This window comes from Antarctobacter heliothermus (assembly GCF_002237555.1).
GTDB lineage: Bacteria > Pseudomonadota > Alphaproteobacteria > Rhodobacterales > Rhodobacteraceae > Antarctobacter > Antarctobacter heliothermus_B.
In genome coordinates, this window is record NZ_CP022540.1 from 3,722,736 (window position 1) to 3,780,225 (window position 57,490).

Here is a 57,490-nt window from a genome sequence, read left to right on the forward strand (position 1 = left end):
TCAGGTCCAGCAGGGTGGCGGTGTATTTCACCTGCCGCACCTGTTCGACTTGCTCCGGCAATCCGCGCGCAAAGAAGTCGCGCCCTAGCTGATCACGCCCCATCAGCCGCGCGGCGACATCGCGCATCGCCTGCAAACGCTCAAGCTGAAAGGCCAGATGCGCGGCGAGGTCTTCACCCGATGGCCCCTCTTCGCTGGGATCTGGCGGCAGCAGCAGGCGGGATTTCAAAAAAGCCAGCCAAGCCGCCATCACCAGATAGTCAGCCGCCAGTTCGATCCGCAGAGTCTTGGCCTTTTCGACAAAGCCAAGGTATTGCCGCGCAAGTTGCAGGATCGAAATCTTGCGCAGGTCCACCTTTTGCGTGCGCGCCATGTTCAGCAGCAGGTCCAGCGGCCCTTCAAAGCCGTCCACATCAACCACAAGCGCCTCTGCGGCGAGGCGCTCGGTGACCGAAAATTCGACAAGATCCGGGGTATCGCTCATGCGGGGTCGGTGTGCGGGTCCAAAGCCATGAAAGCGTCAGCCTCAGCGCGCAGCGCCGCGATGTCAACTGGCTTGGGCGCGGTGCGGGCCTGCAAGGCGCGCTCTGCGCGGGCCTGCGCCTGTGTATCCATCACGCCGACGGCGTCGCACAGCGCCTGCATCTCTGCCAGATCGCCATTGCAATGCAGGACCACGTCACAGCCCGCTTTGCGCGCGGCTGAGCCGCGTTCAGCAATTGTGCCGCTCAGTGCCTGCATCGAGATGTCATCGGTCATCAACAAACCGTCAAAGCCGATCTGCTCGCGCAAAATGCAATTCATCACCGGCGACAGGGTTGCCGGACGGGGGTCGATGTCTTCGAACACCAGATGCGCGGTCATGCCCAGCGGCAGGTCGGCAAAGGCCTTGAACACGGCGAAATCCTGACGGTCCAGCGTGGCGCGGTCCGTCGCCACGCACGGCAGGTCCAGATGGCTGTCGAGCGTACCCAGCCCGTGACCAGGCATGTGTTTCATTACCGGCAGTACGCCGCCATCAAGACAGCCACGCACTACAGCGCGGCCATGTCGGATCACCGTTGCGCCGTCGGTGCCGTAACAGCGGTTGCGAAGAACCGCGTGGGTGTCGGTGCGGGCAATGTCCAGCGTCGGGATACAGTTGCCGTCAATTCCCAGCCCGCGCAGTTCTTCGGCGATCAGCCGCGCGCGCAGGTAAAAGCGGCGCTCGGCGTTCGGGGCTGCGGCATCGTCCAGCGGGGCAGGCCAATCGCGGGCCAGAGGCGGGCGCAGGCGCTGCACGCGGCCCCCCTCTTGGTCGATAAAGATCGGCGCGTTGTGACCGGCTGCCTCACGCAGCGCGTCACATAGCGCACCGATTTGATCGGCGTCCTGCAAATTGCGGTTGAAGAGGATAAAGCCAAACGGCCGCGTCCCGGAGAAGAGAGCTACTTCCGAATCCGAGAGGGTCGTGCCAGCACAGCCAAGGATGACCGCGCCAAAGGCGCTCATCGTGTCACAACCGGAATGCAGTCGACTTTTTGCGCGACGAAGGCGGCGCAGAACCGGCGAGCATCAGAGAGATCTTCGAACCCATGCGCCCGCAGCCGGTAGAACGTACGACCGCCAGAGGAGGCCTTTTGGATTACCCTGTCCTTGCCATCGAGATAGTCGCCGAAGCGCCCATCAAGACGCTGCCATTCGGTGCGCGCCGCCTCGGGACTGTCAAAGGCCCCGATTTGCACCAACCGGGTTCCAGCGGACAATGTGGCAGGGTCCACTTCCGTCACCGGAACAGAGGCGGCTGCCGCGACAACAGCGGCCTGCGTTGTACGCGGCGCGCTTGCCAAACCGGCAGGGCGCAGGCGGGGACGCAGTGACCGCGACAGGCCGGGGCCGTCAAACAACACGCGATCCGTGTCAGGCAGCACAGAGGCCAACGCGGTCACAACCTCGGCGTCCGTCCCTTCGGGCAAGGCGCTGAGTGGCTTGGCGCGCGCGGCGATCTCATCAGCTAGGGCAGAGAGTGCGGAGTTCGGTTCGGGGCTTTCGGGGATCGGCGCGCCGGTGGGCGGGACCTCGACGATCTCGGCATTGCGGGCCAGCGTGGGCTGCACATCGCGCGGCGTTTCGACCGGGGCCAAGGCCCCCAACGCCACATCATCAGCTTGAAGTCCTGCAGCGCTCGGTGCAAGGGTCAGTCGGTCGACCGGGTCCGCCGCGCCACCGAAACCGGCAACCGCGTTGACCGCAAGGCCTTGGTGATCGGCCAGTCTGCCGCCTGGATCATCAGGGGCGACACGCATCGGGCCGGACAGGGCCTCTACGATGGGCACGCCACTGACGTCCCGTGCCACAACCCCGTAACCCCAAACCGCGATGCCCACGACCAGTGCCAGAGACATTGCCGCCCCGGCCCAGTTCGCCATCGACGCCATGTTTCCAGAACCCGAATGCGGGGCCGAGTGGCCCCCTTCAAAGGTAAAATCCGCCATTGCTGCCTCATGTCCCCCAGGCAGTGCTTTGCCACCCGGATGCGTTGCTGCTCAACTCAAATCCCGGCGGAGGCGGCTTTTGTCAGCGCATTTCTTCCACCGGGGTCACGCCAAGGATACCAAGACCGGCGGAAATCACAACCGCCACGGACCGTGCCAGCGCAATTTTGGCCTGTGTTGCAGACGGATCATCCTGCACAAAGCGCAATTCCGGGCTGTCGTTGCCCCGGTTCCACAACCCGTGTAGATCGGCGGCCAGTTCGCTGAGATAGGTGGCGATGCGATGCGGCTCCTGCGTGCGGGCGGCAATTTCCACCAGACGCGGCCATTCTGCCAGCTTGCCCGCCAGCGTGATTTCCGCCGGATGGGTCATGCCGGACAGGTCAGCAGCGGCCAATGCGGCGTCGCTGACATCCACCCCCGCCTCCGCCGCCTTGCGCAGCACCGAACAGATCCTCGCATGGGCGTATTGCACATAAAAGACCGGGTTTTCCTTGGACTGCTCAACAACCTTGTCGAGATCGAAATCCAGCGCCGCGTCGCTTTTGCGGGTCAGCATGTGAAAACGCGCCACGTCAGGCCCGACCAGATCGACCAGATCGCGCAGAGTGACAAAAGTCCCTGCTCGCTTGGACATCTTGAACGGTTCGCCTTTCTGAAACAGCTTCACCAGCTGGATCAGCTTGATCTCCAGCGGCACGCGGCCATCGGACAAGGCGGAAACCGCCGCCTTCATCCGCTTGACATAGCCGCCGTGATCGGCACCAAAGATGTCGATGAGCAGATCAAAACCGCGCTCCACCTTGTCATAGTGATAGGCAATGTCCGGCGCGAAATAGGTCCAGTTGCCATCCGATTTCATGATCGGGCGATCCACATCGTCGCCGTGTTCGGTGCTCTTGAACAGGGTCTGTTCGCGTGGTTCCCAATCCTCGGGCTTTTTGCCCTTGGGCGGTTCCAGCACGCCGCGATAGATCAGCCCCTTGGCCCGCAGGCTGTCGATGGCTGCCTCGATCTTGCCAGTACCATAGAGCGACTTTTCGCTAAAGAAGTGGTCCATATGCACGCCTAACGCCGCCAGATCGGCGCGGATCAACTCCATCATCGCGTCGGTTGCGAATTCGCGCACTTCGGCCAGCCAGAATTGTTCTCCCTTGTCGACGTAGTTATCACCGACCTTGCCCTTGAGCGCCTCGCCGACTGCAACAAGGTAGTCCCCGGGGTAGGTTCCATCGGGAAATTCGACCTCTTGGCCATGAGCTTCGAGGTAACGCAAGTAGACCGACCGTGCCAACACGTCGACCTGACCGCCGCCGTCGTTGATGTAGTACTCACGCGTCACATCGTATCCGGCATAGGCCAGCAACGACGCCATTGCATCCCCAACGATAGCCCCCCGCGCGTGACCGACATGCATCGGGCCGGTCGGGTTGGCCGAGACATATTCGACGTTGACCTTTTTGCCCTGCCCCATGCTCGAACGACCATAGGCCGTGCCTTCGCGCAAGATCGCTGTCGGCAGGGCCTGCCAGACCGACGGTGCCAAGCGGAGGTTCAAAAAGCCGGGTCCAGCCACCTCGGCGCTTGCAATGCGGGAATCCGCACGCAGCTTGGCGGCCAGCGCCTCGGCGATATCGCGTGGCTTGGCCTTGGCGGGCTTGGCCAGAACCATGGCGGCGTTCGTAGCCATGTCGCCATGCAGCGGATCGCGCGGCGGCTCGGTGGTGACCGGATCGGTATTCAGCCCCTCGGGCAGCGCGCCCTCGGATTGCAATGCGTCGATGCCCTCGATCACAAGGGCGCGGATATCGGAAAACAGGTTCATGTCAGCGGCTCCAGAGTTGGCCGGTCTCTATCACTTTGGCGGGGCGCGTCAAACGTCCGCCGTGGCGGTGTCCTCTTTCTGCGGTCGTCGTTCCGCCCGTTTCGGCAGCCGTGCCAGCAAACGCGTCCCGGGTGTTCCGCGCAACTCATCCTCTGGCCCCAACAGACGAAGGGTGCCGTTTGGCCCCAATTCGGCCATGGCCACGGCATCGGGTTGGGCGGCGCGCCAATCCTCAAGCGTGTATTCCTCTGACAGTTTGGTTACGCGGAATTCACAGCCCCCCGCGATCACGGCGTTCGCCTCAAAAAACGTCTCATCCGCGCCCAGCGCCTTGCCGCCTAGCGTGGCAGGCAGACTGTGGCGGCTGGAGGTGTCTCGGACCCGTTTGATCTGAAAGATGTTCTCGCGGCCGAACTCCGGCGCAAGGTCTGTGGCAACCAGCGTATTGTAGGCGTCGTTGTCACTGGCGCAGATCAGCTTTTCGTAGACGACGAATTCAACCCGATCCTCGGCTGCTTCGGACAGGATGTCACCGTAAAACGTGTCGATCCCAGCCTCTCGTGCGCTGCGCAGATGGGCGTTGTTTGGGTCCGCAATGATGACCGGCAATTCCATCTTCTTGAACGCCGCGCCCAGTTCTACGGCCCATTTCGACCCGCCCATGATCAGAACCCCCGGCAGCCGCGAGGCGGTCAACCCCAACAGTCGCGCCATGGGGGCAAGGGTAAACCCGTGCAGCACCACGGTGGCAGCGACCAGCGCAAAGGCCAGCGGCGCAACCCTGTCGGCGTCCTCGACCCCGATCTGCACCAGACGTTCGCCGAACAGCCCCGCAACCGCCACCAGCACAACGCCGCGCGGCCCGGTAAAGGCGACCAGCAACCGCTCTTTCCATTCCACATTGGTAAAAGCCAAAGCCGCCAGCACCGGCAAGGGCCGCGCCAAAAGGATCACTGCCAGCACAAAAGCCCCTGCACGCCAATCCAGAACGGCAAGGCGTTCGAAACTCATGCCTGCCGCCAACAGAATGAAAACACCCGATACCAAAAGGACAGTGGCGTGTTCCTTGAAACGGTAGAGCTCGGCAAAGCTGGGCAGGCCCGCGTTGGCAATCCACAGCCCCATGATAGTCACGGCCAGCAGGCCGGATTCGTGCAACACATGGTCCGCGACGGCAAAAACTGCCAGCAAGACCACAAACAGCACCGGCACCTTCATGTATTCCGGCACCAGCGCCTGACGAAAGGCGCGCACGATGCCCCAACCGCCCGCAAGGCCAAGCGCACTGGCCATGGCAATGCCGATCAACAGCTCCATCACCGCCGGACCTGCCCCCGTCGCGGTGCGTAGAACCAGCACCACCTCAAAGGCCAGCACCGCAGCCAGCGCGCCCACCGGATCGTTAACGATGGCCTCCCACTGCAACAGTGCGGCGGGACGGCGACGCAGGCGTGCCTGCCGCAAGAGCGGCGCAATGACGGTAGGACCAGTGACGATCATGATACCGCCAAAGACGGCAGAGGTCTCCCAGCTAAGTCCCGCAACCCAATGCAAGGCCGAGGTCGAGGCCAGCCAGCCAAGCGGCACACCGATCAGCACCAACCTGCGAACACCCTTGGCCGCATCCGACAGCCGGTGCAGATCCAGCGTCAGGCCGCCCTCGAACAGGATGATGGCGACGGCGACGGCAATCATCGGCTGCAACATGTCGCCAAACTGCACTGCCGGGTCCAGCACACCCGTCACCGGACCAATCACCAGGCCAGCCACCAGCATCAGCACAATAGCCGGCAGACGCAGCCGCCAAGCCAGCCACTGGCTGCCAACGCCAAGCGCCCCAACAAGCCCGAAGGCCAAAACAGGGTCTAACCCGCCTGCTTCTGCCACTGCCATGAAACGCTCCTTGCCCTGTTGCTTTGGCCTTGGCCAACTGGTTTGGCGCGATCCGCCGCTTTCAGGCGCCCGCGTCCTGACCGGGCCACAGCCCTTCCAGCACGTCGCGCCCCGAATAATGCGCATGCTGCTGCAAAGCGAACCGATCCGTCATCCCGGCTATATAGTCCGCAACCAGTCGCGCCAACGTCGTTTCATCGGGGGCCTGTGCCACATCGCCCTGCCAGCGCTGCGGCAGCAAGGTCGGATCGGCCAGATAGACCGGGAACAACTCATTCACCGCCTGCGTGACGCGGCTGCGTTGCTCCATCACATGCGGCGCTCGGTACATATTGCTGAACAGAAACGACCGGATCTGTTTCAGATCTCCCCACATCGCATCGGAAAACCCGATCACCGGATGGCCGATGTCGCGGATGTCCTGCGCGTTGGTCGCGCCAGAGGCCGCAAGCCGCGCGCGCGAAGTTTCGATCAGGTCAGTGACCATGGCACCAAAAACCCGCCGCAGCGCCTCGTGCCGCCGACGATAGCTGTCGGTGTCGGGGTATTTCGCATCGACCTCTGCATAGGCGTCGCGGACGATGGGCAGATCGGCAATCTGGTCTTCGGTGAAAAGACCAGCGCGTAACCCGTCATGCAAATCGTGATTGTTGTATGCGATATCATCCGAAAGCGCCGCCACCTGTGCCTCTGCGTTGGCATGTGTGTGCAATTCCAGATCGTGTGCAGCATTGTAGTCGGCCAGCGCATAAGGGACATCGCCGGTCAACTGGCCGTCAGGGCCAAGCGGCGCAACAGGACCGTTGTGCTTCGCAATACCTTCCAGCGTGTCCCAAGTCAGGTTCAAACCGTCAAATTCAGCATAGTGGCGTTCCAGCCGGGTGACGATCCGCAGCGTCTGCGCGTTGTGGTCGAACCCACCGTAAGGGGCCATCAGCGCGTCAAGCGCTTCTTCACCGGTGTGACCAAAGGGCGTGTGACCCAGATCATGCGCCAACGCCACCGCCTCTGTCAGATCAAAGTTCAACCCCAGCGCCCCTGCGATGGTCCGCGCCACCTGCGCCACCTCGATCGAATGGGTCAGTCGGGTGCGATAGAAATCACCCTCATGTTCCACAAAGACTTGCGTCTTGTGTTTCAGCCGCCGGAAGGCGGAGCAATGAATGATCCGGTCGCGGTCGCGCTGAAAGCAAGAGCGATGAGCGCTTTCCTCTTCAGGAAAGCGACGACCGCGTGCGCCCTCAGGCGTCGAGGCAAAATTGGCGCGCATGAATTCTGTCCCAGGCTGTCTGTTCTTGGCCGTCATACCCGCTGCCCCCTGCAAGAACAACGACGTGCGACAGGGATTGCGGGTGCGCGGCCCGACACCCCACTGTTTCACGGTGCAGGCCCCGTTCCCTTGCGCGAGAAACCGTCCCCCTTGCACTGGATGTGGCTATCAAACCGGCCAACGACTCAACGCACGTCCATCGTGGCAACGGGTTCGGTCGCCTTCGGGATCGCCCCGCAGCCGGTTTCAACCTTTTCAGACACTTGGTGATTTGGCTGCCGTCAAAACGTCCGGGGAACCTTACTATGCGTAACCCCCTGCCAAAGGTAGACTGGGACCAAGAATTTAAGAGTCCAACCCTTGGAGAAAGCCATGTTCAGCCCCCTGCGCAGCGTTGCCCTCAGCTGTATTATCCTCGCCCTGCCCGCGTCTGCGATTGCGCAAAGCGAGGCCGATAAGATTAAACCAACGACCGAAACCCTGGTCCTTGACCCCACGGCCAAGCCCGACAAGGACAAGGATCTGACCAACATACGGTCGAAAAACCCAACGGCGATCAATCCCGGCGCCCCGCCGGCCAAGGCGCCGAACCCTGGCGGGACACGCCCGCCTGCTCCGACGCCCAGACCCGCGCCGCCGCCCGAACAAGTGATCACGCAACCCCTGATCAACCCCGGAGCCACACGACCGCCCGTGCCGCCGTTCGTGGCACCCGATCCAATCACCCCGCGCCAGACGCTCGTCCCAACGCCGCCCCCGCAGCCCCGCCCTCTTGGCCCGCGACTGTCCGGCGTACCGCTGGATCCGGCCTCTTCCACCGACGCCAAACCGGTCGAGGAAATGCCCTACATCACCTTTGCCGCCCCCGACTATGGCGACGGATATGAAGTGTCGATCGTCAACAGCGTGCGCGGCACCGGTCGTTTGCGGGTGTCCACCGATTATGGTCCCGTGTTCTGCACCGGCTTTGTCTTTGGCCCCACCGTTGTGGCGACCTCTTATGCCTGTGTGCCCGGTGTTCTTGAGAACCCGAACACACACGCCAGCACAATTGAGGAAATCCGCATCGTCTTTGACCATGTGTTCCCCGATCAGCGGCTATGGTCCGCACAGGGCTATGTCCTGACGCTCGACCCCACCCTGTCGAGCCGCGAAACCGGCATTGCGGTTCTGCATATCGCCGATCCTGACACCAGCTTTTCTGCGGACCGCATCCAGCGCGTCGGCAAGGCGATTCCCGATCCCCGGTCGCCGCTGTTCATGCTGTCGCATCCGCGCGGCGAGTCGATGCAGTTCCAGCACTGTGGTGCGGTTCACGCCGACCCGGCCTATCTGCCCGCCAAGACGTTTGAGCACAGCTGCCATAGTGATTTCGGCGACCTGGGCGCACCGATCTTTGACGCCGCCACCGGCGCGGTGGTCGGCCTGCACCTCAGCCATCAGTTGTCGACGGGACGCCGCTTTGCCCAGCAGACGCTGGATCTGGCCAATTGGATCAGCGACCAGCAGTAATCCAGCATCGCGATGCCTCGGCCCCCGCCCCATTTGGGTGGGGGCCTTTGCTGTCTTTGGCAGTTCGGGTCGAAAGCGATATGATTTCCAGAGTTGGATGGAGGGGCTAGGCGGTCAATCTCCTTGGCCTCGCTCGCAGCCTTCGGCCTTCTGTTTACCGCCTCTTCAAGTGTTACCTGCGAAGGGACATTTGCACTTTGCCCGACGATGACACGGTGCACACGCTGAAGCGCGGGTTGGCTTTTGCCGCCAGCCGAGGCCGAATGCCACGGGTTGAAGCATCGCCCACTTATGCCTAGATCGATTGTGAAAGCTATCTCAGGGGAAAACGACATGCACCTGCCACCGAAAGTAACGGACCGCGCGTTTGCACGCCTGGCCGAGATCGGCGCCAGAACAGACGGCAAGGCATTGCGCGTGGCCGTCGAGGGCGGCGGCTGTTCCGGCTTTCAGTATGAGATCAAACTTGACGCACCGGCGGACGACGATCTGGTGATTGCAGGCGGCGACGAACAGGTCATTGTAGATCCGGTGTCCCTCCCCTTTCTGTCCGGTGCGGTGATCGACTTTTCGGATGAATTGATCGGCGCGCGCTTTGTGATCGAAAACCCGAATGCCACCAGTTCCTGTGGCTGCGGGACGTCCTTTTCGATCTGAAACCGGATCATTGGCGGCGCAGGATGTCCTTGCCCTCCACCGGGAAAGACATGAAAAAGGGCGTCCGTTTTGGACGCCCTTGGCTTTTGTACTGATGTTACAGATTCACTCAGCCGGGATGACCCGCGGACGGCCAAGGTGTTCCTCAAGGATCAACCACATGCCAGAGCCGACCACCAGCATGACCCCCGCCCAAGTGCCGATTGTCGGGATCTCGCCGAAGGCCAGAAAGCCGATCACCACCATCCAGACAAATTGCAGGTTCATCAGCGGAGTGGCAACATAGGCAGGCAGCAAGCGCAGCGCCTCTGCCACGATGTAGCGGGCGGCGAACAACGCAGCGGCGTAGGCGACGACCCAGCCCATGTCGGTCAGGCTCATCGGTTTCCAGACAAAGGGCAGTGCTACGGCCATGGTCACCATCAACGCGGCATTGGGCCAGAAGACCTGTGCCAACGGTGCGCGTTCTGCCTTGGCGATGACACGCGCCGCCAGCATCGACCCGCAGCCTGTCACCGCGGCTAACAGGGCCCAGGCATGGCCAGCCTGCGCGTTTGATACACCACCCGGCATCAAGAACAGGATACCGCCCGCCCCAAGGGCCAGCGCCGCCCATGCGGCCGGGCGCGGTGTCTCATTCAAGATCGGGCCGGACAGGACAGCGGCGATCAGCGGGATCAACCCGATGAACAGAAAGACATCGGCAAAGGGCAAAAGGCGAAATGCCTGAAAAAACGCAACCGATGCGATAACCGTCAATACCGATCGCACGATCATGGGCTTTTTCGACCGGATGCGCAGACCCGGACCCGTGTCAGTGGCCCGCGCCCCGGCAAGCGCGAAAGCCATGACCAGCGCAGAAGACAGCACAAAAAGCTGAGGAGCCGCATAGCCCCCGGCAATGAACTTGGTGATGCCATCCGCTGCGGCCATCATGCCGGTATACGCGACGATCAGCGCCGCCCCCACCATTGCGCTGGACAAAACGACCCGGTTCATGCGCGGCCTGCCCGGGCGAAACCCTCAAAATAGGCATCGAATAGCGTGCTCGAGTTGACGGCAACACTTAGAACGTCTCGGGCCTGCGGCGACAGCGACGGTTCCATTATGGGCCGCATCCGCCCCCAGTCGCCAGAGCGGCGATCAAGACCGTAAATGGCTTGGCTGAGTTCGCGCAGAACTGTCTGCGGCCGGGCCCCGCTTTTGAAATGCAACCGGTCGTCGCAGACAGGCTTGCGGAACAACGCAGAGCCTGTGACCGCCTGATGCCAGTTGCACACCAGATATTCATGGTAGTCGTCATTGAGTGAGGCGGACGGATCAGCGGTTATCCCATACGCGGCGGTCTCTTGTTCCAGCCACGCGGTCCATACAGCGGGCGGCGTACGCCCTGCGTAGTGCAACGCGATGCAGACCTCGGCCACCAAATCGGCGTTCTGATCCAGAAAGGCGGTCAGCCCGGCGAAATGCAGGCTCTGGATTGCCTCGTCTGGCAGATCGGGATCGCGGCGGCCGTATTCCGACAGGTAGTAGACGATGTGGGTCAGTTCATACGCGGCTTTCTTGTTGGGCAGCGCAAAGGTCGCGGTGCGGGCGCAAAAGGCGCGCAACCGGTCGTTCAACCCGTCGTCGCGAACGGGATCAATCCCCCGGCGCGACATAAGACGGCGCGCCTCGGCGCGTTGCAGATCCGAAAGCTCGGCCTCTGCCAGACCTTCGCGGGCGGCGAAATCCACCATCCTTTGGGCTTCGTTTCCCGGCATCCCGAGATCTTCGAGATCGAGCGACATCGACAGCAGAAAGCGGTAGTATTGTGGAAAGAATTCCAGCCGGGTCACCGCGTCGGCATAAAACCCCGCGTGCCGCGCCAGCGCCTCTGGCGCAACGCTTTGGCCGGTACATTCCAGAATGTTCAGAAGTTCGGCGTTTTCCTTCAACCAGAACACGTCATCGCCGGTGCGCCGGTGATCTGCAAAGGCTCCCAGAAGCGCGGTAATCCGCGCTTCCAGTGGGGGTATCCGGGACGGGACGGTCAGTTGGATGATATTGCTCATCTCTGGGATCTCCTGCTGTCATGTGGCAGAGCGTCCCCGCCCCGCCCGGGTATCGGTGTTTGAAATTAGGCGCGTGCCGGACCCGACCAGCTGGTAAAGGCCTGAACGCTGTCGCCGGTTTCGGTGTCGCCGGTCACCGGACCGGACCACGAGGTAAACGCCTCGACATTGTCGCCTGCATCACGGTCGCCTGCCGTGGGACCAGACCAGGACGTGAACGCCTGCACATTGTCGCCGCGCTGCGCGTCGCCGGTCGCTGGACCAGACCATGAGGTAAACGCCTCGACATTGTCGCCTGCGTCACGGTCACCTGCCGTGGGACCAGACCAGGACGTGAACGCCTGCACATTGTCGCCGCGCTGAGCGTCGCCGGTCGCCGGGCCGGACCACGAGGTAAACGCCTCGACATTGTCGCCTGCGTCACGGTCGCCCGCTGTGGGACCAGACCAGGACGTGAACGCCTGCACATTGTCGCCGCGCTGAGCGTCGCCGGTCGCCGGGCCGGACCATGAGGTAAACGCCTCGACATTGTCGCCACGGTCCACATCACCAGTTGCGGGACCCGACCAAGAGGTGAAAGCTTCGACGGAATCGCCCGTTTCGCGTGTGCCGGTCGCCGGCCCGGACCAAGACGTGTAGGCTTCGACGGAGCCACCCGAGAAGAGGTCGCCAGTCGTCGGGCCAGACCACGAGGTGAACGCCTCGACGGCGTCGCCGGCAAAGGCGCTCGTTTCCGCGCTGGAAACGATTTCTTCAGGGCTATGGATATTGATGAGGGCAGTCATGGTGTCGCTCCTTGTCCAGGTTGAGCTGCTATGCCCTTGAAATCTGCACGCAAAAGCTGTTTGCAAAAAAGTTAATTCTTGTTAAGGTTGTTTAATAATTTGCTTATCCACAATTTCGATTCGGGCAGCCGTTTCGAAATCCGTCACAATACGGCTTATCCACAGAAACAAATTTTCTGTGGATAGTTTCAAACTTTGCAAGGCAACGCCGCTTTGCAAAGCCGAAGACGTGCGTTTCAACCCCGAATCATATGGACCAGAGCGGGTGTTTTGTGACGCCCCAGACGCCAATAGGTTGCAGTCTCGACACAATGCTCAACTCAACTGGTACAATTCAGCACTTTTTCTGTGACGCTTGACCGGACCCGTGTTGCCTGCAATCCATGAGGACCGCACCGGCAGGAGTCCCGTCATGAAAATCGCCACTTTCAACATCAATGGAATCAAGGCACGCCTGCCTGCCGTGCTAGATTGGCTGGACGAGGCGCAACCGGACGTTGTGCTTTGTCAGGAAATTAAGTCGGTCGATGAGAATTTTCCGCGAGAGCCCTTTGAGGATCGCGGCTACAACGTCGAAACTCACGGACAGAAAGGCTTTAACGGGGTTGCGATCTTGTCCAAACGTCCGCTGGAGGATGTTCGGCGCGGGCTGCCCGGTGATGACAGCGACGAACAGGCGCGCTGGATCGAGGCCACAGTGATGGGCGACACGCAGGCAGTGCGCGTCTGCGGGCTGTATCTGCCCAACGGCAACCCGACCCCCGGCCCCAAGTACGACTACAAACTGGCCTGGATGGACCGGCTGGAGGCCCGCGCCCGCGAACTGATGGCCGACGAGATACCCGCACTGATGGCGGGCGACTATAACGTCATCCCGCAGGCCGAGGATGCCGCCCGCCCCGAGGTCTGGACCGAGGACGCGCTGTTCCTGCCGCAAACCCGGGCCGCGTTTCGCCGCATCCTGAACCTTGGCTTTACCGAAGCATTCCGCGCCCGCACGCAGGCACCGGGTCACTACAGCTTTTGGGATTATCAGGCGGGCGCGTGGCAACGGAACAACGGCATCCGCATCGACCACCTGTTGCTGACCCCGGCGGCGGCCGACCTGATGACCGATTGCCAGATCGACTCTGCCATTCGCGGCCGCGAAAAACCCTCGGACCATGTGCCGGTCTGGATAGACCTCGCGGCCTGACGTCGCGGGGACGCCGCTTGCACGCCCCCGGATGACACCCTATTTCAATCGGAAACACCGAAACGAGCGGAGCCGCCCATGCCGATGTATGCCAAGGAACTAGAGGATCTGCTGCGTCAGTCCTTTCCCGACGCCAAGATCTCTGTCGATGGACAGGACGGGGTCCACATGTCGGCCCTTGTCATCGACGAAAGCTTTCGCGGAAAGAACCGTGTTCAGCAGCAGCGGGCGGTTTACGGCGCGCTCAAAGGTAAGATGGACGGTCCCGATGGCGCATTGCACGCGCTAGCCCTGACGACCAAAGCACCCGACTGATGGGTGAGGCCGCAGGCTAGGTGCTGAACGCACTGCTGTACGCGGCGTTTGGAATTTACGATGCGGTCATCTTTTTGCTCTGCAGAATGCCGCAATTACTCAGACATGGACCACGTCTGTGGCGGGTCCAACGACAAATGCGCCGACGGGCGTGGAAACGGAGACAGATATGAGCGATGCCAAGACCCAGATCGACGAAACCGTAAAAGCCAATGACGTCGTGCTCTTCATGAAGGGCAACAAGGCCATGCCTCAGTGCGGCTTTTCCAGCCGCGTGGCCGGTGTGCTCAACTACATGGGTGTCGAGTATAACGACGTGAACGTGTTGGCGGACGATGCCATCCGCCAAGGGATCAAGGACTACTCCGACTGGCCGACCATCCCGCAGCTGTATGTCAAAGGTGAATTTGTCGGTGGTTGCGACATCATCACCGAGATGACCCTGTCAGGCGAACTGGACCAGCTGTTCGAGGCCAACGGCGTTGCCTACGACAAGGACGCCGCAGAAAAGATCCGCGAAGCCAACGGTTGACCCAAGGCAAAGCGTCAGAAAAATTGTGATGGCGGGCAGGTTCAACCTGCCCGCCATTTTCAATTCTGACGTTTGAACTCTGGAGAGTTGTCGTGGAGCTTTTTGTTGTCGTAACCCTGATCCTTGCGTCGTTTCTGGGAACCGGACTGATCGCCCTTGCGGTCCGGCGCGGACATCAGAAACGGGAGCAACTCAAGACATTTGCAGCCGAACAGGGCTGGACCTATCACCATACCCCTTCAACCGGCGGGCGCGGCAGCCGGTCGGTGATATCGGACCCGTCTGAGGGGTGGGAGCTGGTGCAGTATGTGCAGACAAGCGGAACACCGGGCGGCAATGGCAGCACGCGGCGTTGGACCCAGTTTACCCAATCCCGGTTGGCGCTGGACTCCGGGCTGGCGCTGCTGGGGCCGGAGATCCCGGAAAAAACCGCAGCCATGGCAGAGATGATGCTGGCCAAGACCGGAGGCGGCATGCTCGGAAAGATGCTGCTGGACCGGATGACCGGCGGGTTGGGCGACGAGGCGTCAGATTTGCGCGCGGTGTCCGGCGACGGGCGCGGCACATTGTTTGCAACGCCGGGATGTGAGGCCGCCCTGGCCCCGGTGCGGGACGTGCCCCAACTGATCGAGGCGCGCAAAGGGTTGAACGAGGCGATGCAGCCAGTGGTTTCGCTGGGGCGAGAGGGGCTGCGGATCAGGCGGACCGGACTGCTGCGCGGCACCGATGACATGCTGCGTTTTGTCGAACTGGGGCGAGCGTTGAGCCAGAAACTGAGCGGATGACGCCAGCTGTTTAGAAGACGAAAGGCGCAGGCTGGTTTGAGAACGGGACAAGGCGCTGTTGTCGCCACATCGCCCCGTCCACTATCGCTTGACCGACAGGTCGTTTACCCGGCCTGTGCCTCATCAAATGTATTGGCCAGCGCCTCTGCACGGGCGGCAATTTCGGCCAGCGCATCGGTCAGATCGTCCGGAATAACCGCCACTTCGACCTTTTCAGGAACGGGCGCTGGCTTTGACTTCAGCTCGGACAGTTCGCCCTCGACAGCCTTGAGCTTGTCCTGTGCCTCGCGCAGCCGTTCTTCCAGCCCGGCGGTCTTGTCCGCCAGCATCAACCCCGCCATCAGCAACATCCGCGCCTCGGGCATCCGGCCGATCTGGGTCACAAGCACCTGAGCCTCTGTGTCCAGCAGTTGGGCCGCCGACAGCAAGTACTGTTCTTCGCCCTGTTGGCAGGCAACCTCAAAGCTGCGACCGCCGATCTTGATCTCGACTTCCATCTGGCTCATCCCTGACTCCCGTCTTCTGCGGCCTCCGCCAGAAGCGGTGTCAGCGCGTCCAGCACTGCCCCGGTCTCTGCCGCCTCGGCAGAGCGCGCGGCGCGCAGCGCCTCCAGCTCGGCCTCCATGCCACGATTGATCAACTCTGGCTCACCGACACCCTGGGCGTTGGCCTCGCGCAGGGCGGCATTGGCAGCCATCAGCTCTTCGTTGGCGGCGCGCAATTTCTGCAATTCTGCGTCCAACGCCGCCAACGACGCAGCACCTGCAGCTTCAGATCTGGTGGCGTCCTCGGCCTCTGCCATGCGCGCCTTGAGCACGCGCAATCGCTCTTGCAACTGGGCATTGGCCATCTGCTCTTCGTCCAGCGCCTCTTTCAGCTCTGTGACCTCGGGCGTGTCGCCCTCATCGGTGTCCGACATCGTCTGCGCCTCTGCCAGAGCGCGTTCCATCTCTGCAGCCGCGTCAACACGAACGGCTGCCACTGCGGCGTCCAGGTCAGCCTCGGCCTGTTCACGCGCTGCGGCAAAGGCCTCTCGTGTCTGGGCCAACTCTTGTTCGGCAGCCTCTGCCCGGCCGCGCAATGCCTCATAATCCTCTGGTGCAGGGCCGGGGTTCAACCCGTCGATCCCCTGCCCGATGCGATCCAGTGCGCGTGTGATCCGCGACTGCAAGTCCTCGATCTGGCTCATATGCCCTGTTTCGTCCTCTTGCCCGGCCCGGTGCACGCTGTGCGCGGGGTGCCTTTTCCCTGTGGACCGAATCGCCGCACTTTGGGTTCTGGAAAGTTTAACAAGCGAAAAAGGAAAATGCGCCCCCTTATCTTCCAAGGCCTTAGACGGCGGCCTTCATGCGCCACGCGGCGCATTGCTTGCACTTCGCCACATGGCTGCTATTGACGCGGCAAAACCCCCAGCCAGAGGATCGAAACCCGGTGGATATCCAAGAGCTTCGTACCCGCAATCCGGATCACTGGATGCGCGCCACGGCCATCCGCGCGCTTGCGCTTGACGCCGTCGCGGCCGCCAATTCAGGTCACTCGGGCATGCCCATTGGCATGGCCGACGTCGCCACCGTGCTGTTCTCGAAGCACCTCAAGTTCGACGCAGCCCAGCCCGAATGGGCTGATCGTGATCGTTTTATCCTGTCGGCCGGCCATGGCTCGATGCTGCTGTATGCGCTGCTGTATCTGTGCGGCGACCCCGAGATCACGCTGGAGCAGGTCAAGAATTTCCGCCAACTGGGCGCCAAAACCGCCGGTCACCCAGAGAACTTCCTCGCCAAGGCGATCGAGACCACGACCGGCCCGCTGGGTCAGGGCATCGCCAACTCTGTCGGGTTCGCCATCGCAGAGGAAAGCCTGCGCGCGCGGTTTGGCCGGAAACTGATTGACCACCATACCTATGTCATCGCTGGCGACGGATGCCTGATGGAGGGCATCAGCCATGAGGCCATCGGTCTTGCCGGGCGGCTGGAACTGGGCCACCTGATTGTCTTCTGGGACAACAACGACATCACCATCGACGGCAAGGTGTCACTGTCGGATCGCACTGATCAGGTCGCTCGGTTCAAGGCATCGGGATGGCATGTGCAGGAAATCGACGGCCACGATCCAGAGGCCATCGACGCCGCCATCGACGCCGCCAAGAAGACCGGACAGCCGTCCATGATCGCCTGCAAGTCGCATATCGCCCTTGGCCACGCGGCGCAGGACACTTCGAAAGGTCACGGCGCGCTGACCAACGATGACCAGAACAATGCCGCCAAAGAGGCATGGGGCTGGACATCGGCGCCGTTCGACATTCCCGCCGAGGTCAAGTCCTGGTGGGAAAAGGCCGGATCGCGCGGTGCTGCGGATCGCGCCGAGTGGGAAACCCGTCTGGCGGACATGAGCGCGGCCCGTCAGGCCGAGTTCACCCGCGTCATGACCGGCGAAGCGCCGAAAAAACTGTCGGCTGTGATCAAGGCCCTGAAAAAACAGGTGTCCGAGACCGCGCCAAAGGTGGCCACCCGCAAAGCATCCGAAATGGCGCTAGAGGTGATCAACCCGGTGATGCCGGAAACGCTGGGCGGCTCTGCCGATCTGACTGGATCGAACAACACGCTGACCGGCGATCTGGGTGTCTTTGACACCGACAACCGCAAGGGCCGCTACATCTACTACGGTATCCGTGAGCACGGCATGGCCTCGGCGATGAACGGCATGGCGCTGCACGGTGGCGTGCGCCCCTATGGCGGCACTTTCATGGCGTTCACCGACTACGCGCGCCCCGCGATGCGGCTGGCCGCGCTGATGCAGACGCCGACGGTCTTTGTCATGACCCACGACTCCATTGGTCTGGGCGAAGACGGCCCGACCCACCAACCGGTCGAACATCTTGCGATTTCGCGCGCCACGCCGAACACACTGGTGTTCCGCCCCGCCGACACGGTCGAAACCGCCGAGGCCTGGGAAATCGCGCTGCGCCAGACCGGTACGCCGTCGGTCATGTCGCTGACCCGTCAGGGCCTGCCCACCGTGCGGTTGGAGCACAAGAACGCCAACCTGACCGAAAAAGGCGCCTATGTCTTGGCCGATGCAGAGGGCAAGCGTCAGGCGATTCTGATGGCGACCGGCTCTGAGGTGTCGATTGCCATGGCCGCACGCGATCTGTTGCAGGCCGAGGGGATCGGCACGCGGGTTGTGTCGATGCCCTGCTGGGAGCTGTTCGAGGCACAGGACGAAAGCTATCGCCGTCGCGTGTTGCCGGGTGGTCCGGTGCGCGTCGCGGTTGAGGCTGCGGTCAGCTTTGGCTGGGACCGCTGGCTGTTCGGGGAACGTGGCAAGCGCGACAAGGGTGCGTTTGTCGGGATGCCCGGTTTCGGTGCGTCGGCACCGGCCGAAGAACTGTTTAAGCATTTCGGCATCACCGCCGAGGCGGTGGCGGAAAAGGTCAAAGGTATGCTCTGAGCCTCCTTTTGATCTACGACACAGGGAAGCGGGCCGGAAACATCAGTTTCCGGCCCGTTTTCTTTTCTTGTCGCGGTGGGATCAGTGCAGCGGCTTGCCTGTCGGCAAGCGGTCCAAAACGGCACGCGCAGCGCGCAGGCCGGGCCGTTCCCCGCCGCGCCCCAGCCGCTGCATGGTCAGATCCATCGCCAACTGTTGCGCGCCGGGCGCGTCCAGAACTGCGCCGATGGCCTGTGTGATCGGTCCGGGCAGGCATTTGGCGCCAATGAACTCCGGGATCACGCGGGTTTCGGACACCAGGCTGACCAGCGTTACGCTGTCCACACGCAGCATCCGGCCAATGATCTGGCGGCTAAGCCAGCTCATGTCATAGGCGATCACCATCGGCGTCCCCGCTGCCGCCAGTTCCAATGAAACCGTGCCCGAGGCCGCCAGCGCCACATCCGCCGCCGCAAAGGCCGCGCGTTTGTCCAATCCGTCGGGGTCATTGGCAGGCTCAATCAACAGCGGCGCGCCCGGCCAATTGGCCACCTCAGCGCGCACCGTGGCCGCAACTGGCCCGGCGGCGGGGATCACCATCCGCAGATCCGGTCGCATAGCGTGCAGTTGGTGCGCGACCTGCGCAAAGATCGGCAACAGACGACCAACCTCGGACCGACGCGACCCCGGCAGGATCAACGCCATCTCTCCGGTGATTCCGTGGCGCGCGCGAAAAGCCAGCACCTGATCTGTCGTGGCCTGCGGTTCCATCACCACTGGATGACCAACAAAATCGCAGGGAATGCCTGCCGCCTCCATGTAAGGCGGTTCAAACGGCAACAAGGCCAGCACCTGATCCACATGTGCCGCCATCTTTTCGGCGCGCTTGGGGCGCCATGCCCAGACGGTGGGGGCCACATAATGCACCACGCGCACGTCAGACACCGCTTTGACCAGCCGCGCCACACGCAGGCTGAACTCTGGCAGGTCCACGGTGACCAGCACGTCAGGCCGCTCGGCCACAACCGCATCGGCGGTCTGTCGAATACGCGCCTTGAGGTGGCGGTATTCCTTGAGGATCTCACCAATCCCCATGATGCTGATTTCATCCATGTCGAACAGGCTGTCCAACCCTTCGGCCTGCATCAGCGGTCCGCCAATGCCGCGAAAGGTGACATCTGGCACCAGTTCTTTCAGCCCCGCCATCAGCGCCGCGCCAAGGCGATCCCCAGAGGGTTCCCCAGCGGTGATAAACACCCGCATTACGTCCCCCTTTCGCGCACCCAGAGGAATAGTCCCGCAGCGTTTAGCCGTTCTATCACGCGGACACGGTCCAGAACCATGACGCCGCCTGCCTCTATCACAATGCCGGCAAGACCGGCGGCGATTGCTCCCTCTGCCGTGCCGATCCCGATCACCGGCAAATCGGCGCGGCGGTCCTGACCGGGCTTGGATGCCTTGTACAGAACCCCACCATGCGCCTCTGGCCCCAGACCGCGCAGCATGGCATCGGTGCCGTCCTGCCCCTCGCGCGCGATGATCTGGGAGGCTTGCACAACACTTGCCTGCCCCAAATCGCGTCGCGCCTGATCGTCAGAGACACCATCGCCAACACTGGCCGCTTGTACCGCCGCATCTCCCGGCTGGGACACAGTCGGCACACCCGCGTCAGGCAACAGGTCCGGCACCAGTTCATGCGCCGCCAACACGGTGAAACCCGCCCCTTCGAGAATGTTAATGACGATCCGCAAGGCACCGTCGTCGCCATGACGCAGCGCGCGCAGAATTCGCGGGACAAGCGGCAAGGTCCGAAAATCCAATCGTGTAGGTGACAGGTCGGGTCGAGTCACGGCCCCACAGAGACACACCTGGGTCACACCGCGCGCTTTCAGCCAAACAAGCAAACCGCCCAACCGCTCCAACCGAAACAGGTGATCGGCCTTTAGGTGATCAGGTGGACACTGCTCCAGCCCACAGACCAGGAAAGACCCGGACGCGGCCTCGGCCACAGCGGCGGGCAAGGCTCCGCGCCCTGCGATCAAGGCCAGCATCGTCCCTCAACCCGGTGTCAGAAAGCTGCGGTCGCTGTCGCCAAGCACAAATTCGACGATCTCGCGTACATAGTCACTTTGGGTTTCTTCACCCAGTCGCCGCGCGCGATCTTGAAAGGCCCCTTCGCCCTGCGCCAACATCTGAAAGGCCGCGCGCAACGCTGTGATGTCGGACCGGGCCACGCCGCGCCGCTTGAGGCCAACCAGATTCAGCCCATCCAATACACCGCGCGGCCCCTGCACCAACCCGTGTGGGATCACGTCATTGGTCACCATGGTCACGGCCCCGATGATCGCGCCGCGCCCGATGCGCACCCATTGATGGACCCCCGACAAACCGCCGATGATCACCTCATCCTCAATCACGCAATGACCGGCCAGCGCGGCATTGTTGACGAGGATCACATTGTTGCCCACCTGAACGTCATGCGCCACATGACAACCCGCCATGAACAGCCCGTCGTTGCCGATGCGCGTGACGCCGCCACCGCCCTCAGTGCCGGTGTTCATGGTCACATGCTCGCGGATACGGTTGCGCTCACCGATTACCAAACTGGTCTTTTCGCCACGGAACTTCAGGTCCTGCGGGATCTCTCCGATCACGGCGAAGGGAAAGATCACTGTCTCTGCACCGATCTCTGTCGTGCCGGTGACAACCACATGGCTTTTCAGCTCGACACCGTCGTGCAGCACCACCTCTGGCCCGATATGGCAGAACGGGCCGATCACGCAGCCCTGTCCGAGCCGCGCACCGTCCTCGACGACTGCGGCAGGATGGATCACCGTGTCCACAGTCAAGACGGCAGGTCCATCATGGCGGTGAACTCCGCCTCGGCGGCCATGTCGCCCTCAACCTCGGCCACGCCGCCGAATTTCCAGACCTTGCCGCCCGGTTTGCCGCGCAGGGTGGTTAAACGCATCCGCAACTGGTCACCGGGCACCACCTTGCGGCGGAATTTGCACTTGTCGATGGCCATGAAATAAACCTTCATCTCCTTGTCGGCCATGTCGAGCGCGGCCCCCACCATAACGGCGGCGGTTTGTGCCATCGCCTCGACGATGGTCACGCCGGGCATGATTGGCAGTCCGGGGAAATGGCCCTGAAAATGCGGCTCATTCATGGTGACGTTCTTGATGCCAACTGCCGATCGCGTCCCGTCGATCTGTTCGACCCGGTCGACCAGAAGGAACGGATAACGGTGCGGCAGAATGCGCTGGATCAGCTGGATGTCCGCACTGAGAAGCGTGTCGGTCATGGGCGGGCTCCCTTCGAGTTTTGGCGTAATCCCTAGCAACGGCGGCGGGCGGGGGCAAGCGCAGGCTCACTCCTGCGGGTCAGGTTGCATCTCAAGGGGTTCTGGCATCGGATCGGGGGTGGGATCGAGCGTCGCATCGGCACCGTCGCCGATTTGGGCATCGATCCGCGCGATGGCTCGGTCTGAAATGTCGATGGAATCAGCCGCGACAAGCACCGTGCGCCGTTCAAGGATCAAAGTAGCGCCTGCCTCGCGCAGCAGGCCCTCAAGCACCGGCTGGGCGACAGTCAGGAACCGTCGGCGCGCCTCATCGGTGCGGGCACCAAGTGCACGCGCCTTTGTGTCTTGTTCATCGCGCAGGCGCTGAACCTTTTCGTCAAAGGCATCCGCCAGCTTGCGGAATTCATCAGGGGCCAGCGTCGAACGCAGGTCGGTCAACCCGCGCTCTTCTTCGGTCAGTTCGGCCTCTATTCTGCGATTCTCGGTCGCGATCGCGCGGCCCGCCTGCTCGATCTCGTTGTTCACACGGCGACCAAAGGCGCTTTCGGAAAAGACCCGCTCAAACTCGATCACAAGGATCGGCGTCGTGGGAACAGATTCCGCCAGGGGGCCGCCCTGCCCCTGCGCGCCTGCCGCGACGCCCCAAAGCGTCAGCAGCAGGATCGCAAGACGGGCGGTCAATTGCACACCCGCCTCAGAACTGGCTAGAGATCGTCAGGTTGAAGTTCTGCACCTCATCGTACTTTCGTTTCACCAGAGGTTCGGAGAAGTTCAGACGAAGCGGACCAAACGCGCTGTCCCAGAAGATCGAAAAGCCGATCACATGGCGGGCGTCAAAACCGGTGGAAACAACAGATTCGGTAGCTTTGTTCTTGGTTGAATCGCTCAATCCCCAGACCGAGCCGACGTCATAAAACAGCCCGCCGGAGATGCCGTATTCCTCGGGCAGGCCCAACGGGAACTCTGCCTCAAACCTTGCAACGGCGTAGAGATTGCCGCCCAACGCATCGTCGACACCGCCCCCGACTTCACGCGGGCCAATTCCGCCGTATGTAAAGCCACGCATGATGTCGGGCCCAACCAGGAAGCGGTCGGTCACCCGGCTGTCGCCTTGGGTGTAGCTCAATGCGCCGCCTTCCAAAGTCGCGCGCAGGGTGACTTCTTCATTCATGATACGGGTTTGGGCAATGGCCTTGGCGTTTGTCCGGATGAATGTGGTGTCGCCACCAAGTCCGGCAAAATCCTGTCCAAATTCGAAACGGTAGCGTGTGTTCGGATCCAGACCGCGTGCCAGCGAGTCGAAGATATAAGTATATCCAACCGAACTGTCATAACGCTCGCCCTCCGCCGCCTCAGCGATGACGATACCGCCGACATCGGTCGCATTTCGAATGTGGCCATAGTCCAGCGAATAGCGCAGTTGCAGGCGCGCCTGTTCGGCCACCGGGAATTCCAGGAAAGGCTGGAAGATGCCGGTGACGGTGTCGTAATCAGCATTCAGGTTATCAGTTTCCGAATACCCCAGCTGGAAGCCCAATGCGAGGTCACGCCCGAACAGACCCGGTTCCGCGAACCGCAGACCGTATTGCTGCGATTCGGCGGCGTTGCTGATCTTGAAGCTGAACGCCTGCCCGCGCCCGAGAAAGTTCTTTTCGGAGAACCCAAACGTGATGCCGATGCCGTTTGCCGTGGAATAAGATCCGCCCAAGCTGATGGAGCCGGTCGGCTTTTCCTCGACGTCCACATCGATGACAACCTGCTGTGGGCTGGAGCCTTCGCGCGCATCCACATCGGCCTTGTTGAAGAAGCCAAGCGCGCGGATACGTTCCGCGCTTTCGCGGATCGCACGCGGGTTGAACGGATCGCCCTCGACCACCTCGAACTGGCGACGGATGACGCGGTCCAACGTGGTGGTGTTGCCCTCGATGTCGATGCGCTCGATAAAGATGCGCTCACCGCGCACCAACTGGAACTCGATGTCCAGGGTCAGGTCCCGGTCATTGCGGCTGACGCGCGGTTCGACCCGGACAAAGTTCAGCCCCTCGTTCACCGCCAGCTTTTCGAGGCGAGCAATCTCATTCTCGACCAGTGCGGGCGAATAAACCTTGCCGCGCTTGAGACGAATCTTGCTGGCAAACAGATCGGCATCGACTTCTGACAGGTCAGAGGTCACGGAAACCTCACCAACCTTGAATTGCTGGCCTTCCTCAACGTTGAAGGTGACGAAATATCCGTCCCGTTCCTGGCTGAGTTCGGCGTTGATGCCGGTGATGCGGAAATCGACATAGCCGCGCGAGGAATAGAAGTCGCGCAGGAGCTGCTTGTCGAACTCCACCCGGTCCTCGATGAAGGTGTCTTTGCGGATCACGGCGCGCAACAGGCCCGCCTGCTTGGTATCCAACACGCGGCGCAAACGCCGGTCAGAGTATTGGCCGTTGCCGACAAAGCCGATGCGCTCAACCTCGGCAACGCCACCCTCAAACACCTCGAACACCAGATCGACGCGGTTGTCGCTGCGGCGGATGACCTTGGGCGAGACGCGCGCCGCCAGACGGCCCTGCACCTCATAGGCCTTGCTGACCGCCTGTGCGTCCGCCTCTGCCACGCGCGGGCTGAACACGCGGCGCGACTGCGATTGCACGATCTGAGCCAGATCCTCATCCTTGATGCGCTTGTTTCCCTCAAACGCGATGCGGTTGATGGTCGGATACTCAACGACACGAATGACCAGACGTGACCCTTGTGGGATGATCTCGACGGTCTCGAACAGACCGGAGCCAAGGATTCGCTGATAGGCGTCGTTCAGTTGTGCCGCCGATACGCGATCCCCCCGCGCGATTCCCGCGTAGGACAGGATTGTTCCCGGCTCGACCCGCCGGTTGCCTTCGATAGAGACGGCATTGAAGACATAGCTTTGCGCGTAGGCAATTTCGGGGATGGTCGCCACCCCCGCCCCCATCGCGACTGCGAGGCTCAGGGCGACAGCCCTGCCCGCATTCGTGACGTGATAACCCGTTGCACGGCCCTGCGCTTTGCGCGCGGAAATGACCTTTGCCATCTTCACAATCCACTTTGACATCCCGGAGTCGTGAGTACCGGGAATGCGGTGGCTTGTCAAAAGCCCGTCGGCGCGAATTTGACCAACTGTCGCCTGACAGCGACTAGTGCATCATCAGGCCCAGCCATCCCCCGAAAAACAAGGCGAAGACGATGGTCGAGATGTACAGCAGCCGGTCCCAATTGATGGTCACCAGCAAGCTCATACTGCGATAGCCCTCTTGAATCGTGTGCATGGAATCGGTCCTCAGTTGCGTAAGTGCAGCCTTGGTATGCCGTGCGATTCAGGCAGGATTTTGACGGCTCCTGCCCGAATTTATGTCAAGGACAGAACAAATCGTTGGAAAGTGCGAAGACCATCAACGAAAGCACAACAGTCAGGCCGATCGACATCAGCACCTTGAGCGCGCGGTCGCTGGGCGGACGCCCCGACACCGCCTCATAAGCGAAGAAGACAAGATGCCCGCCGTCCAGCACAGGGACCGGAAACAGGTTCAACAGGCCCACAGCCGTCGACAGGACCGCAATGAACCAGATGAAATTCGTGGTGCCCTGGCTGGCCATGTCACCGCTGGTTTCGGCGATTCCAATTGGCCCCGACAGGTTGCAGGTGCTGATGGCGCCGGTGGCCATGTGCCACAGACCCGACAGAGACCCCTCGATGATACGCCCCACCTGTGTGAACCCCGATCCAAGCGCAGAGCCGATTCCCGTCGCCTCTGTTGCCGGTTCAAAGGCAACGCCGCCAACAATTCCGATTCGGTAGAACGTCTGGAACCCGCCGCCCGGTTGCGGTTCATCCACACGGCGCGGAGTCATTTCCTTGTCCAGAAGCGTTCCATCGCGCCAGACGGTCAGTTGCAGTGTCGCGCCCTCTGATCCCTCAACCCGCTCTTTGAGTTGTTCAAAGGCATAGATTTCTTCGCCGTCCACGGCGGTGATGACGTCGCCTGCACGCAAGCCAGCATCGCCAGCCGCTGAACGCGGCGCAATCTGGGTCGCCAGCGGCGGATAGGTATAGGGACCGGCCACTGTGACCTGCTGCCCGTCGCGATCAACTGTATAGTCCAGCGTCGGCTGGTGCGGCAGCGCGTCAAAATAGGCCCCCATGACAGCCCGGTCGTCAGAATCGGGCAGCTGGCTGCCCTCAATGGCAAGAATTCGGTCGCCCGTCTGCAGCTCTTGCTGCACAGGAAGGGGGCGTAGGTCACCGACCGTTAATGGCTCGGCCAGTTCGCCGCGGAACATGATGACGCCGGTAAAGATCATGATCGACAGGGCAAAGTTGAACAGAGGCCCCGCCGCCACCGTCGCCGTGCGCGCCCAGAGCGGCGCACCGGACATGGTGCTGCGCATCTCATCCTTGCTCAGCCCCTCAACGGCCTCTTCGTCGACGCCGCCAGAGGCGTTTGCGTCGCCCCGAAACTTGACGTAGCCGCCGAAGGGAATCGCCGCGAGCTGCCATTTGGTGCCATCCCGGTCGACGCGCGACCAGATCACCGGACCAAAGCCCAAGCTGAACACTTCGGGAAAGATGCCGGACTTCTTGCCGACAATGTAGTGCCCGTATTCATGCACGGCGATGATCACCGAAAGCGCGACCACGAAGAAGATCACGGTCCAGAGGGCTCCGCCGAACTGCGGGATAAATGTCGTCGGGTCCAAGCTGCGGGCTCCCTTTACCAGGTTTTTCGTTGCATGACCGCGTCGGCCTCTATGCGTGCGAGATGGTCTGCTTCTGCCACCATATCAAGGGTAATCCCGGCGGCATTGTGACCCGCTTGGGACGAAAGGCTGACCAGCACCTCTTCGACGACCTCGGCCATACCCAAAAAGGAAATCCGGTGGTCGATAAAGGCATCCAGCGCGCGTTCCTTGGCAGCGTTGAATACCGACCCCATAAGTCCGCCCGCCTGCATAACCTCACGCGCCAATCTCAGGGCGGGCCAGCGGGTCTCACAGGGGTCGCGAAAGGTCAGTTGTCCCAGTTTCACCAGATCCAGCCGCTCCACCGGCAGCGCCTTGCGCGTCGGATAATGTAAGGCAAATCCGATGGCATGGCGCATATCCGGCGGGCCGACATGGGCCATCAGCGCGCCGTCGTTGAACCCGACCAATGCGTGAATCATCGATTCCGGGTGGACGACGGTTTCAATCTTTGCTGGGGCGATGCCAAAGAATTCTCTGGTTTCAATGAGTTCCAGCGCCTTGTTGAACATCGACGCGGAGTCGATGGTGATGCGTTGGCCCATGGACCAGTTCGGATGTGTGGCGGCCTGTTCCGGGGTGGCGCGGGCCAGGTCCTTTAGTGGCCAATCTCGGAACGCGCCCCCGCTTGCAGTGATAATAACCCGTTCCACGGCCGCGATGTCTTCACCGATCAAGGCTTGAAATACCGCCGAATGCTCGCTGTCCACCGGCAGGATCTGTCCACCACGGTCCCGGGCGGTGCGCAGCATCAGGGGACCGGCGCAGACCATGCTTTCCTTGTTGGCCAGCGCCAGCGTGGCCCCCTGCTGCAAGGCACGCAGCCCCGGCTCCAGCCCAGCAGCGCCGACAATGGCGGACATGATCCAATCGGCGGGACGGCTGGCGGCCTCGACCAGCGCCGCGCGTCCTGCGGCGGCCTCGACTCCGCTGCCTGCAAGCGCTGCACGCAGATCGTCCAGCCGGCTCTCATCTGCCGTAACGGCGATTTCTGCACTTAAAGAACGGGCATCTCGCGCAAGTTGCGCAATGTTGCCCCCGCCTGTCAGCGCAACAACACGGTAGGCGGCCCGATCCCGTGCAATCAGGTCGATGGTGTTTTGCCCAATCGACCCGGTCGCACCAAAGATAGATATTCGACGGCTCAAAGCGCGCCCAACAGGCTCAAGATCAGAAACAGCGTGGCCGCGCCGACAATGCCGTCAAACCGGTCCATGAACCCGCCATGACCCGGAATGAGGTCCGAGGCGTCCTTGACCCCCGCGCGCCGCTTGATCGCGCTTTCGGCGATGTCCCCCAATTGCGAGGCCAGCGACAGAAACATCGCCGCAACCGCCCAGATCAGCACAATTCGGACCGGCAAACCCGCGTTCACCGCAAGCCCCCCGGCTAGGATCGCCGCTGCAATCCAGCCCGCGATTATCCCGGCCCAGGTTTTTTTCGGACTGACCCGCGGCCAGAATTTGGGACCGCCAATGGCGCGCCCGGCGAAATATCCTGCGATGTCGGTAAGGATGACAATCCCCAACAGCATCAGGATCATATTGGGTTGCACCACGGCAAAAGCCGCCAGCCACAAACCGGACAGCAACACGGCCCCGCCATATAGAAAGCCGATCCACCAGCCGCGCCGCACAATCAAGGCAAAGCCGATGCACAGGCCCAGCAGCACCAGACCGCTTTCCAGCGCGTCCGCCCGGCCCAGCCGAAAGATCCAGATGAACAGCGCCGTGACAGCAACCGCCGCCACAACCGGCAAAGTACGGTGGCGGGGGTCCAGCAGGTTGCACATTTCCCAAATCATCACGCCAGTCACACCGGCAATCAGAAATTGAAAGGCCGTCGGCCCCGACAGGAACGCCCCCAGCGCCACGGCCAACAGAACAACCGCCGACAGTACGCGAACGCGCAGGTCACGCCACTTGCCGCTCATGCTTTCACGGCACCGAAGCGGCGATCGCGCTCACCGAACTTGGCACACAGGCGCCCAAGTTCCTCGGCTCCGAAATCGGGCCAGAGCGTGTCGAGAAATTCATACTCGGCGTAGGCCGACTGCCAGAGCAGAAAATTGGAAATCCGCGCCTCACCACTGGTGCGGATCACCAGATCGGGATCGGGCAGCACATGGGTGTCAAGGTAACGCGGCAGGGTTTCAAGGTCGATTTCTGCCGGGTCCAGCTTGCCCTCTTTCACGTCAAAGGCAAGACGCTGCGCGGCGCGCGCCACTTCGTCCCGGCCACCATAGTTCAGGGCGATGGTCAGGTTGACGCCGGTGCAATGCTTGGTGAAATCCTCTGCCTCGTCCATCAGGCCGCGCAATTTGGCATCCAGACGGACGCGATCACCAATAAAGCGCACGCGCACGTTATCCTTAACAAACGCCTGCATCTCTTTCATGATATAGCGCCGGAACAGGCTCATCAGGCCCGCCACCTCTACCTGTGTCCGCTTCCAGTTTTCAGTCGAAAAGGCGAATATCGTCAGGTATTTGACGCCAAAATCCGGGCAGGCCTCAACCACCTCGCGCACGCGGCGCGCGCCTGCATGGTGGCCAAACAGACGTGGACGCCCCCGCATCGTTGCCCAACGGCCATTGCCATCCATGATGATGGCCACATGTTTCGGGCCAATCGTGTCCAGCATTGGTCTGGCCATCAAATATCCTTCCAAGGCGAAATTCGCAGCGGCGGCAGGCTCAATTCACCACGTATGCCGATCCAAAGCAACGACACCGGCGTGTGCCTAAGCCAAGTTTGCCTTGGGGGAAAGGCGACACTAAGGCGATGGCATGACACAAGCGACACAGTGAACCCGCCGTGCAACGGTCGGTAATGATGGACCACCTTGCACAGCGGGCCCCGCGCCCCGCTTTGCCGCAAGAGGGCCCTGACGTCTCAGACCTGCATGATTTCCGCCTGTTTGGTCTCTAGCGCCTCATCGACCTTCTTGATGTAGGTGTCGGTCATGTCCTGCACTTCGGATTCCCAAAGTTTCTGGTCGTCCTCGCTCATACCGTCGTTCTTGGCTTTCTTGATCTGTTCCATGCCATCGCGGCGCACGTTGCGAATCGAGACACGAGCGTGTTCGGCGTATTGACCAGCAACCTTCCCCAACTCGCGGCGGCGTTCCTCGTTCAGTTCGGGGATCGGCAGCATGATGATGGTGCCGTTCAGTTGGGGATTGATCCCCAAACCACTCTCACGAATGGCTTTTTCCACTTTTCCAACCAGCCCTTTGTCCCAGACATTGATGGTGACCATACGCGGTTCTGGCACGTTTACAGTGCCGACCTGGTTGATCGGGGTCATCTGGCCATAGGCGTCGACCTGCACCGGCTCCAGCATCGAGGCCGATGCGCGTCCGGTGCGCAGCGACGCAAATTCCGTGCGCAGGTTTGCCATGGCGCCATCCATGCGGCGCGCCAGGTCAGCGGTATCGAGTTCGAAATCTTCGGACATCTTGGCCCCTCGTTGATCATATGTGCTCGGGTAGCACTGGTTAGCCCGACCTTTACCGCAGATCAATCATCCTTGACCAGAGAGGCGGTGCGGCCGATGCCAGCCCTTCGCAACCGATCGTTAACCCCGGCGTGGCAAAACCATCCTTATTCTGCCCACCGGGTCCGCCGCAAAATGCACATCTGCCTGATCCTATTTCCCGGCTTTCCGATGCTGGCCTATGTCCTCGCGCGCGAGGTGTTGCTGCTGGCAAACGAGTGCGCGGGCCAACATCTGTTCTCGTTCCAGACGCGGACGGTCACGGGAACGCACGTGGCAGCGGCCGACGGAACAGCGGTGGCCGGGGATCAGCCTGACTGGCATGGGGCACAGGGGTTTGATCTAGTGCTGTTGTGCGCGGGGAACGACCCGCTGAACGCTCTGCCGATGGGACTGCGCGCCTTTCTCAACCGGGCTGAGGCGACGGGGGCGACGCTGGGCGGACTGGATGGCGGCGCTGTGATTCTGGCCAAGCTGGGCTTTCTGGCCGGGCGCACGGCGGTGTTGGATCAGTCAGCGCTGGCGGAATTGACCACTGCTGGCCACACCATCGCCCTGACAGAGGGGGCGTTTTCCTGTGATCGGCAACGGCTGACAACGGCGGGCGGGATGGCCACCGGCGATGCTCTGCTGGCGTGGATCGCACGGGCACACAGCCCGACATTGGCCGCGCGCGTGGCAGAGACACTGGCGCATGGCCGCATCGGTCAGGCCGGGGAACAGCAACGGCTTGTGCAGGCCATTGATCCGCTGTTGGACCGGATGCAGGCGATCATGGCAGCACATATCGAACACCCAATTCCGGTTGAACGGGTGGCCACTGAACTGGGGCTGAGCCCGAAACAACTGCGCCTGCGCTGCCGCAAGGGATTGGGACAGACTCCGGCGCAGGTCTACAATGGTCTCAGACTGGATCGGGCAGCACAGTTGATCTCGGGAACTGAACTGTCTGTACAGGCCGTTGCGCGGGCCGCGGGCTTTGCCTCTCCCTCTGCCTTTACGCGCAGCTATCATGCCCGTTTTGGCGCCCCGCCCCGCAACCAGCGTCGGGCAAGACGAGCCGGTGCCTTGATGCGCACATCGCCCGACCAATCGGACGAACGCCGCAGCGCGAGTGGACACAACCCCTGAAAAACGATGTAAGGAACGCGCCACGCGTGATGAACACAGGCACGAGAAGACGGGGCTATCTGTCAACAACGTAGCCAGCTCGGAAGAGGTGGCCATGGGCGCCAAACATGCACCCTTTCAGGCGAGCGTGGGACATTGGGGCACGGATTAGGCTGGACCGTTCAGCCGAATGTCAGGCTGGGGACGGTCCCGGCTTGTCCGACTGCGCCGGAAACACCTTTTCACAAACTCGCGTATAGGTGCCCTGCCCGGCGAGAATACCCCGGAAACCGCCCGGTTCGTCCAATGAAAACACGATGATCGGCATATTGTTGTCGCGTGCCAGCGCGATCGCAGAAGCGTCCATGACCTTGAGGTTCTTTGACAGCACCTCGTCAAAGCTGACTTCGTCAAATCGTTTGGCGTCGGGATTGGTGCGTGGGTCACTGTCGTAAACCCCGTCGGTGCCATTCTTGCCCATGATTATCGCCTCGCAGGCCATCTCATTGGCGCGCAGCGCGGCGGCTGTGTCGGTGGTGAAATAGGGGTTGCCTGTACCTGCGGCAAAGATGCAAACGCGTTTCTTCTCAAGGTGGCGCACAGCGCGGCGGCGGATATAGGGCTCTGCCACCTCGTCCATGCGGATCGCGCTGATCACGCGGGTAAAGACGCCAACGCCTTCAAGCGCGGACTGCATCGCCAGCGCATTCATCACCGTGGCCAACATGCCCATGTAGTCGGCAGTGGTGCGTTCCATCCCCTGCGCGCTGCCTGCCAGCCCGCGAAAGATATTGCCGCCGCCGATCACCATGCAGATCTCGACGCCCATTTCCTGAACCGATTTCACCTCACGCGCGATCCGTTGAACGGTTGGCGGATGCAGACCATAGCCCTGATCGCCCATCAACGCCTCGCCGGAGATCTTGAGCATGACACGTTTGTAGGTGGTTTGCGGGGTGCTGGCCTCGGTCATGTTGCGCTCCGTTGTGGGGGGGATATGATCGCGCGCATATGTGGCGGAAAACCACTTGGGCTGCAATGGTCCAGCGGTTTCTAGCCAGGGACACCGGAACAGGCTTCGGGATGCGTGACAAATTGGCAATCGAGGCATGCCTTGCGGCCTGCGCGCCGGATCGGCCTGTGCTGATCGCGGGGCCAACCGCCAGCGGCAAGTCCGCGCTGGCGCTTGCCATCGCAGAGGCGCAGGGCGGTGTGATCGTCAATGCCGATGCGATTCAGGTCTATGCCGACTGGCGCGTGCTGACGGCCCGCCCCTCACCTGAAGAAGAGGCGCGCGCACCCCACGCCCTGTACGGCCATGTGCCGGGGGATCAGCTCTATAGCGTGGGCGACTGGCTGCGCGAAGCCGCGGCTTGCCTTCATGGACCTAACAGACCCATCTTTGTCGGCGGAACAGGTCTTTACCTGACATCCCTGACCGAAGGTCTGGCCCAGATCCCCGCCACGCCGCCCAACATCCGCGCCGAGGGTGAGGCGCTGCTGGCCACACACGGGCTGACCACGATGGTGGCTGATCTGGACCCGCAGTCCGCCGCGCGGATCGACCTGCGCAACCCGGCCCGTGTCGCCCGCGCATGGGAGGTGTTGCGCGCCACGGGACGCGGGATAGCGAGTTGGCAAGATGAAACTCCGCCCCCGTTGCTGCCCCTGGACCGGGCGACAGGGTTCGTCGTCGAATCCCCCAAGGACTGGCTGACACCACGGATCGAGACGCGCTTTCGCAAGATGGTCGCAGGCGGCGCGCTGGAAGAGGCCCACACCAACCGCCCCGGCTGGACCCCGGACCGGCCGTCGGCCAAGGCGATTGGCGCCGCCGAACTCATGGCAGTCATTGATGGAGCAGTCACTCTGGATCACGCCATTGACCGCGCCACGATCCTGACCCGGCAGTTTGCCAAGCGCCAGCGCACCTGGTTTCGCGCCCGGATGGGCCATTGGCACCATCTGACGGCAAAGGCGCTGACCTGATGTCGCGTCCCGGCTTCCTCAGGACCCCGATGCCGCCTGCCCCGCCGAAACCCAAGGGCCCGGTGCGCAGCGGATCTTATGCGATGGAACTACAGGGCGCGCCGTGGAAGTTCACCCTGCTGCACGACCGCGAAGACGACGTCGTCCTGTGGGTCACCAAGGGTCAGGGCCGCGTGGTGGTCAACGGCATCCGGCGCGGCATCTCTGTGAACAACGCGCTGTTTGTCCCGGCGGGCACACTGTTTGCCATCGACATGCAGCAAGGCACGCAGGCGCTGATGGTCCAAAGCCCGTCGGGGCTCAGCCCGTATCTGCCCCATGCGCCGCTGTTATTGCGAGTGCGCAACAGCCTTGCGCAGGCCGAACTGACCGGCACCATCGATGCCATGAATCGCGAAATCACGCAGAACCGCGCGATGCTGCAAGAGGCGCTGGCAGCCCATGTCGGCCTGATCGCGGTCTGGCTGCAACGTCAGGTGCAGGCGGGCGCGTCCGATTCTCCGGCTGAAAGCGCGGCTCAGAGGCTGGTGCGGCGCTACGCGCGGGCGGTCGCACAAGATTTCCGCAAACCGCAGGTGATGGGCCAATACGCCGAGGCACTGGACGTGACGCCAACGCATCTCAGCCGGGTCTGCCGTCTTTGTTGCGGCAAGACCGCAGCCGACATCCTGACGGAACGCAAGCTGCACGCCGCCCGGATCGCCCTGGAAAGCCCCAAACCAACGATCAAGGAGGTGGCATGCGCACTGGGGTTCACCTCTCCGGCCTATTTCACCCGGTTCATCCAGAGCCACACCGGCCAGACTCCATCCGCACTGCGTGCAGCAGCGCGCCAACCGGCGGCCCGACCATAACATTGGATGAACACAAATAAATCTGTCCGGGTGCCTTGTAAGTGACTTGCGCAAAAGTGCATGTCGCTTTTGAATAAGGGTGATGTCGCTTTTTGACCCCAAAAGGACGAAAGCGGGCGTTGACGGGACAAGGCTTCTCGTGCGGAATGACTTACAGCGAGGGCATGGCCGAAGGGTGAAAGACAAAAACCCGCTCAGGAGCCAAGAAAGAGACCCCGGCTGAATAATATATGTCACAGGGAGACTAGTATGACATCGATGGATCACTTGCAGCGGGTCCACCCGGCTGCAAAAATGTACGCGCGCGAATTCAAGCAGGGCCTGCTTGACCGTCGCGAATTTCTGGCACGCACCACCGCGCTTGGTCTGACATCAGCAGCGGCTTATACCCTTGGCGGCTTGCAGCGACCTGCCGAGGCCGCAGCGCACGTCCAGCAGGGCGGCACCATCCGCTACCAGATGGAAGTCCGCGCCCTGAAAGACCCGCGCACCTATGACTGGACCCAAATCGCCACCTTTACCGCTGGCTGGCTGGAATATCTGGTGGAATACAACAGCGACGGATCCTTTGATCCGATGCTGCTGGAAAGCTGGGAAACCAACGACGACGCGACCGAATACACGCTGCATGTCCGCAAGGGCGTGAAGTGGAACAACGGTGACGATTTCACCGCTGAGGACGTGGCCCGCAACATCACGATGTGGTGCGAGAGCGAGGTCGAGGGCAACTCGATGGCCGCGCGCATGGGCTCTTTGATCGACGAGACGACGAAAAAGGCAACCGAAGGCGCAATCACCGTTGTCGACAGCCACACCGTCAAGCTGACCGCCAATGTACCCGACATTTCACTGATCCCGGGCATGGCCGACTATCCCGCCGCCATCGTCCACAGCAGCCACGACCCAAACAACATGCTGGGCAACCCGATCGGCACCGGCTTCATGCTGCCCGAAAGCCATGAGGTTGGCGTCAAAGGCGTCCTCGTGCGCAATGAAGGCCATGACTGGTGGGGCTATGCGGCTGGCAAGGGCGGCTACATCGACCGGATCGAGTTCATCGACTACGGCACCGACCCGGCTGCGTTCATCGCCGCCTACGAGGCCGAAGAAATCGACATGAACTGGGAGTCAGTGGGTGAGTTTGTCGACATCTTCGACAGCATTGGCCTGCAACGCTCTGAAATCCCGTCGGGTTTTACGATCGTGATCCGTCCTAACCAGTTGGCCGAAGACGCCAATGGCAACAAGATCTATGGCGACAAGCGCGTGCGTCAGGCCTTGGCCATGGCGGTCGACAACGAAGTCTGCCTTGAACTGGGCATGGCCGGATACGGCATTGTCGCAGACAATAGCCACGTTGGCCCCATGCACCCGGAGTACGACCCGAACGTGCCCCGCATCCCCTATGACCCGGCCAAGGCTCTTGAGCTGATGAAAGAGGCCGGTATGGAGGACTTTGAGCATGAGGTGCAGTCGATTGACGATGACTGGCGCCGCAACACGACGGCAGCTGTGGTGGCACAGTTGAACGATGCGGGCATCAAGGCAAGGCACACAGTTCTGCCCGGCTCGACCTTCTGGAACGACTGGACCAAATATCCGTTTTCGTCGACCAACTGGAACCACCGTCCGCTGGGCACCCAGACTCTGGCGCTGGCCTATAAATCCGGTGAAGCGTGGAACGAGTCGGGCTTTGCCAACGAAGAGTTCGACACTCTGCTGGCAGAGGCCAATTCGATCGCCGACGCAGAAGCACGCCGCGTGGTGATGGCCAAACTGCAGGCGATTATGATCGACGAAGGTGTGACCATTCAGCCGTACTGGCGGACCGCGATCCGCCACCACAGGGACAATCTGGTGGGGGTCGACAAGCACATCGCTGACCTGCCCCAGATTTACAAGTTTGGGTTCAAGGCCTGACCGGCCACCAAACACAGGGCCGCGCGGGCAACCGCGCGGCCCTTTTCGCCTCGGTCCGCGCGATAAAAGCGGACCTCAGCAAGAAAGAGCGGTCGACAATGCATCGGTCGCTCCCCAGCAACAGGGGCTGACATGGGTCTATTCATTCTCAGACGGATCGGGGTCATGCTCCTGACCGCCTTCTGCCTGACGTTCCTCGTCTTCGTGATGACGAACCTCTATCCCAATCTGGAGAAACTCGCGAAATCCGAGGGCAACTTTCGGATGACGGATATCGAGGTCGCCACTTGGCTGTCCAGCAACGGCTACCGGTCGCCACTGGACCCGCAGGTGCTGGAGGATTTCCGCAGCGACAAGATCACGCTTGAAGAGGCGTCGTCGCAGGTAAACACCGGATTTGACCCGCGTATCTTCCGCAATTACACGGAATGGATCGGCGTCTATCCCGGCTGGACCGGCGAAAGCCGCGACGGTGTTCCGCGCGGCAGGTGTATCCTGCCCGGTGCTGACCCGGCAGAGGCCCCCGCCTTCTGCGGCATCCTGCAAGGTCACTGGGGCTGGTCGACCGTTGCCAAGGCGCCGGTGTCAGAGGCGCTTGGCACCCGGATCGGCAACACCGGCTTTTTGATGCTTTGCGTCATGCTGCTTATGGTGCCCTCGGCCCTGATCGTGGGCGTGCTGGCGGGGATGCGTGAGGGATCAGCCCTTGACCGGTCCTTGTCCACCTTTTCGATCACCACAACGGCGACACCGGAATATGTCTCTGGCGTTTTGTTCATCGCGATCTTTACGTCGTCCGCCGTCGGTCTGAAATGGTTCAAGGGCACCGCCACAAGCGCGATGGACAATGCGACATTCGAGAATTTCTTTCTGCCGGTGCTGACCATCGCCCTTTACGGCATGGGCTATATCGCCCGGATGACGCGCGCCTCGATGGCCGAGGTCATGACCGCGCAATACATCCGCACCGCGCGCCTGAAAGGCGTCAGTTTCGGCAATATCGTCATGAAACACGCGCTGCGAAATGCCCTGATCGCACCGTTCACGGTGATCATGCTGCAGTTTCCGTGGTTGCTGAACGGCGTCGTCATCGTCGAGACCCTGTTCCAATACAAAGGTGTCGGTTGGGAACTGGTCCGCGCGGCGGGCAACAACGACATTGAGATGTTGCTGGCGATTTCGGTTGTGTCCGTCTTCGTCGTCCTTGTGACACAGCTGATTTCCGACATCGGCTATGTCTATCTGAACCCGCGCATCAGCGTCACCTGAGGAGGCATCCATGGACCCTTTAACCTGGACCGGCTCCCTGGGGAGCATCCTGAACCCGATCCTGACCATCCTTGTGCCCATCTTCGCGGTGGCACTGGTGGCCCGGATCCTTCTGTCTTTTTTTGAACCGGACACCGGCATTCAGACCAACCCCGACGGCACGATCATGGCCACCGGCGGAATCTGGGGCCTGTCGGCCAAGCTGGTCAACTGGCTAGGGCTGGCGGTGTTGGTGCTGGCGCTGGCCTATGTGATCCTTGGTGCTGTGCTGGGCACCGGCGCGGGCATCGTTGGAGGCATTAGCCGCCAATTCCTACCGGTCTGGATCGCCTTGGTCGCCACATTTGTCGCGTCGATCCACTACAAGCGGCGGCTAGGCCTGTATGGCAAGCTGTTCGATTCGATGATCGGGATGATCGGTTTTGGCATCGTCATGTTCTGGGTCTATACAGCGATCTTTTACGGTGTGTTCGACTGGATCGCCACGCATGACCCACTTGGTCAGGCGTCTGGGATGAAGAACAAGGTGCCCGGCACCCCGCTGCGCGGTGCCGAAGAGGGCGAATTTCAGTGGTATCTGTTTGGCGGTGACAACCTTGCGCGCGACATCTTCAGCCGCGTGGTCGCCGGGTCGACAATTGTCGTGGCCATCGCGCCGCTGGCGACGCTGTTTGCCTTCATGGTGGGGATCACGCTGGGCCTGCCGGCGGGCTTTTACGGCGGGCGCCTGGACACGTTGCTGAGCTTTGTCGCCAACCTGATCCTCGCCTTTCCGGTGATCTTGTTGTTCTACCTGCTGGTCACGCCAGAGATCGTGGCGACGGGGCTGCCCCAGTTCATGGCGGTGGTGCTGTTCCTATTTCCGCTAATCTTTGCCGGGGTGCTGATCCATTCGCGTTACCGCACCCAGCCGAGCAAGAACTACCTTTACCTTGCGGTTGTTCTGATCCCGATGGCGTTGATCTACCTGTCGCTGATCAACAACCCCGATCCCTCGGCCTCTAAGATCACCTTCTGGCCTCTGGACTTTTTCGACATTCCGGGCGGCGTTCTGGTGGTCTTTGTCTCGGTGGTTTTCGTCAACTCGCCCACGGTTTTCCGCATCGTGCGGGGCCTGACCATGGACATCAAGACACGCGACTATGTGGCAGCGGCGCAAACCCGTGGCGAGCGCCCGTGGTACATCATGCTGTGGGAGATCCTGCCAAACGCGCGCGGGCCGCTGATTGTCGATTTCTGCCTGCGCATTGGCTACACCACGATCCTGCTGGGCACCTTGGGGTTCTTTGGTCTGGGTCTGCCGCCGGAAAGCCCGGATTGGGGCTCGACGATCAACGAAGGGCGTAAGCTGCTGTCGATCTACCTGCACCCTGCCCTGCCGCCCGCACTGTCGCTGTTGTCGCTGGTTCTGGGTCTGAACCTGCTGGCGGACGGACTGCGCGAGGAAAGCTTGCGTGACTGATGACGGTTGGTCTGGGGGCGCTGCCCCCAGACCCCCGGAGATATTTGGGCCGAGAAGAAACGTAAAACGTTTCGTGGCCTCTCCTACAGGGAGCACTGTGACATGAAAGACGACTATGACGGGCCGATCCTAGAGATCGACAACCTCTCAATTTCATTCTTTACCCGCCTGCGCGAAATTCCTGCCGTGATGGATTTCTCGGTCAAAGTCCAACCGGGAGAGGCCGTTGGCCTTGTCGGCGAATCCGGTTGCGGCAAATCCACCGTCGCGTTGGGGGTGATGCAGGATCTGGGCAAAAACGGGCGCATCGTCGGCGGCTCGATCAAGTTCAAGGGCCGCAACCTGAACGAGATGAGCCAAGAAGAACTGCGCGATATCCGCGGCTCTGAGATCGCGATGATCTATCAGGAACCGATGGCCAGCCTGAACCCAGCCATGAAAGTCGCGCAGCAGTTGATGGAAGTGCCGATGATCCACAAGGGCGTCGGTAAGGAAGAGGCCTATGAGCGCGCGCTTCAGGTGGTGACGGACGTCAAACTGCCCGACCCAAAGCGTATCCTCGACAGCTATCCACACCAATTGTCGGGTGGTCAGCAGCAGCGCATCGTGATCGCGCTGGCACTTATGGCTGAACCCGCACTGTTGATCCTTGATGAACCAACTACCGCACTGGACGTGACGGTCGAGGCGGCGGTTGTCGAACTGGTCAAGGAACTGGGCAAGAAATACGGCACCTCCATGCTGTTCATCTCGCACAACCTAGGGCTGGTGCTGGAAACCTGTGACCGCATCTGCGTGATGTATTCGGGTGAGGCTGTTGAGACCGGCAGCATTGAAGACGTATTCGACGAGATGCAGCACCCCTATACGCAGGCGCTGTTCCGGTCGATCCCGCTGCCGGGTGCCGACAAGAACGCCAGTCCGCTGGTGGCGATTCCGGGCAATTTCCCCCTGCCCCATGAACGCCCAACGGGCTGCAATTTTGGCCCGCGCTGCGATTATTTCGAGGCCGGACGCTGCGACGCGGTGGACCGGGTGCAGATGGCCAAGATCCCCGGCAATGACCGACACAACTCACGCTGTCTGCGGATCGAGGAAATAGACTGGGCCGCCCCTCCACAGAACGTCAAATCCACAGAAAAGCCTGCCCCGGGCAAGGTTGTCCTCAAAATGGACGAGCTCAAGAAATACTATGAGGTGGCCGCCAACGCGCTGTTCGGCAGTTCTGGCGAAAAGAAGGTGGTCAAGGCCAACGAAACGCTGAGTTTCGAGGCCCGCGAATCCGAAACACTGGCCATCGTGGGCGAATCTGGCTGTGGCAAGTCGACCTTTGCCAAAGTGCTGATGGGACTGGAGACGGCGACCGGTGGCCAGATCCTGCTGGACAACCGCAACATCGAAAGCACTCCGATCGAAAAGCGCGATACCAAGACCATCGCCGACGTTCAAATGGTGTTCCAGAACCCGTTCGACACGCTGAACCCGTCGATGTCCGTCGGGCGGCAGATCATGCGGGCGCTGGAGATCTTTGACCATGGCGATTCCGACGATGCACGGCGCGAGGAAATGCTGCGCCTACTGGACCTCGTAAAGCTGCCGCGCGCCTTTGCCGAGCGGATGCCGCGTCAATTGTCGGGTGGACAGAAACAACGCGTTGGCATTGCGCGCGCCTTTGCCGGTGGCGCGCGTATCGTTGTCGCGGATGAACCCGTCTCGGCGCTGGACGTGTCCGTTCAGGCGGCGGTGACCGATCTGCTGATGGAAATTCAGCGCGAGCAAAAGACCACCCTGCTGTTCATCAGTCACGACCTGTCGATTGTCCGCTATCTCAGCGACCGGGTCATGGTGATGTATCTGGGCCATGTGGTGGAACTCGGCACAACCGATCAGGTTTTTTCGCCGCCCTACCATCCCTACACAGAGGCACTGTTGTCGGCAGTTCCCATCGCCGATACCCGCGTCAAGAAAAAGCACATCGTGCTGGAGGGAGACATTCCCTCGGCGATGAACCCGCCGCCGGGGTGCCCATTCCAGACGCGCTGCGGCTGGAAAGGCAAGGTGGCGGGGGGCCTGTGCGAGAAAGAGGTGCCTCCGGTGCGCGTCGTGGCAGACGGCCACCAGATCAAGTGCCACCTGTCGGATGAGGAATTCGCCAGCATGGAGCCGGTCATCCAGATCGCGGCGGAGTAAAACACACCACGGGCGCGTTGTTTCCTTGAGGATTGCGCGCCCTTACTGCGGAGGAGTGGCATGTTGCGTTTTATTTGGATGTTTGTGGGTTTTCTGGCCGCCGCCGTGTTTGCCGACACGGCAGAGGCGGCCCGGATCACGGCCGGCAAGGCCGGTCTGTGTCGCGTTACCCTTGAGGGTGAAATTACCCCCGGCGACGTTGAGAAACTGCGCGCCGCACCGATGGACCGGCCAATCTGGTGGTCAAACTTTGAGGATGGCAGCTGGGCCGCGCTCTGTCTGGACAGTCCCGGCGGCAGTCTGGCCAGCGGACTGGAACTGGCGCGCTATGTGTTGGACAATCGCATCGGAACGGTCATCGACGATGGTGCGGACTGTCTGTCGGCCTGCGCGCTGGTCTTCATGTTCGGCACCGCGCACCAACACGAGTCCGTCGCGCTCACCAACCGCCGCCTGCATGTGGGCGGACGGCTAGGCTTTCACCAGCCGGATCTGACTCTGGACCGTAGCCGAGACTACAGCGTCGATGACGTGGCCGCCGCCTTTGACCTTGCCATCGAGGCTACGCTGAATTTTCTCGCCCTCGCCGCGCGACCCCGACCCGATACGCCGCGCCCTTTTGTGGACGGCGATTTGCTGGAGGCAATGTTACAGCACAAGGGGCAGGATTTCTTTAAGTTCGACACAGTGAACAAAGCGGGGCGTTGGGACATCGCGCTGTTCGGCTTTACCCCGCCGGAATTTAGCGCCGAAGGCATGGTCTACGCCTGCCAGAACATGACCGGCTGGACCGCGCGCCTGGAACAGGAACAGTTGCCCTATCAGCCGGACGGTTACAGCCACCGTATTGATGCGACGCAGGGGCAGGACGGGTTTGCCGACGGTCAACGGTTCAAGGTCGATTTTTCAGGTATGATGACATACGCCTGCGAAGTTGGTTTACGTCCCGTCTATCAGGGCGGCGCACAGGCGGTTCTTTGTGGCTACCGCGAAAACCTGTCGGCACAGGTTGGCCCCGACACTTGCCTCCAAAGCACTGGTGCGCCGGGCCGCTGGCCCGTAGTCCCGCCTGCCGCACTGCTGCCCGCCAAGACAAGCCTGAAGGACCTAAAGGCCACCCGCGGCACCGGTGAAACTGCGCGTGTGCTGTCAGATACGCCCTGCATGTCGTCAACCGGCCGCGCACAGGTCATCAACGTGCAGTCCTTTACATCATTGCGGCAAGTCATGTCTCATGACGCGCCCCGTCTGGCCGAACTGCCGTTGGGTAGCACCTATGAGATTTCCAGCGCGCCGGATTCCGATTTCAGGCACCCGCGCCATCAAGCGTGCATGGCATTGTGCCAAATGGCCGAGATGGGCACCCCCTACGACAGCGCTGCACTGCAGTCCTGTATCGATACAGATTGGATGTGGTTCCAGATCAAGACCCCGTCCGGACAAAACGGTTACGCCAGCGCCCGGTATCTAACGTATTGAGGTCCGTGCGGCATGCCGTCCACGGTCCAATCACAGCCTCCGTTCATCACTCGCGGCAAAGCGAATGAATCAGCTTTGACCGATGGAGAAGGATGCGTGGGCATTGATCACTGGCCTTGTTCTGCAGACTGTCCCTGAGCGTCCGACCTGATCGGCAATAAATCAGATCAGCCCCTCGACGGCCTTGGTGCCGCCGTCCCGCGATTTGCGGATATAGTACGGCGAGATCGTGGAATGGACCAGCAAGGCGCGTTGATGTTTGATCGTAATCGACCGCTCGAAACGGAAATCCGTTACGGTATCGTAGATGCCGCTGCACCTGACCTCAAAATCCTCATCCTCGATCAGCAGCAGCGCCACAGTGCCGCGAATATCGGCAAGCGCAGCGTCAAAAGCCATCGTGTCGATGGGATGGAATCGACAGCCCCCCCGGCCCAGCGTGACAACCAGACCCTCGATCACCTTTTTCCCGACCTTCAGATCTGCAGGTATGCGGCAAGCCTTTCGATTATAAAGCAACGCCATAATCCAGCGGAACCCGCTGTCGATCAGAACCAGAACCGAAATGAAACCGACCATGGCAAAGACCACAGCCCCGGCGGCAAAGAGCTTTTCTTCTTCGGCGCGCTTGCTGACCTCTGACCAGCTGAATCCCTTTTCGACAAAGAACCCGCCGGTTCGTCCCTGTTGTCCGTTCTGAAAGATGGACTTGCCGCTGTCTATGCAGGCCAATGTGCTTTGCTCGTCAAGCCGGCGCAGCAGGGCATCCACGCGCGCCGGCTGAAACGTCGCCCCGCCGGCCAACCGCTCTGCCTCTGCCAGAACATCGACTGCAACGGGTGAGATGCTTTGCAACCCGCTTTCCTTCAGGCTGTTGAGGATTTGCGCCTCTGAGATGGACAGCATCTGTTGTGCCAGTCTGTCAGACATCGCAGACGGCACGTCCGACAGATCCATCGGCAAGGCGGCAAGGGTGCGGGCAACGCCCATAAGATCGGGCGGCACTTGGCAGGTTTGCGCCGTCGCCGCCATCGGCAAAAGACCCGCGACAACGGCCAGCCAAACCGCCGACCGCATACCGCGAAACATCAAACACAAAAGGGCAACCATCATACCACCGTTCCCGCGCTACCGGCGTCCACGGCGGTCATTCTGACAGCAAAGCCATAACCAAGGTTTAAGCCGCCCCGAAACCGGTGCGACCCAACGGTCAGCTGCCCCAGATCTTTTTCACATAGTTCTTGGTCTCGCGGTATGGCGGCACGCCGCCGTGTTTGATCACCGCACCCGGCCCCGCGTTGTAGGCCGCAAGGGCAAGCCGCCAAGTCCCGAACTTGGCATACTGCTGTTTGAGATAGCGCGCGCCACCTTCCAGGTTCTGCTGCGGATCATTTGGATTGACCCCCAACAATGCGGCCGTGCCGGGCATCAACTGCGCAAGACCGATGGCGCCTTTGTGCGACTTGGCATTGGGATTGAACCGCGATTCCTGCATTACAAGGCGCAGAAACAGATCCTCCGGGATGCCGTGCTTGCGCGCCGCAATTCGGGCCATGTCAACATATTCGCCTTTGTAGCGGCCGCGGTAGACCGGCAGACTACCGTCATCCGTATCAGGGCCCCATTTTGTCGGAGTGACAACCTTGGGCGGTTGCAGGCGGACAGAGCTTTTGTATTGCTGGGCCGCGCGGTTATCCAAAACCTTGGTCTGGCTGCTAAACAAAAGCGACCTGCTCTTGGACGACAGAACCTCTGCTCCGGCGCTGCTGGCCAGGATTCCGAGCACAAGCCCGCCCGCGATCATGCGAAATGCACCTTGCACCATACCAATGTCCCTCGGCTTTAACCCTTATGGCCGAGACTATACTCATTTCTCGGTTTTTTGCCAGTGCTCCCGGCGCGCCCCTTCCGCCCGGTTCCATGGCTGGTATAGGGTCGGCGAACACGCGCCGAAAAGATTCGAAGGGGAAAGACATGGCTGGTTCCGTGAACAAGGTGATCCTGGTGGGCAACCTAGGGAGAGACCCCGAAGTGCGCACTTTTCAGAACGGCGGCAAGGTCTGTAACCTGCGCATCGCCACGTCGGAAAACTGGAAGGACCGCAGCACCGGCGAACGGCGCGAGCGGACAGAGTGGCATTCCGTTGCGATCTTCCAAGAGGGTCTGGTGCGAGTGGCCGAACAATATCTGCGCAAAGGCTCCAAGGTCTACATCGAGGGCCAGTTGCAGACACGCAAATGGCAGGACCAATCCGGGCAGGACCGCTATTCGACAGAGGTCGTGTTGCAGGGGTTTGGCGGGACGCTGGTTATGCTTGACGGCCGCAGTGAAGGCGGCGGTGGTGGTGGCGGCGGATTCTCCGGCGGCGGCAGCGACTACGGTGGTGGTGGCGGAGGCGGCTACGACGACCCCGGTTATGGCGGTGGATCGAGTGGCGGTTCTGGCGGCGGCTCCGGCCCGTCGCGTGCGCCATCGCGTGACATCGACGACGAAATCCCGTTCTAGACCGGGTGGCGCGCCCCACGGGCGCACCAAGCAATCCAAGCGAAACGTCCGGCGCGGCAACCCTGCCCGTCGGGCGTTTTGCTTTTTGTGCGACGAGTCAGCGCGACCGCAAGGCAATTTCTCGCACCTGCTGGCACGCGACTGAATCGCACCTTATCTCAAGTCTGATCCGGCTTCCCGACAGGAGACGACATGACCTGGACCTTTCGCCTTGGCCATCTTCTTGGCTCTGAACTGCGCGTGCACGCAACGTTTTTCCTGTTGCTGGCTTGGGTTGCCGCCGCTGCATGGGCGGAAAGCGGCCCTGCCGCAGCGCTGGAAAATACGCTTTTTGTGGTGATCCTCTTTGGCTGCGTGGTCGCGCATGAATACGGCCACGCGCTGATGGCGCGGCGCTACGGTATCCGCACGCCAGACATCACCCTGTTGCCGATCGGCGGCATGGCCCGGTTGGAACGGATGCCGGAAAAGCCGGGACAAGAAATCGCCGTGGCGCTGGCCGGTCCGGCCGTCAACGTGGTGATATGGGCCGTCCTGATCGCACTTGGTGCCACAACAGAAATGGGGGCACTGGCCGAGCCCTCTAACCCGCAAGAGTTTCTGGGCCGACTGGCGGCGGTGAATCTGTTTCTTGCGCTGTTCAACCTGATCCCGGCCTTTCCAATGGATGGCGGACGGGTGCTGCGTGCCCTGCTTTCGATGAATACAAACCGGGTGCGCGCCACACGAATTGCAGCATCAGCCGGCCAGATCGTGGCATTCCTGTTTGGCTTTCTGGGGCTGACCTCGGGCAATCTGATCCTGCTTCTGATCGCGCTGTTCGTCTTTATGGCCGCGCAGGCCGAGGCGCGCGATGTGGAAAGCCGTGATCTGGCCGAAGGATTGCACCTGCGCGATGCGATGATCACAAGTTTTGAAAGCCTTTCACCGGCGGACCCGATGCATGTGGCCGCCCAGACCCTGATCCGCACCACACAGCACGAGTTTCCGGTGCTGGATGGCGAGGGACGACTGACAGGTTTTCTGACCCGGCAAGCCCTGTTTCAGGCAGTGGCAGAGGGGCAGAACACGCGCGCCGTGGGCGAAGTGATGGTTCAGGTTCCAGCCCTGCCGCTTGCCGCACCGTTGGCACAGGCGCTGGATGCCCTTCAACAGGCGCCCGCCGTGGCGGCAACGGATCTAAGCGGTCACATGATCGGCTATGTCACCTCAGAAAACATCGGTGAGATGATGGTGCTGCGGTCACGCAAATAAGGACGGGTTCGGACTCGGGCAAACCAGCTCAGCGCGCCGCGAGTTGATCTTGCAGCAGCGTCAGAACCGCATCCGACGGCACATCGGATGTGACAAAGGCCTGCCCGATGCCGCGGGCAAGGATGAACCGCAATTGGCCGTCGATCACCTTCTTGTCCTGCCCCATCAGATCCAGCAGCGTCTCGGCACTCGGAAGCTCGCCGGGGATGTCCTTTAGATCACAGCGCATTCCGCTGGTTTTCAACAGGGCGCGCACGCGGCTGGGATCTTCCTGCGCGCACAGGCCCAGCCGGGCGGACAGCTCAAACGCCATCGCACAGCCAATCGCCACGCCCTCACCATGCAGCAAACGGTCGGAATAGCCGGTGGCGGCCTCCAGCGCGTGACAAAACGTATGCCCAAGGTTCAACAAGGCGCGGTCGCCCTGTTCGGTCTCATCCCGGAGCACAATTTCGGCCTTCATCTGGACAGAGCGTTTTACCGCATAAGCCCGTGCCGCGCGGTCCCCGCCTGCGGCCCGCGCGCCATTTTCTTCAAGCCAGGCGAAAAACGCCGCATCGCCTAGCATGCCATATTTCACCACTTCGCCACAGCCCGCCAGATAGTCGCGCGGCGTCAGCGTATCCAGCACACCGATATCCGCCAGAACCAGTGCGGGTTGGTGAAAGGCCCCGATCAGGTTCTTGCCCTGCGGTGCATTGATCCCGGTCTTGCCGCCCACTGAACTGTCGACCTGCGCCAAAAGCGAGGTCGGGATCTGCACAAACCGCACGCCCCGCCGCAGCACGGCGGCAGCGAACCCCACAAGGTCGCCAATCACGCCGCCGCCAAGGGCCACAACCACATCGCGCCGCTCTACCTTTTGGTCCAGCAGCCATTCCACCGTGCGGGTGAACTGCGGCCAGCCCTTGGTGGATTCCCCCGGCGGCAGGGTCAGCGCGACCATCGCGATCCCCTCGGCCGCAAGCGCCGATTCCAGCGTCGCCAGATGCGCGGCTGCCACGGTTTCATCGCTGACTACAGCCACGCGCGGGCGGTGCAGCAACGGCGAGATCTCTGCCCCTGCGCGCGCCAACAACCCCTCGCCGATGCGCACATCGTATTCGCGCCCTGGCAGCGGGACATTCACAGTTTCGATCATCACAGCTTCTCCAGCACATCCGGGCGACCATCCAGCAGCGCGGAGGACACACGTCGCGCCATCTGGTCCAGCGTCGTCGACGGGGTCGAGGGTACAGTCACATCTGCCTGACGGTAGATCGGCACACGCGCCTCATATAGCCGCCTCAGTGTGCCCTTGGGATCAGGAGTCCGCAGCAAGGGCCGCGTATCCTTGTGCCGAACCCGATCCCATAAAAGGTCCATGTTGGCATCCAGCCAGATCGACACCCCCATCCGAGAGATCATTTCGCGGTTTCCCGCCGCCAAAAAGGCCCCGCCCCCGGTCGACAACACGCCCGGCGCGCCCTCCAGCAGGCGTTCGATCACCTGGCTTTCCTTGCGTCTGAAAAACGGTTCGCCATCTCGGGCAAAGATCTCGGCGATGGTCATGTTGGCGGCTTCTTCGATCTCATGATCCGAATCGCGAAACACAACACCCAGTTGCGCCGCGAGCGTCCGTCCCACTGCTGTCTTTCCAGCACCCATCATTCCCACAAAGACAATTGTCTTGTGCAGGATCAAACCCTTGTGAACCGTGCCCTCGGCCATCCTTCGCCCATCGCTTAACCTGTTGCGTGAATGACGTGATCGCGACAAAAAGGCTAGGTATAAGTTCAAAAAAGACGAGGCGGGGACAGGACAAAATGGGTCGACTGATCAAATGGCTATTCTATCTGCTTGTCCTCGGCTTTCTGGCCCTGGTCGTCTATGCCTACATCGGGCCGATCTTGGGGGCCGATTTCGGACCAGAACAGTTCGAACGCCGCATGCCGGTGCAACTCGATGACAGTTGACCCTTGTCGGGTAATTTCTTGGACCGCTGGTACGTTCGCCCTCTGCGTGGCGGTGGCAGGCGGAACCGACCTTTGGGCCCAAGACAACCCAGTCGCGCAAAGCGCGACTCCGCCCCGGGTCGAGGCGGCGCCACTGGCCGCGCCCAACCCGGGTGCCGCAGGTTTGCTGGCCCCCCGCGTCACCGGCCTGCCATCGACGTTGTGGTCCGGTTCTGACCCCGCCACGCTAGAGGGCCTGATCCGTGCGCTGGATCTGCCCGTCCCCGCCCTGCGCGCACATATGCGGGTCATGATGCTGGCAGAGGCCGAACCGCCAGTCGGCGACCGGGATCTGGCCCACCTGACTGCGCGCCTGACGTGGCTCGAAGAACAGGGACTGGTGGAAGAGGCGCTGGCCCTGCTGGACATCACTGGGATGCAGGATCCGCAACTGTTTGCGATCTGGGCCGACCTTGCACTTTTGCTGGGACAATCGCAGCCGGTCTGCCGTGCGCTGGCCGCGCAACCTCGGCTCAGCAACGATCTCAGCCTGCGGATCTTTTGCGCGGCCCGCAACGGCGACTGGCGCCGCGCCGCGCTAGTCCTGCACAGCGCCCAGACACTGGGTGATTTGTCCGGTCGCCGCGCCGAATTGTTGACCCGGTTTCTGGACCCAGAGGCCGGAAATGGCGGCCAATTGCTGCCGCCGGTTCGCCCCACACCGCTGGAGTTCCGCCTGTTCGAGGCACTTGGCGAGCCGCTGCCCACCGCACCTCTGCCGCTGCAATACGCGGTGCTGGACCTGTCCGGCGACAACGGTTGGCGGACCCAGATCCAGGCCGCCGAAAGACTGGCGCGCGCGGGCAGCCTCCCCGCCAACCGACTGTTGGGCATCTATACGCTGCGCCAACCCGCCGCCTCTGGCGGTGTCTGGGACCGGGTCGATGCCCTACAGGGCTTTGAGCGCGCACTGGGGCGCGGCGCACCGGACACGGTTGCACAGGAACTGCAACAGGTCTGGCCGCAAATGGCATCGGGTCGATTGCTGGTGCCATTCGCCGAACTTTATGGCGAACGGCTGGCACGGCTCACATTAGAGGGGCGCGCCGCCGGGATTGCCCGACGCGCCGGTTTATTGTCGCCGTCCTACGAAAGCCTTGCGCTGGGTCTGACGGACGACAGCGCGGAAACACGTTTTCTGTCCGCCATCGCGCAGGGGCAGGCCCCCGCCAACATTGCCGATCTGCCCCATGCCCAAGCGGTCGCCGACGGGTTTTCCGGCGCTCCGATGCCGTCGGTCCTGCGCGACCAACTGGCCGAGGGGCGACTGGGAGAAGTGATCTTGCGCGCCATGGTTCTGTTTGCCTCCGGTTCCGCTGGAAACGGGCAGGATCTGACCGACGCCATCGCCAGTTTTCGCAGCCTCGGGTTAGAGGATCTGGCCCGGCGCGCGGCATTGGAACTGATGATCCTTGATGCCGAAAGGGCGCGGCGGTGACGCCGTCCCGCTGGGTTCCGCTGTTTCTGGAGGCTTTGGCCGCCGAACGCGGGGCTGCGGCCAACACTCTTGCCGCCTACGACCGCGATCTGGCCCATGCGCGGGATTGGCTGCACGACAACAGCAAGGATTTCGACACAGCCACCGAGGACACGATAGAGGCCTATCTGGTTCATTGTGACCGACAGGGACTGTCACGTGCCACCCGCGCGCGGCGGCTGTCGTCGTTGAAACAGCTTTTTCGATTCGCCTTTGAAGAGGGATTGCGCACCGACAATCCCGCCTTGCAGATCGCCGGACCGGGACGCGACAAACGTCTGCCCAAGACGCTGTCGGTCGAAGAAGTCGACCGCCTGCTAAACGCTGCCGAGGCGCATGGGCGCACCGAAAGCGACCGCACCCGCAACGCCTGCCTGATGCAGTTGCTGTACGCCACCGGAATGCGGGTCACTGAACTGGTCTCTCTGCCGGTGTCCGCCGCGCGCGGCGATCCGCGTATGCTGTTGATCCGGGGCAAAGGCGGCAAGGAACGCATGGTGCCTCTTTCGCCCCCCGCGCGGGAGGCATTGTCACTTTGGTTGCAAATCCGCGACGCGCAGGACGACACCGCGCACACCGAAGGCAAGCCGCACTCACCACAACTCTTTCCGTCGCGCGGCAAGGCCGGACACCTGACCCGGCATGCCTTTTACATGCTGATCAAGGAGTTCGCGGTAGAGGCCGGTGTCTCACCGGACAAGGTCACCCCACACACCCTGCGGCACGCCTTTGCCACACACCTGTTGGCAAACGGGGCCGATCTGCGCGCCATCCAGACCCTGCTTGGCCATGCCGATGTTGCCACGACGGAAATCTACACCCACGTCCTCGAAGAACGACTGCGCGATCTGGTCCTCGAACACCATCCCCTTGCCAAAGATCCCTGAGCCTTGCGGCCGGGGACGGTGGGCGGGGCAATGTTGCGGCCGCAGGCCGTGACGCGCGCCGAACACCGCCCCAGCACCAAACGCCCCCCTTGAATGCGCCCTCCAGCGCCCCCATAACCGGGCAAACCCAAAGGACCGCCCACATGGATGCCACGCCCGAAACCCTTGACGCCGCCTTCTGGATCACTGCCGCCTCGATCATCGGTCTGATCATGCTCTCGGCCTTTTTTTCTGGGTCGGAAACCGCGCTCACGGCTGCGTCACGGGGCAAGCTGCGGGCCGCCGCCGACAAGGGGTCCGTCGGGGCAGAGCGTGCTCTTGAGATCACCGAAGACAACGAACGGCTGATCGGCTCTGTCCTGTTGGGCAACAACCTTGTGAACATTCTCGCTACAGCGCTGGCGACGATGATCTTTACCCAAGCTCTGGGCGAAAGCGGCGTGGTCTACGCCACCGCTGTCATGACCCTTGTGGTGCTGATCTTTGCCGAGGTTTTGCCCAAGACCTATGCCATCACCAATCCGGAAACCGCCGCCGCCCGTGTGTCGGGCCCCATCGCGTTGGTTGTGCGGCTTTTCGCGCCGATGGTTTCGGCGGTACGCGTGCTGGTTCGGGCGCTTTTGCGCATTGTCGGGGTTAAGACCGATCCTGACAGCCACATTCTGGCAGTGCGCGAAGAGATTGCCGGGGCCCTGCAACTGGGCCATTCCGAAGGCGTGGTCGAAAAGGAAGACCGCGACCGCATTCTGGGCGCGCTTGATCTCAGCGACCGGACGGTCGAAGAAATCATGCTGCACCGCTCCAAGATCGAGATGCTGGATGCCAATGCGCGCCCGCAGGAGATCCTGCAACAGTGCCTTGAAAGCAGTCACACCCGCCTGCCCGTCTTCCGTGATGACCCTGAGAACATCCTTGGCGTGATCCACGCCAAGGATCTGCTGCGCGCCATGTACCGGCTGGTGGATGAGGATCAGACGATGGCCGGCGCCATTGCCGACTTCAAGGTGACGGATGTGGCGATGAAGCCCTATTTCGTGCCCGACACCACCTCTCTGGATGAACAGATGCGCCAGTTCCTGCGTCGCCGCACCCATTTTGCGCTGGTGGTGGACGAATACGGCGCGTTGCAGGGGCTGATCACGCTTGAGGACATCCTTGAGGAAATCGTCGGCGAGATCACCGATGAATTCGACCCAGATGCGGATCATCCGATCAGCAAGGCCGAGGATGGCCACTATTGGATCGACGGCCAGATGACGATCCGCGATTTCAACCGCGCGACCGACTGGAACCTGCCCGACGATGAGGCGAACACCGTCGCGGGTCTTGTGATCCACGAGGCGCAGATGATCCCGACCATGGGGCAAGTGTTCAGCTTTCACGGCTTCCGGTTCGAGGTCATGGCGCGCGAGCACAACCGGATCACCCGACTAAAGGTGCGCCCATTGGCGCCCGAGGGCAGCTGATCCTGCAGAGGTCGCCGCCGCGACAGGCAGGCAGCGACAGCCACGTTTGAACGCTCGACGTGATCGCCAACCTCCGTCAGATGATCAGCCAGAGCGCCACGCAGTGACGCGCGGCCCAGTCACGCCCGCAAGCGTTTGCCTTCGGGGTCAAATGGCGGTTCAGAAAGGATCACCGCGCCGTGGGGTTTTCCCAGCACCATGACCTCAACCCGGTCGCCCGTCCCCGCAAGACCCGCCTTGACATAACCAAGCGCCAGACTGCGCCCAACCGAATAACCATAGCCCCCCGAGGTGACGCGCCCGACGCCCTGCCCGTCGCGGAAAATCGGCTCTCCGCCGCTGGCGTCGGCGTTTGAGGCGCTGACCGCGTCCTCATCCAGCGCAAGGATCACCAGCATTTCGCGCGCGGGGTTGTCGATCACCTCCAACAGCGCCGTTTTGTTCAGGAAATCCTTGTCCAATTTGCACAGGCGCTCCAGCCCCACCTCCTGCGGCCAGTATTCGGGCGAGTATTCCCGGCTCCATGAACCATAACCCTTTTCGATGCGCAGGCTCATCAATGCGCGGCTGCCGACAGGGCCGATGTCCATGCCCTGCCCTTCGTCCAGCAGCGCCTGATACAGGCGCGCCTGATCCACCGTCGCACAGTGCAACTCCCACCCCAGATCGCCTGTGAAAGACACCCGCAACGCCAAGACGCGCACGCCCGCAATGTCGATCCAGCGGGAGGCCATAAAGGGGAAATCCTCTGTCGCCAGAGACGCATTGGTCAGCCGCGCCAACATTTCACGCGACCGCGGTCCGGCCACGTTAAAGCCGCACATCGCCTCTGTCATCGAGGTGAATTCGGTGCCTTCGGGCAACGGGATTTCGCGGAAGAACCGCAAGTGATAGCGCTCGGCCATACCGGAACCGATCACCCAGAATTCATCCTCCGCAAGTCGGGTGACCGTGAAATCGCCCGCGATGCCGCCACGCTTGCCAATCAGTGGAGTCAGACAGGACCGCCCCACCTTGCGCGGCATCCGATTGGCGAAAACCGCGTTCAGCCAGTCCTCTGCCCCCGGCCCAGCGACGCGGTATTTGGCAAAGTTCGAGATGTCGATGATGCCGCCGGTGTCGCGCAGGGCGCGCGCCTCACGCCCCACACTGTGCCACCAACCCTGCCGGGTGAACCCGGGAATGTCGGGCTGATCGGCGTCGAAATAGGCGGGATGCTCCCAACCATAGTTCAGACCGAACTTTGTGCCCATCGCCTGTTGTGCCTCATACACCGGACGCGTGCGGACAGGCCGCCCGGCCTCACGCTCTTCACCCGGAAAGTGAATCGCAAAGCGGTGGGCGTACTGGTTCTTGACCCGCGCCTTGGTGAAAGCCTCATCCGCCCAGTCCCCGAACCGCGCCATGTCCCACGGGAACATGTCGTACTGCATCTCTCCGTCGATGATCCACTGCGCCGCCATCAACCCCATACCGCCGGATTGCGAGAACCCGGGGATGATCCCGTTGCAGCAGAAATAGCCCGACAGTTCCGGCACCGGCCCCATCAGCACATTGCTGTCCGGCGACCAGATCATCGGCCCGTTGATCACCCGTTTGATCCCCGCTGACCCGACCAGGGGCACCCGGTCGATGGCGCGCATCATGTTGTCCTCGATCCGGTCCAGATCGTCGGCGAACAGCTCATGCGCAAAGTCCAGCGGTGTGCCCTCTTCGGCCCACAACCGCACGTCCCGCTCATAGGCCCCGATCAGCAGGCCCTTGCCCTCTTGCCGCAGGTAATATTCACCGTCGCGGTCCGCGACAGAGGGCAATCGGCGGTCCATCGCGGCGATCTCTGCGATGGTCTCGGTCACGAAATACTGATGCTCTGTCGGCTGCAGCGGCAGCTTGATGCCCGCCAGCGCCGCCACCTCACGCCCCCACAAACCGGCGGCGTTGATCACCCAAGGCGTGTGAATGTCACCCTTCGGAGTGCGCACGATCCATGTGCCATCCCGCTGCTGTTCGGTCGCCGTCACGGGGGTAAAGCGGTGAATCTCAGCGCCCCGCTGGCGCGCCCCCGCCGCATAGGCCGCTGTCACCCCAGAGGGATCGACGTTACCGCCATCGGGTTCGAACATGATGCAGCGAATACCGGTGAAATCGACCAAAGGATGCAGGCGCTCTGCCTCATCAACGCCGATCTCATGAAAATTCATCCCGTAGAGTTTGGCCTTGGCGGCTTGCAGTCGCAGCTGATGCTCGCGCGCCTCGGTCTGCGCAAGGTACAGTGATCCAGCCTGGAACACCCCGCAGCTTTGCCCGGTCTCGTTTTCCAGATCCTTGTAAAGGTTCATCGTATAGTGCTGAAGGCGGGAGATATTGGTGCTGTCATGCAGCCCGTGAATGTTCGCCGCTGCGTGCCATGTGGACCCTGATGTCAGCTCATCCCGCTCCAGCAGGACGCAGTCGGCCCAGCCCAGCTTGGTCAGGTGGTAAAGGATCGAACATCCGATGACGCCGCCCCCGATGACAACGGCCTGAGCGTGGCTGCGCATGACAAATCTCCCTAGGCTGCCTTGTGTCCGGACGATGCGACGGCACCGCGTGGCAAGGTTGCCGGTTTCCGACATCCGACGTCGCGGCTGCACAAGGCGCAAGCCGACCAAACTTCTGCGCGGCCCGGCCCGATGTAAATTCGGCCGCGTGCTGCAAAATTGGCGGGTGGCGCGCCCCACTGGAACCACCAGCGCCCGTTTTCGACATCTCCCGTCGCAGACGGTCTTGCACGCCGCCGCGCGCCCTGCCACCGCTAAGGCAAGCAGGTTCTGGGAGACGATCATGAAATCCACCACGCGCGTTGTTGTTATCGGGGGCGGCGTTGTCGGCTGTTCCGTCCTGTATCATCTGACCAAACTGGGTTGGTCAGATGTCATGCTTCTGGAACGGTCGGAACTGACCTCGGGATCGACATGGCATGCTGCGGGCGGATTTCACACCCTCAACGGCGATACCAACATGGCTGCGCTGCAAGGCTATACCATCCGGCTGTACCGAGAGCTGGAAGAACTGACCGGCCTGTCTTGCGGGTTACACCACGTTGGCGGCGTGACACTGGCGGACAACAAGGACCGCTTTGACATGCTGTTGGCAGAACGCGCCAAGCATCGCTACATGGGACTGGAAACCGCGATCGTCACGCCCGACGAAATCGCACAGATCGCGCCGATCGTGAACCTCGACGGCATTCTTGGCGGGCTATATGACCCGCTGGACGGGCACCTTGATCCCTCGGGGACAACCCATGCCTATGCCAAGTCCGCGCGCATGGGCGGTGCAGAAATTTGTCTTCATACCAAAGTGTTGGAAACCAAACCTCGTCCAGATGGCACTTGGGACGTGGTTACAGACAAAGGCACCATACACACCGAACATGTGGTCAACGCCGCCGGTCTTTGGGCACGTGAAGTCGGCGCTATGGCCGGTGTCTATCTGCCGCTGCACCCGATGGAACACCAATACCTGGTCACCGAAGAAACGCCCGAGATTTATGAACGCGACAGCGAGCACCCGCATGTCATGGACCCAGCCGGGGAAAGCTATCTGCGGCAAGAAGGCCGCGGGTTGTGCATCGGATTTTACGAACAACCCTGCCGCCCCTGGGCAGTGGATGGCACGCCTTGGGAGTTTGGTCACGAACTGTTGCCTGATGACTTTGACAAGATCGAACAAAGCATTGAATTTGCGTACAAACGCTTTCCTGTACTGGAACGCGCGGGGGTGAAATCGGTTATCCACGGACCATTTACCTTTGCGCCGGACGGCAACCCGCTGGTCGGCCCGATCCCAGGTTTGCGCGGCTATTGGTCCGCCTGCGGTGTCATGGCCGGGTTTAGCCAGGGTGGCGGCGTCGGCCTGATGCTGGCGCAGTGGATGGTTCATGGGGAGTGTGAACGCGACACCGGCGCGATGGATGTGGCGCGCTTTGGCGACTGGATTTCTGCGGGCTACACCCTGCCCAAAGTCATCGAAAACTACCAGAAACGGTTCTCTGTCTCCTATCCCAACGAAGAGCTTCCCGCCGCGCGACCCAACCGCACAACGCCGATGTACGATGTATTTGACGGTATGGGCGCGGTCTGGGGTGCGCAATACGGGCTAGAAGTGGTAAATTATTTTGCACCCGCCGGAGACCCGGGCTTCGAAACGCCCTCGTTCCGCCGGTCCAACGCATGGGACGCAACTGCGAATGAGGTCCGCGCCGTGCGCGAGGCGGCGGGCATTAATGAGGTGCACAACTTTGGCAAGTACCGCGTAACTGGCCCTAATGCCCGTGCATGGCTGGATCGGATCATGGCCGGCCGTATCCCCAAGATCGGGAGATTAGCATTGACCCCTATGCTGTCCCCGGCGGGACGCATCGTTGGCGATTTCACCGTCAGTTGTCTGGGAGATGCAGAGTTCCAGTTGACCGCTTCTTACGGGGCACAGGCCTACCACATGCGCTGGTTCTTGCAACATCAGGAAGACGGCGTAACCATCGAAAATATAAGTGATAAGCTGAACGGATTTCAAATCGCCGGCCCCCGTGCACGAGACATTCTGCAGGCCTGCACCCGCTCTGACCTGTCTGAAATGCGGTTCATGGATGCGCGGCGCATGGTGATCGGCATGACCGATTGCCTGGTGCAGCGCGTGTCCTACACCGGCGATCTGGGGTTTGAGGTCTACTGCGATCCGATGGCGCAACGACATCTATGGGCAACTCTTTGGGCGGCGGGCGAACCGTTTGGAATGAAACCTTTCGGCATGCGGGCGATGATGTCGCTGCGACTGGACAAGTTCTTTGGTTCCTGGGGGCGTGAGTATTCACCCGACTACACCTGCGCCGAGACGGGGCTGGACCGCTTCATAGTGTGGGCAAAGGGCGATTTCATAGGGCGTTCAGCAGCCGAGGCAGAGCGCGCTGCACCGCCGCAACGGGTATCCGTGGCCTTTGAGGTCGATGCTATGGACGCAGACGTCAACGCCTTTGAGCCAGTCTGGATAGACGGCGAGGTTCAGGGGTTTTGCACCTCTGGCGGCTACTCACACTTTGCGCAAAAATCAGTGGCTATTGCACTGATACCACGCGAAAAAGCGACCCCCGGGCTACGCGTCGACATTGAGATCCTTGGCCAGATGCGGTCCGCCAAATTGATCGCCGAACCACTGTTCGACAAGGACGGTGCAAGAATGCGCGGGTGAATGCCGCACTCGCATTGCGGCACCGCAGCATGTAGCGGTCCAAGGAGCGCGCGACACAAAAAGTTGCGGATGCGACACAACATGCGCCACATTCTTGCGTTACCTGTGGTAAGG

The 57,490-nt window shown here is 61.7% G+C and carries 51 protein-coding genes (1 of these 51 running past the window's edge); 22 read left to right on the plus strand and 29 right to left on the minus strand.

Annotated elements, in window-relative coordinates; all coding sequences use genetic code 11:
• The 6 genes from ANTHELSMS3_RS17665 to ANTHELSMS3_RS17690 form a co-directional block, all read right to left on the minus strand.
• On the minus strand, window positions 1-484 hold the 5' portion of the coding sequence (locus tag ANTHELSMS3_RS17665; protein WP_094036028.1) for a segregation and condensation protein A. Its footprint begins 308 nt before the window's first position; only the first 484 of its 792 coding nucleotides appear in the window; the start codon lies at window positions 482-484; its stop codon lies off the left edge, out of view.
• Window positions 481-1,491 (minus strand): glycoside hydrolase family 3 N-terminal domain-containing protein, encoded by a 1,011-nt coding sequence (locus tag ANTHELSMS3_RS17670; RefSeq protein WP_094036029.1) that lies wholly within the window; start codon window positions 1,489-1,491, stop codon window positions 481-483. The genes ANTHELSMS3_RS17665 and ANTHELSMS3_RS17670 overlap by 4 nt, the downstream gene beginning before the upstream one ends.
• Window positions 1,488-2,474 (minus strand): SPOR domain-containing protein, encoded by a 987-nt coding sequence (locus tag ANTHELSMS3_RS17675; RefSeq protein WP_094036030.1) that lies wholly within the window; start codon window positions 2,472-2,474, stop codon window positions 1,488-1,490. The genes ANTHELSMS3_RS17670 and ANTHELSMS3_RS17675 overlap by 4 nt, the downstream gene beginning before the upstream one ends.
• 82 nt (window positions 2,475-2,556) lie before the next feature.
• Window positions 2,557-4,299, minus strand: a complete 1,743-nt coding sequence (gene argS / locus ANTHELSMS3_RS17680; protein WP_094036031.1) for an arginine--tRNA ligase — start codon at window positions 4,297-4,299, stop codon at window positions 2,557-2,559.
• Between the two features lie 48 nt (window positions 4,300-4,347).
• The gene (locus ANTHELSMS3_RS17685) at window positions 4,348-6,192 is read right to left on the minus strand and encodes a cation:proton antiporter (RefSeq protein ID WP_094036032.1); all 1,845 of its coding nucleotides are present in this window, start codon (window positions 6,190-6,192) and stop codon (window positions 4,348-4,350) included.
• 61 nt (window positions 6,193-6,253) lie between these two features.
• Window positions 6,254-7,462 carry a deoxyguanosinetriphosphate triphosphohydrolase gene (locus tag ANTHELSMS3_RS17690; protein ID WP_094037212.1) on the minus strand — a complete coding sequence of 403 codons (1,209 nt, stop codon included), beginning with the start codon at window positions 7,460-7,462 and terminating at the stop codon, window positions 6,254-6,256.
• A 372-nt stretch (window positions 7,463-7,834) separates the two neighbouring features.
• Here ANTHELSMS3_RS17690 and ANTHELSMS3_RS17695 point away from each other — a divergent pair, with 372 nt between their 5' ends.
• Entirely contained in the window at window positions 7,835-8,974 is a 1,140-nt protein-coding gene (locus ANTHELSMS3_RS17695; protein WP_094036033.1) for a trypsin-like peptidase domain-containing protein, read from the plus strand.
• Window positions 8,975-9,307: 333 nt separating this feature from the next.
• Window positions 9,308-9,631: a HesB/IscA family protein gene (locus ANTHELSMS3_RS17700; protein WP_089277759.1), complete on the plus strand. Its 324-nt coding sequence runs from the start codon at window positions 9,308-9,310 to the stop codon at window positions 9,629-9,631.
• Window positions 9,632-9,736: 105 nt separating this feature from the next.
• Here ANTHELSMS3_RS17700 and ANTHELSMS3_RS17705 read toward each other — a convergent pair whose 3' ends face one another.
• The 3 genes from ANTHELSMS3_RS17705 to ANTHELSMS3_RS17715 form a co-directional block, all read right to left on the minus strand.
• Window positions 9,737-10,630, minus strand: a complete 894-nt coding sequence (locus ANTHELSMS3_RS17705) for a DMT family transporter (RefSeq protein ID WP_094036034.1) — start codon at window positions 10,628-10,630, stop codon at window positions 9,737-9,739.
• Window positions 10,627-11,685 (minus strand): DUF6902 family protein, encoded by a 1,059-nt coding sequence (locus ANTHELSMS3_RS17710; protein ID WP_094036035.1) that lies wholly within the window; start codon window positions 11,683-11,685, stop codon window positions 10,627-10,629. Before ANTHELSMS3_RS17710 ends, ANTHELSMS3_RS17705 begins: the two co-directional genes overlap by 4 nt.
• A gap of 65 nt (window positions 11,686-11,750) precedes the next feature.
• A complete protein-coding gene (locus ANTHELSMS3_RS17715) occupies window positions 11,751-12,470 on the minus strand; it encodes a DUF6749 family protein (protein ID WP_094036036.1) in 720 nt (239 codons plus the stop codon).
• A 412-nt stretch (window positions 12,471-12,882) separates the two neighbouring features.
• Here ANTHELSMS3_RS17715 and xth point away from each other — a divergent pair, with 412 nt between their 5' ends.
• The 4 genes from xth to ANTHELSMS3_RS17735 all read left to right on the plus strand — a co-directional run bounded on the left by xth (window position 12,883) and on the right by ANTHELSMS3_RS17735 (window position 15,297).
• Window positions 12,883-13,665 carry an exodeoxyribonuclease III gene (gene xth, locus ANTHELSMS3_RS17720; RefSeq protein ID WP_094036037.1) on the plus strand — a complete coding sequence of 261 codons (783 nt, stop codon included), beginning with the start codon at window positions 12,883-12,885 and terminating at the stop codon, window positions 13,663-13,665.
• Window positions 13,666-13,743: 78 nt separating this feature from the next.
• Window positions 13,744-13,980: a BolA/IbaG family iron-sulfur metabolism protein gene (locus ANTHELSMS3_RS17725; protein WP_094036038.1), complete on the plus strand. Its 237-nt coding sequence runs from the start codon at window positions 13,744-13,746 to the stop codon at window positions 13,978-13,980.
• A 169-nt stretch (window positions 13,981-14,149) separates the two neighbouring features.
• Window positions 14,150-14,512, plus strand: a complete 363-nt coding sequence (grxD, locus tag ANTHELSMS3_RS17730) for a Grx4 family monothiol glutaredoxin (RefSeq protein ID WP_094036039.1) — start codon at window positions 14,150-14,152, stop codon at window positions 14,510-14,512.
• A gap of 92 nt (window positions 14,513-14,604) precedes the next feature.
• Window positions 14,605-15,297 (plus strand): hypothetical protein, encoded by a 693-nt coding sequence (locus ANTHELSMS3_RS17735; protein ID WP_094036040.1) that lies wholly within the window; start codon window positions 14,605-14,607, stop codon window positions 15,295-15,297.
• A gap of 104 nt (window positions 15,298-15,401) precedes the next feature.
• Here ANTHELSMS3_RS17735 and ANTHELSMS3_RS17740 read toward each other — a convergent pair whose 3' ends face one another.
• Together ANTHELSMS3_RS17740 and ANTHELSMS3_RS17745 are read right to left on the minus strand one after the other, a co-directional pair.
• Complete coding sequence (locus tag ANTHELSMS3_RS17740; protein WP_094036041.1) at window positions 15,402-15,803, minus strand: cell division protein ZapA; 402 nt, start codon at window positions 15,801-15,803, stop codon at window positions 15,402-15,404.
• Entirely contained in the window at window positions 15,800-16,486 is a 687-nt protein-coding gene (locus ANTHELSMS3_RS17745) for a hypothetical protein (RefSeq protein ID WP_094037213.1), read from the minus strand. The genes ANTHELSMS3_RS17740 and ANTHELSMS3_RS17745 overlap by 4 nt, the downstream gene beginning before the upstream one ends.
• 242 nt (window positions 16,487-16,728) lie before the next feature.
• On the opposite strand from ANTHELSMS3_RS17745, the gene tkt reads away from it, so the two are divergent.
• On the plus strand, window positions 16,729-18,744 hold the full coding sequence (gene tkt, locus ANTHELSMS3_RS17750; protein ID WP_094037214.1) for a transketolase: 2,016 nt from the start codon (window positions 16,729-16,731) through the stop codon (window positions 18,742-18,744).
• Window positions 18,745-18,825: 81 nt separating this feature from the next.
• On the opposite strand, the gene lpxB is transcribed toward tkt, so the two are convergent.
• The 12 genes from lpxB to frr all read right to left on the minus strand — a co-directional run bounded on the left by lpxB (window position 18,826) and on the right by frr (window position 30,252).
• Complete coding sequence (gene lpxB / locus ANTHELSMS3_RS17755; RefSeq protein WP_094036042.1) at window positions 18,826-19,986, minus strand: lipid-A-disaccharide synthase; 1,161 nt, start codon at window positions 19,984-19,986, stop codon at window positions 18,826-18,828.
• Window positions 19,986-20,774, minus strand: a complete 789-nt coding sequence (locus tag ANTHELSMS3_RS17760; protein ID WP_094036043.1) for an LpxI family protein — start codon at window positions 20,772-20,774, stop codon at window positions 19,986-19,988. The genes lpxB and ANTHELSMS3_RS17760 overlap by 1 nt, the downstream gene beginning before the upstream one ends.
• A gap of 6 nt (window positions 20,775-20,780) precedes the next feature.
• Window positions 20,781-21,566, minus strand: coding sequence for an acyl-ACP--UDP-N-acetylglucosamine O-acyltransferase (gene lpxA, locus ANTHELSMS3_RS17765; RefSeq protein WP_094036044.1), 786 nt, complete (start codon window positions 21,564-21,566; stop codon window positions 20,781-20,783).
• 2 nt (window positions 21,567-21,568) lie between these two features.
• Window positions 21,569-22,030: a 3-hydroxyacyl-ACP dehydratase FabZ gene (gene fabZ / locus ANTHELSMS3_RS17770; protein ID WP_094036045.1), complete on the minus strand. Its 462-nt coding sequence runs from the start codon at window positions 22,028-22,030 to the stop codon at window positions 21,569-21,571.
• Between the two features lie 66 nt (window positions 22,031-22,096).
• On the minus strand, window positions 22,097-22,711 hold the full coding sequence (locus ANTHELSMS3_RS17775) for an OmpH family outer membrane protein (RefSeq protein WP_094037215.1): 615 nt from the start codon (window positions 22,709-22,711) through the stop codon (window positions 22,097-22,099).
• A gap of 13 nt (window positions 22,712-22,724) precedes the next feature.
• A complete protein-coding gene (gene bamA / locus ANTHELSMS3_RS17780) occupies window positions 22,725-24,989 on the minus strand; it encodes an outer membrane protein assembly factor BamA (protein WP_254694936.1) in 2,265 nt (754 codons plus the stop codon).
• Window positions 24,990-25,191: 202 nt separating this feature from the next.
• The gene (locus tag ANTHELSMS3_RS26375) at window positions 25,192-25,323 is read right to left on the minus strand and encodes a hypothetical protein (RefSeq protein WP_302630576.1); all 132 of its coding nucleotides are present in this window, start codon (window positions 25,321-25,323) and stop codon (window positions 25,192-25,194) included.
• Window positions 25,324-25,408: 85 nt separating this feature from the next.
• Complete coding sequence (gene rseP, locus ANTHELSMS3_RS17785; protein ID WP_094036046.1) at window positions 25,409-26,752, minus strand: RIP metalloprotease RseP; 1,344 nt, start codon at window positions 26,750-26,752, stop codon at window positions 25,409-25,411.
• A 14-nt stretch (window positions 26,753-26,766) separates the two neighbouring features.
• Window positions 26,767-27,942 carry a 1-deoxy-D-xylulose-5-phosphate reductoisomerase gene (dxr, locus tag ANTHELSMS3_RS17790; RefSeq protein ID WP_094036047.1) on the minus strand — a complete coding sequence of 392 codons (1,176 nt, stop codon included), beginning with the start codon at window positions 27,940-27,942 and terminating at the stop codon, window positions 26,767-26,769.
• Complete coding sequence (locus tag ANTHELSMS3_RS17795) at window positions 27,939-28,727, minus strand: phosphatidate cytidylyltransferase (RefSeq protein WP_094036048.1); 789 nt, start codon at window positions 28,725-28,727, stop codon at window positions 27,939-27,941. The genes dxr and ANTHELSMS3_RS17795 overlap by 4 nt, the downstream gene beginning before the upstream one ends.
• Complete coding sequence (gene uppS / locus ANTHELSMS3_RS17800) at window positions 28,724-29,449, minus strand: polyprenyl diphosphate synthase (protein ID WP_094036049.1); 726 nt, start codon at window positions 29,447-29,449, stop codon at window positions 28,724-28,726. The genes ANTHELSMS3_RS17795 and uppS overlap by 4 nt, the downstream gene beginning before the upstream one ends.
• 239 nt (window positions 29,450-29,688) lie before the next feature.
• The gene (frr, locus tag ANTHELSMS3_RS17805; protein ID WP_094036050.1) at window positions 29,689-30,252 is read right to left on the minus strand and encodes a ribosome recycling factor; all 564 of its coding nucleotides are present in this window, start codon (window positions 30,250-30,252) and stop codon (window positions 29,689-29,691) included.
• A 174-nt stretch (window positions 30,253-30,426) separates the two neighbouring features.
• Here frr and ANTHELSMS3_RS17810 point away from each other — a divergent pair, with 174 nt between their 5' ends.
• Window positions 30,427-31,422, plus strand: coding sequence for a GlxA family transcriptional regulator (locus ANTHELSMS3_RS17810; RefSeq protein WP_157733559.1), 996 nt, complete (start codon window positions 30,427-30,429; stop codon window positions 31,420-31,422).
• A 172-nt stretch (window positions 31,423-31,594) separates the two neighbouring features.
• Here ANTHELSMS3_RS17810 and pyrH read toward each other — a convergent pair whose 3' ends face one another.
• Window positions 31,595-32,374: a UMP kinase gene (gene pyrH, locus ANTHELSMS3_RS17815; protein WP_094037217.1), complete on the minus strand. Its 780-nt coding sequence runs from the start codon at window positions 32,372-32,374 to the stop codon at window positions 31,595-31,597.
• Between the two features lie 110 nt (window positions 32,375-32,484).
• On the opposite strand from pyrH, the gene miaA reads away from it, so the two are divergent.
• From miaA to ANTHELSMS3_RS17850, 7 genes are all read left to right on the plus strand, one after another.
• Window positions 32,485-33,390 (plus strand): tRNA (adenosine(37)-N6)-dimethylallyltransferase MiaA, encoded by a 906-nt coding sequence (gene miaA, locus ANTHELSMS3_RS17820; protein WP_094036052.1) that lies wholly within the window; start codon window positions 32,485-32,487, stop codon window positions 33,388-33,390.
• A complete protein-coding gene (locus ANTHELSMS3_RS17825; RefSeq protein WP_094036053.1) occupies window positions 33,390-34,244 on the plus strand; it encodes an AraC family transcriptional regulator in 855 nt (284 codons plus the stop codon). Before miaA ends, ANTHELSMS3_RS17825 begins: the two co-directional genes overlap by 1 nt.
• A gap of 258 nt (window positions 34,245-34,502) precedes the next feature.
• Window positions 34,503-36,164: an ABC transporter substrate-binding protein gene (locus ANTHELSMS3_RS17830; RefSeq protein WP_094037218.1), complete on the plus strand. Its 1,662-nt coding sequence runs from the start codon at window positions 34,503-34,505 to the stop codon at window positions 36,162-36,164.
• A 132-nt stretch (window positions 36,165-36,296) separates the two neighbouring features.
• Window positions 36,297-37,433, plus strand: coding sequence for an ABC transporter permease (locus ANTHELSMS3_RS17835; protein ID WP_094036054.1), 1,137 nt, complete (start codon window positions 36,297-36,299; stop codon window positions 37,431-37,433).
• Between the two features lie 10 nt (window positions 37,434-37,443).
• A complete protein-coding gene (locus ANTHELSMS3_RS17840) occupies window positions 37,444-38,895 on the plus strand; it encodes an ABC transporter permease (RefSeq protein WP_094036055.1) in 1,452 nt (483 codons plus the stop codon).
• A gap of 102 nt (window positions 38,896-38,997) precedes the next feature.
• Window positions 38,998-41,085, plus strand: a complete 2,088-nt coding sequence (locus ANTHELSMS3_RS17845) for a dipeptide ABC transporter ATP-binding protein (RefSeq protein WP_094036056.1) — start codon at window positions 38,998-39,000, stop codon at window positions 41,083-41,085.
• A 60-nt stretch (window positions 41,086-41,145) separates the two neighbouring features.
• Entirely contained in the window at window positions 41,146-42,564 is a 1,419-nt protein-coding gene (locus ANTHELSMS3_RS17850; protein ID WP_094036057.1) for a hypothetical protein, read from the plus strand.
• 162 nt (window positions 42,565-42,726) lie between these two features.
• On the opposite strand, the gene ANTHELSMS3_RS17855 is transcribed toward ANTHELSMS3_RS17850, so the two are convergent.
• Both ANTHELSMS3_RS17855 and ANTHELSMS3_RS17860 read right to left on the minus strand, forming a co-directional pair.
• Window positions 42,727-43,677 carry a hypothetical protein gene (locus ANTHELSMS3_RS17855; RefSeq protein ID WP_094036058.1) on the minus strand — a complete coding sequence of 317 codons (951 nt, stop codon included), beginning with the start codon at window positions 43,675-43,677 and terminating at the stop codon, window positions 42,727-42,729.
• Between the two features lie 97 nt (window positions 43,678-43,774).
• Window positions 43,775-44,368, minus strand: a complete 594-nt coding sequence (locus ANTHELSMS3_RS17860) for a lytic transglycosylase domain-containing protein (protein WP_094036059.1) — start codon at window positions 44,366-44,368, stop codon at window positions 43,775-43,777.
• A gap of 170 nt (window positions 44,369-44,538) precedes the next feature.
• Between ANTHELSMS3_RS17860 and ssb the strand changes: the two genes are divergently transcribed.
• Together ssb and ANTHELSMS3_RS17870 are read left to right on the plus strand one after the other, a co-directional pair.
• A complete protein-coding gene (ssb, locus tag ANTHELSMS3_RS17865) occupies window positions 44,539-45,069 on the plus strand; it encodes a single-stranded DNA-binding protein (RefSeq protein ID WP_094036060.1) in 531 nt (176 codons plus the stop codon).
• 192 nt (window positions 45,070-45,261) lie between these two features.
• Window positions 45,262-46,323: a site-2 protease family protein gene (locus ANTHELSMS3_RS17870; protein WP_094036061.1), complete on the plus strand. Its 1,062-nt coding sequence runs from the start codon at window positions 45,262-45,264 to the stop codon at window positions 46,321-46,323.
• Between the two features lie 28 nt (window positions 46,324-46,351).
• Here ANTHELSMS3_RS17870 and aroB read toward each other — a convergent pair whose 3' ends face one another.
• Together aroB and ANTHELSMS3_RS17880 are read right to left on the minus strand one after the other, a co-directional pair.
• Entirely contained in the window at window positions 46,352-47,464 is a 1,113-nt protein-coding gene (gene aroB, locus ANTHELSMS3_RS17875; RefSeq protein WP_094036062.1) for a 3-dehydroquinate synthase, read from the minus strand.
• Complete coding sequence (locus ANTHELSMS3_RS17880) at window positions 47,464-48,033, minus strand: shikimate kinase (RefSeq protein WP_094036063.1); 570 nt, start codon at window positions 48,031-48,033, stop codon at window positions 47,464-47,466. The genes aroB and ANTHELSMS3_RS17880 overlap by 1 nt, the downstream gene beginning before the upstream one ends.
• Before the next feature lie 95 nt (window positions 48,034-48,128).
• Here ANTHELSMS3_RS17880 and ANTHELSMS3_RS25835 point away from each other — a divergent pair, with 95 nt between their 5' ends.
• The 4 genes from ANTHELSMS3_RS25835 (at window position 48,129) to ANTHELSMS3_RS17895 (ending at window position 52,147) form a co-directional block, all read left to right on the plus strand.
• Window positions 48,129-48,278, plus strand: a complete 150-nt coding sequence (locus ANTHELSMS3_RS25835; RefSeq protein WP_198319837.1) for a hypothetical protein — start codon at window positions 48,129-48,131, stop codon at window positions 48,276-48,278.
• Window positions 48,268-49,755, plus strand: a complete 1,488-nt coding sequence (locus tag ANTHELSMS3_RS17885; RefSeq protein ID WP_157733560.1) for a hypothetical protein — start codon at window positions 48,268-48,270, stop codon at window positions 49,753-49,755. Before ANTHELSMS3_RS25835 ends, ANTHELSMS3_RS17885 begins: the two co-directional genes overlap by 11 nt.
• Complete coding sequence (locus tag ANTHELSMS3_RS17890) at window positions 49,752-50,681, plus strand: site-specific tyrosine recombinase XerD (RefSeq protein WP_094036065.1); 930 nt, start codon at window positions 49,752-49,754, stop codon at window positions 50,679-50,681. The genes ANTHELSMS3_RS17885 and ANTHELSMS3_RS17890 overlap by 4 nt, the downstream gene beginning before the upstream one ends.
• A 143-nt stretch (window positions 50,682-50,824) precedes the next feature.
• Entirely contained in the window at window positions 50,825-52,147 is a 1,323-nt protein-coding gene (locus ANTHELSMS3_RS17895; protein ID WP_094036066.1) for an HlyC/CorC family transporter, read from the plus strand.
• Window positions 52,148-52,266: 119 nt separating this feature from the next.
• Here the strand turns inward: ANTHELSMS3_RS17895 and ANTHELSMS3_RS17900 are convergent, their stop codons facing one another.
• A complete protein-coding gene (locus ANTHELSMS3_RS17900) occupies window positions 52,267-54,687 on the minus strand; it encodes a GcvT family protein (RefSeq protein ID WP_094036067.1) in 2,421 nt (806 codons plus the stop codon).
• A gap of 283 nt (window positions 54,688-54,970) precedes the next feature.
• On the opposite strand from ANTHELSMS3_RS17900, the gene ANTHELSMS3_RS17905 reads away from it, so the two are divergent.
• On the plus strand, window positions 54,971-57,376 hold the full coding sequence (locus ANTHELSMS3_RS17905) for a GcvT family protein (protein WP_094037219.1): 2,406 nt from the start codon (window positions 54,971-54,973) through the stop codon (window positions 57,374-57,376).
• The last annotated feature ends 114 nt before the right edge of the window (window positions 57,377-57,490 follow it).

Coding starts and splice junctions, on each gene's coding strand:
- frr (WP_094036050.1), bottom strand. CDS start 30,252: ATGTCCGAAGATTTCGAACTCGATACCGCTGACCTGGCGCGCCGCATG.
- ANTHELSMS3_RS17810 (WP_157733559.1), top strand. CDS start 30,427: ATGCACATCTGCCTGATCCTATTTCCCGGCTTTCCGATGCTGGCCTAT.
- miaA (WP_094036052.1), top strand. CDS start 32,485: ATGCGTGACAAATTGGCAATCGAGGCATGCCTTGCGGCCTGCGCGCCG.
- ANTHELSMS3_RS17870 (WP_094036061.1), top strand. CDS start 45,262: ATGACCTGGACCTTTCGCCTTGGCCATCTTCTTGGCTCTGAACTGCGC.
- ANTHELSMS3_RS17835 (WP_094036054.1), top strand. CDS start 36,297: ATGGGTCTATTCATTCTCAGACGGATCGGGGTCATGCTCCTGACCGCC.
- ANTHELSMS3_RS17685 (WP_094036032.1), bottom strand. CDS start 6,192: ATGGCAGTGGCAGAAGCAGGCGGGTTAGACCCTGTTTTGGCCTTCGGG.
- ANTHELSMS3_RS17690 (WP_094037212.1), bottom strand. CDS start 7,462: ATGCGCGCCAATTTTGCCTCGACGCCTGAGGGCGCACGCGGTCGTCGC.
- ANTHELSMS3_RS17885 (WP_157733560.1), top strand. CDS start 48,268: ATGACAGTTGACCCTTGTCGGGTAATTTCTTGGACCGCTGGTACGTTC.
- ANTHELSMS3_RS17850 (WP_094036057.1), top strand. CDS start 41,146: ATGTTGCGTTTTATTTGGATGTTTGTGGGTTTTCTGGCCGCCGCCGTG.
- ssb (WP_094036060.1), top strand. CDS start 44,539: ATGGCTGGTTCCGTGAACAAGGTGATCCTGGTGGGCAACCTAGGGAGA.
- bamA (WP_254694936.1), bottom strand. CDS start 24,989: ATGGGGGCGGGGGTGGCGACCATCCCCGAAATTGCCTACGCGCAAAGC.
- ANTHELSMS3_RS17880 (WP_094036063.1), bottom strand. CDS start 48,033: ATGGCCGAGGGCACGGTTCACAAGGGTTTGATCCTGCACAAGACAATT.
- ANTHELSMS3_RS17740 (WP_094036041.1), bottom strand. CDS start 15,803: ATGAGCCAGATGGAAGTCGAGATCAAGATCGGCGGTCGCAGCTTTGAG.
- ANTHELSMS3_RS17840 (WP_094036055.1), top strand. CDS start 37,444: ATGGACCCTTTAACCTGGACCGGCTCCCTGGGGAGCATCCTGAACCCG.
- ANTHELSMS3_RS17760 (WP_094036043.1), bottom strand. CDS start 20,774: ATGCTGGCCTTGATCGCAGGGCGCGGAGCCTTGCCCGCCGCTGTGGCC.
- ANTHELSMS3_RS17700 (WP_089277759.1), top strand. CDS start 9,308: ATGCACCTGCCACCGAAAGTAACGGACCGCGCGTTTGCACGCCTGGCC.
- ANTHELSMS3_RS17695 (WP_094036033.1), top strand. CDS start 7,835: ATGTTCAGCCCCCTGCGCAGCGTTGCCCTCAGCTGTATTATCCTCGCC.
- lpxB (WP_094036042.1), bottom strand. CDS start 19,986: ATGCGGGTGTTTATCACCGCTGGGGAACCCTCTGGGGATCGCCTTGGC.
- ANTHELSMS3_RS17715 (WP_094036036.1), bottom strand. CDS start 12,470: ATGACTGCCCTCATCAATATCCATAGCCCTGAAGAAATCGTTTCCAGC.
- ANTHELSMS3_RS17710 (WP_094036035.1), bottom strand. CDS start 11,685: ATGAGCAATATCATCCAACTGACCGTCCCGTCCCGGATACCCCCACTG.
- fabZ (WP_094036045.1), bottom strand. CDS start 22,030: ATGACCGACACGCTTCTCAGTGCGGACATCCAGCTGATCCAGCGCATT.
- ANTHELSMS3_RS17855 (WP_094036058.1), bottom strand. CDS start 43,677: ATGATGGTTGCCCTTTTGTGTTTGATGTTTCGCGGTATGCGGTCGGCG.
- ANTHELSMS3_RS17825 (WP_094036053.1), top strand. CDS start 33,390: ATGTCGCGTCCCGGCTTCCTCAGGACCCCGATGCCGCCTGCCCCGCCG.
- ANTHELSMS3_RS26375 (WP_302630576.1), bottom strand. CDS start 25,323: ATGCACACGATTCAAGAGGGCTATCGCAGTATGAGCTTGCTGGTGACC.
- ANTHELSMS3_RS17725 (WP_094036038.1), top strand. CDS start 13,744: ATGCCGATGTATGCCAAGGAACTAGAGGATCTGCTGCGTCAGTCCTTT.
- pyrH (WP_094037217.1), bottom strand. CDS start 32,374: ATGACCGAGGCCAGCACCCCGCAAACCACCTACAAACGTGTCATGCTC.
- ANTHELSMS3_RS17845 (WP_094036056.1), top strand. CDS start 38,998: ATGAAAGACGACTATGACGGGCCGATCCTAGAGATCGACAACCTCTCA.
- ANTHELSMS3_RS25835 (WP_198319837.1), top strand. CDS start 48,129: ATGGGTCGACTGATCAAATGGCTATTCTATCTGCTTGTCCTCGGCTTT.
- ANTHELSMS3_RS17830 (WP_094037218.1), top strand. CDS start 34,503: ATGGATCACTTGCAGCGGGTCCACCCGGCTGCAAAAATGTACGCGCGC.
- aroB (WP_094036062.1), bottom strand. CDS start 47,464: ATGATCGAAACTGTGAATGTCCCGCTGCCAGGGCGCGAATACGATGTG.
- uppS (WP_094036049.1), bottom strand. CDS start 29,449: ATGGCCAGACCAATGCTGGACACGATTGGCCCGAAACATGTGGCCATC.
- ANTHELSMS3_RS17795 (WP_094036048.1), bottom strand. CDS start 28,727: ATGAGCGGCAAGTGGCGTGACCTGCGCGTTCGCGTACTGTCGGCGGTT.
- argS (WP_094036031.1), bottom strand. CDS start 4,299: ATGAACCTGTTTTCCGATATCCGCGCCCTTGTGATCGAGGGCATCGAC.
- ANTHELSMS3_RS17900 (WP_094036067.1), bottom strand. CDS start 54,687: ATGCGCAGCCACGCTCAGGCCGTTGTCATCGGGGGCGGCGTCATCGGA.
- ANTHELSMS3_RS17860 (WP_094036059.1), bottom strand. CDS start 44,368: ATGATCGCGGGCGGGCTTGTGCTCGGAATCCTGGCCAGCAGCGCCGGA.
- ANTHELSMS3_RS17705 (WP_094036034.1), bottom strand. CDS start 10,630: ATGAACCGGGTCGTTTTGTCCAGCGCAATGGTGGGGGCGGCGCTGATC.
- ANTHELSMS3_RS17745 (WP_094037213.1), bottom strand. CDS start 16,486: ATGAGCCAGATCGAGGACTTGCAGTCGCGGATCACACGCGCACTGGAT.
- xth (WP_094036037.1), top strand. CDS start 12,883: ATGAAAATCGCCACTTTCAACATCAATGGAATCAAGGCACGCCTGCCT.
- ANTHELSMS3_RS17670 (WP_094036029.1), bottom strand. CDS start 1,491: ATGAGCGCCTTTGGCGCGGTCATCCTTGGCTGTGCTGGCACGACCCTC.
- ANTHELSMS3_RS17895 (WP_094036066.1), top strand. CDS start 50,825: ATGGATGCCACGCCCGAAACCCTTGACGCCGCCTTCTGGATCACTGCC.
- ANTHELSMS3_RS17675 (WP_094036030.1), bottom strand. CDS start 2,474: ATGGCGGATTTTACCTTTGAAGGGGGCCACTCGGCCCCGCATTCGGGT.
- grxD (WP_094036039.1), top strand. CDS start 14,150: ATGAGCGATGCCAAGACCCAGATCGACGAAACCGTAAAAGCCAATGAC.
- ANTHELSMS3_RS17905 (WP_094037219.1), top strand. CDS start 54,971: ATGAAATCCACCACGCGCGTTGTTGTTATCGGGGGCGGCGTTGTCGGC.